53 protein-coding genes (2 of these 53 only partly in view) are annotated in these 57,671 nt (G+C 52.0%); 30 read left to right on the plus strand and 23 right to left on the minus strand.

Going from position 1 to position 57,671, the window contains the following annotated elements:
• The 17 genes from htpX to AB1483_05840 form a co-directional block, all read left to right on the plus strand.
• On the plus strand, nucleotides 1-661 hold the 3' portion of the coding sequence (gene htpX / locus AB1483_05760) for a zinc metalloprotease HtpX (protein ID MEW6411965.1). 209 nt of this gene lie to the left of the window's left edge; the window shows 661 of its 870 coding nt (coding positions 210-870); its start codon lies off the left edge, out of view; its stop codon occupies nucleotides 659-661.
• Between the two features lie 64 nt (nucleotides 662-725).
• Entirely contained in the window at nucleotides 726-2,054 is a 1,329-nt protein-coding gene (locus AB1483_05765; GenBank protein MEW6411966.1) for a hemolysin family protein, read from the plus strand.
• A 15-nt stretch (nucleotides 2,055-2,069) separates the two neighbouring features.
• On the plus strand, nucleotides 2,070-2,738 hold the full coding sequence (locus AB1483_05770; protein MEW6411967.1) for a YqaA family protein: 669 nt from the start codon (nucleotides 2,070-2,072) through the stop codon (nucleotides 2,736-2,738).
• A gap of 94 nt (nucleotides 2,739-2,832) precedes the next feature.
• Nucleotides 2,833-3,762 carry a cation diffusion facilitator family transporter gene (locus AB1483_05775; GenBank protein ID MEW6411968.1) on the plus strand — a complete coding sequence of 310 codons (930 nt, stop codon included), beginning with the start codon at nucleotides 2,833-2,835 and terminating at the stop codon, nucleotides 3,760-3,762.
• Between the two features lie 2 nt (nucleotides 3,763-3,764).
• Nucleotides 3,765-5,120 (plus strand): 23S rRNA (uracil(1939)-C(5))-methyltransferase RlmD, encoded by a 1,356-nt coding sequence (gene rlmD / locus AB1483_05780; protein MEW6411969.1) that lies wholly within the window; start codon nucleotides 3,765-3,767, stop codon nucleotides 5,118-5,120.
• A gap of 62 nt (nucleotides 5,121-5,182) precedes the next feature.
• Nucleotides 5,183-6,907: a DUF885 domain-containing protein gene (locus AB1483_05785; protein MEW6411970.1), complete on the plus strand. Its 1,725-nt coding sequence runs from the start codon at nucleotides 5,183-5,185 to the stop codon at nucleotides 6,905-6,907.
• 149 nt (nucleotides 6,908-7,056) lie between these two features.
• Complete coding sequence (locus AB1483_05790) at nucleotides 7,057-7,731, plus strand: hypothetical protein (GenBank protein MEW6411971.1); 675 nt, start codon at nucleotides 7,057-7,059, stop codon at nucleotides 7,729-7,731.
• The gene (locus tag AB1483_05795; GenBank protein MEW6411972.1) at nucleotides 7,721-8,122 is read left to right on the plus strand and encodes a spore germination protein GerW family protein; all 402 of its coding nucleotides are present in this window, start codon (nucleotides 7,721-7,723) and stop codon (nucleotides 8,120-8,122) included. Before AB1483_05790 ends, AB1483_05795 begins: the two co-directional genes overlap by 11 nt.
• Before the next feature lie 173 nt (nucleotides 8,123-8,295).
• The gene (locus AB1483_05800; protein MEW6411973.1) at nucleotides 8,296-9,375 is read left to right on the plus strand and encodes a hypothetical protein; all 1,080 of its coding nucleotides are present in this window, start codon (nucleotides 8,296-8,298) and stop codon (nucleotides 9,373-9,375) included.
• A 191-nt stretch (nucleotides 9,376-9,566) separates the two neighbouring features.
• On the plus strand, nucleotides 9,567-10,037 hold the full coding sequence (locus AB1483_05805) for a superoxide dismutase [Ni] (GenBank protein ID MEW6411974.1): 471 nt from the start codon (nucleotides 9,567-9,569) through the stop codon (nucleotides 10,035-10,037).
• A gap of 277 nt (nucleotides 10,038-10,314) precedes the next feature.
• The gene (gene yajC / locus AB1483_05810; protein MEW6411975.1) at nucleotides 10,315-10,632 is read left to right on the plus strand and encodes a preprotein translocase subunit YajC; all 318 of its coding nucleotides are present in this window, start codon (nucleotides 10,315-10,317) and stop codon (nucleotides 10,630-10,632) included.
• A 14-nt stretch (nucleotides 10,633-10,646) separates the two neighbouring features.
• Nucleotides 10,647-11,153: a peptide deformylase gene (gene def / locus AB1483_05815; GenBank protein ID MEW6411976.1), complete on the plus strand. Its 507-nt coding sequence runs from the start codon at nucleotides 10,647-10,649 to the stop codon at nucleotides 11,151-11,153.
• Nucleotides 11,154-11,223: 70 nt separating this feature from the next.
• Nucleotides 11,224-12,180, plus strand: coding sequence for a methionyl-tRNA formyltransferase (gene fmt, locus AB1483_05820; protein MEW6411977.1), 957 nt, complete (start codon nucleotides 11,224-11,226; stop codon nucleotides 12,178-12,180).
• Nucleotides 12,180-13,715: an Rne/Rng family ribonuclease gene (locus AB1483_05825; protein MEW6411978.1), complete on the plus strand. Its 1,536-nt coding sequence runs from the start codon at nucleotides 12,180-12,182 to the stop codon at nucleotides 13,713-13,715. Before fmt ends, AB1483_05825 begins: the two co-directional genes overlap by 1 nt.
• A gap of 160 nt (nucleotides 13,716-13,875) precedes the next feature.
• On the plus strand, nucleotides 13,876-14,514 hold the full coding sequence (locus AB1483_05830) for a CYTH domain-containing protein (protein ID MEW6411979.1): 639 nt from the start codon (nucleotides 13,876-13,878) through the stop codon (nucleotides 14,512-14,514).
• 149 nt (nucleotides 14,515-14,663) lie between these two features.
• Nucleotides 14,664-15,668 carry an NAD(P)-dependent alcohol dehydrogenase gene (locus tag AB1483_05835; protein MEW6411980.1) on the plus strand — a complete coding sequence of 335 codons (1,005 nt, stop codon included), beginning with the start codon at nucleotides 14,664-14,666 and terminating at the stop codon, nucleotides 15,666-15,668.
• 64 nt (nucleotides 15,669-15,732) lie between these two features.
• Entirely contained in the window at nucleotides 15,733-16,785 is a 1,053-nt protein-coding gene (locus AB1483_05840) for a hypothetical protein (GenBank protein ID MEW6411981.1), read from the plus strand.
• Between the two features lie 50 nt (nucleotides 16,786-16,835).
• Here AB1483_05840 and AB1483_05845 read toward each other — a convergent pair whose 3' ends face one another.
• Nucleotides 16,836-18,587 (minus strand): GAF domain-containing SpoIIE family protein phosphatase, encoded by a 1,752-nt coding sequence (locus AB1483_05845; protein MEW6411982.1) that lies wholly within the window; start codon nucleotides 18,585-18,587, stop codon nucleotides 16,836-16,838.
• Between the two features lie 98 nt (nucleotides 18,588-18,685).
• Between AB1483_05845 and AB1483_05850 the strand changes: the two genes are divergently transcribed.
• Together AB1483_05850 and AB1483_05855 are read left to right on the plus strand one after the other, a co-directional pair.
• Nucleotides 18,686-18,994 (plus strand): hypothetical protein, encoded by a 309-nt coding sequence (locus AB1483_05850; GenBank protein ID MEW6411983.1) that lies wholly within the window; start codon nucleotides 18,686-18,688, stop codon nucleotides 18,992-18,994.
• The gene (locus AB1483_05855) at nucleotides 18,982-19,116 is read left to right on the plus strand and encodes a hypothetical protein (protein MEW6411984.1); all 135 of its coding nucleotides are present in this window, start codon (nucleotides 18,982-18,984) and stop codon (nucleotides 19,114-19,116) included. Before AB1483_05850 ends, AB1483_05855 begins: the two co-directional genes overlap by 13 nt.
• A 54-nt stretch (nucleotides 19,117-19,170) precedes the next feature.
• Here AB1483_05855 and AB1483_05860 read toward each other — a convergent pair whose 3' ends face one another.
• The gene (locus AB1483_05860) at nucleotides 19,171-20,073 is read right to left on the minus strand and encodes a hypothetical protein (protein MEW6411985.1); all 903 of its coding nucleotides are present in this window, start codon (nucleotides 20,071-20,073) and stop codon (nucleotides 19,171-19,173) included.
• A gap of 169 nt (nucleotides 20,074-20,242) precedes the next feature.
• Entirely contained in the window at nucleotides 20,243-21,229 is a 987-nt protein-coding gene (locus AB1483_05865) for a tetratricopeptide repeat protein (GenBank protein MEW6411986.1), read from the minus strand.
• A 186-nt stretch (nucleotides 21,230-21,415) separates the two neighbouring features.
• Here AB1483_05865 and gmd point away from each other — a divergent pair, with 186 nt between their 5' ends.
• The 5 genes from gmd (at nucleotide 21,416) to AB1483_05890 (ending at nucleotide 28,263) form a co-directional block, all read left to right on the plus strand.
• Complete coding sequence (gene gmd / locus AB1483_05870; protein MEW6411987.1) at nucleotides 21,416-22,390, plus strand: GDP-mannose 4,6-dehydratase; 975 nt, start codon at nucleotides 21,416-21,418, stop codon at nucleotides 22,388-22,390.
• Nucleotides 22,387-23,346 (plus strand): GDP-mannose 4,6-dehydratase, encoded by a 960-nt coding sequence (locus tag AB1483_05875; GenBank protein ID MEW6411988.1) that lies wholly within the window; start codon nucleotides 22,387-22,389, stop codon nucleotides 23,344-23,346. Before gmd ends, AB1483_05875 begins: the two co-directional genes overlap by 4 nt.
• Nucleotides 23,347-23,383: 37 nt before the next feature.
• Entirely contained in the window at nucleotides 23,384-24,724 is a 1,341-nt protein-coding gene (locus AB1483_05880; GenBank protein ID MEW6411989.1) for a nucleotide sugar dehydrogenase, read from the plus strand.
• 126 nt (nucleotides 24,725-24,850) lie between these two features.
• The gene (locus tag AB1483_05885; GenBank protein ID MEW6411990.1) at nucleotides 24,851-26,821 is read left to right on the plus strand and encodes a HEAT repeat domain-containing protein; all 1,971 of its coding nucleotides are present in this window, start codon (nucleotides 24,851-24,853) and stop codon (nucleotides 26,819-26,821) included.
• The gene (locus AB1483_05890) at nucleotides 26,821-28,263 is read left to right on the plus strand and encodes an HD domain-containing phosphohydrolase (protein MEW6411991.1); all 1,443 of its coding nucleotides are present in this window, start codon (nucleotides 26,821-26,823) and stop codon (nucleotides 28,261-28,263) included. The genes AB1483_05885 and AB1483_05890 overlap by 1 nt, the downstream gene beginning before the upstream one ends.
• Here AB1483_05890 and AB1483_05895 read toward each other — a convergent pair.
• Together AB1483_05895 and AB1483_05900 are read right to left on the minus strand one after the other, a co-directional pair.
• Complete coding sequence (locus tag AB1483_05895; protein ID MEW6411992.1) at nucleotides 28,260-28,844, minus strand: DUF5683 domain-containing protein; 585 nt, start codon at nucleotides 28,842-28,844, stop codon at nucleotides 28,260-28,262. The genes AB1483_05890 and AB1483_05895 overlap by 4 nt on opposite strands.
• 3 nt (nucleotides 28,845-28,847) lie before the next feature.
• Nucleotides 28,848-29,792, minus strand: a complete 945-nt coding sequence (locus AB1483_05900; GenBank protein ID MEW6411993.1) for a diacylglycerol kinase family protein — start codon at nucleotides 29,790-29,792, stop codon at nucleotides 28,848-28,850.
• A gap of 116 nt (nucleotides 29,793-29,908) precedes the next feature.
• Between AB1483_05900 and AB1483_05905 the strand changes: the two genes are divergently transcribed.
• Nucleotides 29,909-30,781 carry a decaprenyl-phosphate phosphoribosyltransferase gene (locus AB1483_05905; GenBank protein ID MEW6411994.1) on the plus strand — a complete coding sequence of 291 codons (873 nt, stop codon included), beginning with the start codon at nucleotides 29,909-29,911 and terminating at the stop codon, nucleotides 30,779-30,781.
• Nucleotides 30,782-30,961: 180 nt separating this feature from the next.
• Here the strand turns inward: AB1483_05905 and AB1483_05910 are convergent, their stop codons facing one another.
• From AB1483_05910 to AB1483_05955, 10 genes are all read right to left on the minus strand, one after another.
• On the minus strand, nucleotides 30,962-31,273 hold the full coding sequence (locus AB1483_05910; protein MEW6411995.1) for a hypothetical protein: 312 nt from the start codon (nucleotides 31,271-31,273) through the stop codon (nucleotides 30,962-30,964).
• 44 nt (nucleotides 31,274-31,317) lie between these two features.
• Nucleotides 31,318-32,331 (minus strand): isocitrate/isopropylmalate dehydrogenase family protein, encoded by a 1,014-nt coding sequence (locus AB1483_05915; protein MEW6411996.1) that lies wholly within the window; start codon nucleotides 32,329-32,331, stop codon nucleotides 31,318-31,320.
• Between the two features lie 950 nt (nucleotides 32,332-33,281).
• A complete protein-coding gene (locus AB1483_05920) occupies nucleotides 33,282-34,973 on the minus strand; it encodes a hypothetical protein (protein MEW6411997.1) in 1,692 nt (563 codons plus the stop codon).
• Nucleotides 34,974-35,151: 178 nt separating this feature from the next.
• On the minus strand, nucleotides 35,152-35,967 hold the full coding sequence (locus tag AB1483_05925) for a phospholipase A (protein MEW6411998.1): 816 nt from the start codon (nucleotides 35,965-35,967) through the stop codon (nucleotides 35,152-35,154).
• A gap of 156 nt (nucleotides 35,968-36,123) precedes the next feature.
• The gene (locus AB1483_05930; protein MEW6411999.1) at nucleotides 36,124-37,260 is read right to left on the minus strand and encodes a Fic family protein; all 1,137 of its coding nucleotides are present in this window, start codon (nucleotides 37,258-37,260) and stop codon (nucleotides 36,124-36,126) included.
• A 176-nt stretch (nucleotides 37,261-37,436) separates the two neighbouring features.
• On the minus strand, nucleotides 37,437-38,483 hold the full coding sequence (locus AB1483_05935; protein ID MEW6412000.1) for a hypothetical protein: 1,047 nt from the start codon (nucleotides 38,481-38,483) through the stop codon (nucleotides 37,437-37,439).
• Between the two features lie 1,032 nt (nucleotides 38,484-39,515).
• On the minus strand, nucleotides 39,516-40,838 hold the full coding sequence (locus tag AB1483_05940) for a Xaa-Pro peptidase family protein (protein MEW6412001.1): 1,323 nt from the start codon (nucleotides 40,836-40,838) through the stop codon (nucleotides 39,516-39,518).
• Between the two features lie 191 nt (nucleotides 40,839-41,029).
• Nucleotides 41,030-42,514, minus strand: a complete 1,485-nt coding sequence (locus AB1483_05945; GenBank protein MEW6412002.1) for a C45 family peptidase — start codon at nucleotides 42,512-42,514, stop codon at nucleotides 41,030-41,032.
• 20 nt (nucleotides 42,515-42,534) lie between these two features.
• Complete coding sequence (locus tag AB1483_05950) at nucleotides 42,535-42,708, minus strand: hypothetical protein (protein ID MEW6412003.1); 174 nt, start codon at nucleotides 42,706-42,708, stop codon at nucleotides 42,535-42,537.
• A gap of 13 nt (nucleotides 42,709-42,721) precedes the next feature.
• Complete coding sequence (locus tag AB1483_05955; GenBank protein ID MEW6412004.1) at nucleotides 42,722-43,435, minus strand: hypothetical protein; 714 nt, start codon at nucleotides 43,433-43,435, stop codon at nucleotides 42,722-42,724.
• Between the two features lie 783 nt (nucleotides 43,436-44,218).
• Between AB1483_05955 and selD the strand changes: the two genes are divergently transcribed.
• Entirely contained in the window at nucleotides 44,219-45,271 is a 1,053-nt protein-coding gene (selD, locus tag AB1483_05960; GenBank protein MEW6412005.1) for a selenide, water dikinase SelD, read from the plus strand.
• 6 nt (nucleotides 45,272-45,277) lie between these two features.
• Nucleotides 45,278-47,374, plus strand: a complete 2,097-nt coding sequence (locus tag AB1483_05965) for a hypothetical protein (protein ID MEW6412006.1) — start codon at nucleotides 45,278-45,280, stop codon at nucleotides 47,372-47,374.
• Between the two features lie 18 nt (nucleotides 47,375-47,392).
• Here the strand turns inward: AB1483_05965 and AB1483_05970 are convergent, their stop codons facing one another.
• Complete coding sequence (locus AB1483_05970) at nucleotides 47,393-47,971, minus strand: Fe-Mn family superoxide dismutase (protein MEW6412007.1); 579 nt, start codon at nucleotides 47,969-47,971, stop codon at nucleotides 47,393-47,395.
• A gap of 308 nt (nucleotides 47,972-48,279) precedes the next feature.
• On the opposite strand from AB1483_05970, the gene AB1483_05975 reads away from it, so the two are divergent.
• Entirely contained in the window at nucleotides 48,280-48,537 is a 258-nt protein-coding gene (locus tag AB1483_05975; GenBank protein ID MEW6412008.1) for a hypothetical protein, read from the plus strand.
• 172 nt (nucleotides 48,538-48,709) lie between these two features.
• Here AB1483_05975 and AB1483_05980 read toward each other — a convergent pair whose 3' ends face one another.
• Genes AB1483_05980 through AB1483_05990 form a run of 3 tightly spaced genes read right to left on the minus strand, consistent with a single transcriptional unit; the run spans nucleotide 48,710 to nucleotide 51,306 of the window.
• The gene (locus AB1483_05980; GenBank protein MEW6412009.1) at nucleotides 48,710-50,044 is read right to left on the minus strand and encodes a glycine--tRNA ligase; all 1,335 of its coding nucleotides are present in this window, start codon (nucleotides 50,042-50,044) and stop codon (nucleotides 48,710-48,712) included.
• Nucleotides 50,045-50,052: 8 nt separating this feature from the next.
• Nucleotides 50,053-50,844 carry a DNA repair protein RecO gene (gene recO, locus AB1483_05985; protein ID MEW6412010.1) on the minus strand — a complete coding sequence of 264 codons (792 nt, stop codon included), beginning with the start codon at nucleotides 50,842-50,844 and terminating at the stop codon, nucleotides 50,053-50,055.
• Nucleotides 50,845-50,850: 6 nt separating this feature from the next.
• Nucleotides 50,851-51,306: a septum formation initiator family protein gene (locus AB1483_05990; GenBank protein MEW6412011.1), complete on the minus strand. Its 456-nt coding sequence runs from the start codon at nucleotides 51,304-51,306 to the stop codon at nucleotides 50,851-50,853.
• Nucleotides 51,307-51,525: 219 nt separating this feature from the next.
• Here AB1483_05990 and AB1483_05995 point away from each other — a divergent pair, with 219 nt between their 5' ends.
• On the plus strand, nucleotides 51,526-53,661 hold the full coding sequence (locus AB1483_05995) for a DUF4388 domain-containing protein (protein MEW6412012.1): 2,136 nt from the start codon (nucleotides 51,526-51,528) through the stop codon (nucleotides 53,659-53,661).
• Nucleotides 53,662-53,667: 6 nt separating this feature from the next.
• On the opposite strand, the gene AB1483_06000 is transcribed toward AB1483_05995, so the two are convergent.
• The 3 genes from AB1483_06000 to AB1483_06010 are packed head-to-tail and all read right to left on the minus strand — an operon-like array spanning nucleotide 53,668 to nucleotide 56,166.
• Nucleotides 53,668-54,753, minus strand: coding sequence for a hypothetical protein (locus AB1483_06000; GenBank protein ID MEW6412013.1), 1,086 nt, complete (start codon nucleotides 54,751-54,753; stop codon nucleotides 53,668-53,670).
• Nucleotides 54,754-54,787: 34 nt separating this feature from the next.
• Nucleotides 54,788-55,582, minus strand: coding sequence for a zf-HC2 domain-containing protein (locus tag AB1483_06005; GenBank protein MEW6412014.1), 795 nt, complete (start codon nucleotides 55,580-55,582; stop codon nucleotides 54,788-54,790).
• Nucleotides 55,579-56,166, minus strand: coding sequence for a sigma-70 family RNA polymerase sigma factor (locus tag AB1483_06010; GenBank protein MEW6412015.1), 588 nt, complete (start codon nucleotides 56,164-56,166; stop codon nucleotides 55,579-55,581). The genes AB1483_06005 and AB1483_06010 overlap by 4 nt, the downstream gene beginning before the upstream one ends.
• 322 nt (nucleotides 56,167-56,488) lie before the next feature.
• Here AB1483_06010 and AB1483_06015 point away from each other — a divergent pair, with 322 nt between their 5' ends.
• Nucleotides 56,489-56,905, plus strand: coding sequence for a DUF393 domain-containing protein (locus AB1483_06015; GenBank protein ID MEW6412016.1), 417 nt, complete (start codon nucleotides 56,489-56,491; stop codon nucleotides 56,903-56,905).
• A 12-nt stretch (nucleotides 56,906-56,917) separates the two neighbouring features.
• Here AB1483_06015 and AB1483_06020 read toward each other — a convergent pair whose 3' ends face one another.
• Nucleotides 56,918-57,671 carry the final stretch of a UvrD-helicase domain-containing protein gene (locus tag AB1483_06020; GenBank protein ID MEW6412017.1) on the minus strand. The gene runs 1,448 nt beyond the window's last position, so the window shows 754 of its 2,202 coding nt (coding positions 1,449-2,202); the start codon falls outside the window, past its right edge; the stop codon is at nucleotides 56,918-56,920.

Consider the following 57,671-nt stretch of genomic DNA (forward strand, 5'->3'; position numbering starts at 1 on the left):
TCGAATCGTTAAGGAAGTCGCGACCGTGAACGCCATGATGCCGATGCCGAAGGTTTATATCGTTCCCAGCCGGGCTCCCAACGCTTTCGCGACCGGAAGAAATGCGGAGCACGCGGCGGTAGCGGCTACGGAAGGTCTGCTGGAGCTTCTCAACGATGATGAACTTCGCGGGGTTATCGGCCATGAAATCGCTCATATCCATAACAAAGATATGCTGGTCGGTACGATCGCGGCCACTCTGGCCGGCGCGATCGGCATTCTTGCTTCGATAGCTCGCTGGGGGGCCATCTTTGGCGGTTATAATCGCGATGAAAATCGCGGTGGTGGAATCGGTTTGTTGGTCGCCGCCATTGTGGCGCCCATAGCCGCCATGATAATCCAAATGGCTATCTCCCGTCAACGTGAGTATCAGGCCGACGCTGAGTCCGGTCGCCTTACGGGGAGACATCTCGCTCTGGCTTCGGCTCTGCAGAAACTGCATAGCGCCCCGGTACGGCTCAATCTGGACCAGCGTCCGGCGACAGCAAACCTTATGATTGCCAATCCGCTATCCGGCAAAGGACTTTCTTCGTTATTCTCGACTCATCCCCCGGTCGAAAAAAGGGTCGAAAGGCTTCGTCAACTGGCACAAAGCTCCGTTTATCAAGACTATGCAAGATAGAGAAAGCACACCGCCCCGACAATGTGGCGCCGCTCCGCGGGCAAAAGAAAGGCGTCCTTAGACGATGGATGCTGACTTAGCCTTAGAACTTCTCGCAATTTTCATTCTCATTCTGGCCAACGGGTTTTTCGCTCTGTCGGAGTTCTCCATCATAGCCAGCCGCAAAAGCCGCCTACAGCAAAAGGTTGCCGACGGCAAGCGCGGCGCGACAGCAGCTGAAAAACTGCACCGGATGCCGGACAGGTTTCTGGCCACCATACAAGTCGGTATCACTCTCGTGGGTACCCTGGCAGGCGTTTTCAGCGGCGCCACTATCGTAAAACAGCTTGAGGCCGCGCTGGCGCGCTCGCCAATCGAATTTCTGGCCCACGGCGCCACGCCCCTATCGGTAGCGGTGGTGGCCGTTGTCATCACCGGCACCACCGTGGTCATAGGAGAACTGGTGCCCAAGTATCTCGCCCTGTCGAATCCGGAATTTTACGCCCGTCACGTCGCGCCGCCCACCAGCCTGTTTATCAAGCTGACCGCGTTTTTCTCTACCATTCTCAGCCGGACCGCCAGGCTTATCGTGAACGTCGTCGGCGTAAAATCCGACTCGGCCCGGTCCGCCATCACGGAAGAAGAAATCAACATGATGATATTCGAGGGCCGCGAAAAGGGCATTTTCGATGAAACCGAGGAAAAGCTCATCAAGTCGGTGTTCGAATTCGCCGATATGACCGTCCGCCGCGCCATGACACCGCGCACTGACGTGGTCGCCGTCGAGCTTAACGCCGATCCGAAAGAGATCGTCCGGCTCATTATCGAAGATGGTTACAGTCGTTATCCGATCTATGAAAAAGATATCGATCACATCGTCGGCGTACTCTACACGAAAGACATCATCATTCACAAACTGAATCCGGAGCTCATTATTATTCGCGATCTCATCCGAAAACCCCTCTTCGTTCCGGACTCTATGCCGCTGTCGAGGCTTTTGAATCTGTTTCAACGTAAGAAAAAGCACATTGCCATAGTGCTCGACGAGTTCGGAGGCACTGCCGGGATCATAACGATCGAGGATATTCTCGAAGAACTGGTCGGCGACATTCAGGATGAATACGACACCGAGCAACCGTCACTTGTCAAACACTCCGACACGGTCGCCTATGCCGAAGGGGCTGTCTGGCCCGGCGAGATAAACGAGCTTATGGGAAGTCATCTGCCGGAAGACAAAGCCGAAACACTGGCCGGGCTGTTCATAGACCACCTCGGGCGTCTTCCCGATAAAGACGAATCGGTAGTGATCGAGGATATGAAGATATCCGTGCTCGAACGCGAGGAAAATAGACTGGTAAGGCTAAAGGTCGAAAAACGACCATACCGCAAACAGAAAAAACACCAAAAGCACTGAATTGATCAGCACCCGATGTTAAAGATACTCAAGACACCTCTGGTCTGGACAAGATCGCTGTATGACTGGGTTCTCAGTTGGGGCCAGCGAAAGCACGGACAGACGGCCCTCTTTTTCCTGTCCATGGCCGAAGCCTCCTTCTTCCCCATTCCGCCCGACGCCCTTCTGATTGCTCTGTGTATGGGGGCGCACAAGAAGTGGCTGAGGTTCGCTGTGGTCTGTTCAATCGGATCCGTGATCGGCGGCGTACTCGGTTATCTTATTGGACAGTTTGCTTTTGACCTCGTCGGTGAGAAGCTGCTGTCGATATCGGCCTCTTTATCTGGCACCGAACCCGAGCAGTTGCTTCGGCAGGCACAATACTGGTTCAATGAGAAGGAACTGATGGGGATGAAAGTCGGTGCGTGGGCGGTCGGGATTGCCGGGTTCACACCTATCCCCTACAAAGTCTTCACGATTGCCGCCGGATTTTTTAAAATGAGCTTCGTGGCTTTTCTGCTCGCCTCCTTAATCAGCAGGTCGCTGAGGTTTTTTGCCGTAGCAGGCCTTATCGGAATGCTGTATCGCAAGCACGGTGACCGTATCAAGCTGCTAATCGACAAGTACTTCAACGCATTGGCCATTGCTTTCGTAGTCCTTCTGATACTTGGATTCATGTCCCTGAAACTGCTGAAAGGAGACTGACAGCGTCCGGCCAGGCACCGGGTCCGCTTGATTTTTCGGAATGCCTTCCGATTCTTTATTTAGCGAACCTGCTTGATGATTCGTCAGGACTCTTATGGCGCACGATCACAAAGATAACCACCTGCCAAGCAACATCACCGGACAGAAACTGGTCTGGACGATAATCTTCAACCTGATTATCACCGCAGCCGAATTTATAGGCGGCCTGATCACCGGTTACCTGGCGTTGATAGCCGACGCAGTGCACAATTTGTCCGACATAGCATCTCTGGGGCTGGCCTGGCTCGGCTTTAAAGGCTCGCAGATGCCGGCTACAAAAAAGTCCACCTACGGATACAAGCGCCTTGAAGTAATGACCGCCTTTATTTCGGCCGTGGCGCTCGTGGTAATAGCTATCTTCATTCTGCTCGAGGCCTACGACCGCCTTATCGACCCGCAACCACTGACCAAACCGTGGTTGTTCTTGATCGTGGCGGTAATCGGCTTTCTCGGAAACGTCGCATCGATCCTTATCCTGCGATCCGAAAAGACCAAATCACTCAACATGAAGACCGCCTTTTTGCATATGGCATACGACGCCATATCATCCGCGGCCGTTATCGCCGGCGGCGTTATTATCATCCTGACGGATTGGTACCTGATCGATGTCATACTGTCGTCGGTCATCGCCCTGATGATATTCTGGTCGTCCTACCTCGTTATCAGGGAAGCGGTGTACATATTTCTCGAGTCCACCCCCGAGGGTATCGATTTCGATGAGGTCTTCAGGGCCATTTTGAGGACGGACGGTGTGGAAGACGTCCATGACCTGCACATCTGGTCGTTATCGTCGAGCGACATTGCCATGTCATGCCATATCTGCGTCGAGCAGAAAAATCTGGCCCACGGCCCCGATATTGTCGTAGAAATAAACAGAATGCTTCGCGAGAAATTTGACATAGAACACGGCACTATTCAACTGGAAAAGATTGACTTTCGGCGGCCCGGTGCGTTATGTAGCCAGAGCGAAAGACACCCGGAGTAGATTTGGACAAGACGCAGTTTGAAATCGATGTTACCGATCTGGCCTTTAACGGCAAAGCCGTGGGACATCTCGACGGCAAGGTCATATTTCTCGATGGCGGCCTGCCCGGAGAGAGGGTGCTCGCCGAAATTACCTCCGACCGCAAACGCTATAACAAAGCCACAGTCGTAAAGATTCTCAAGGAATCGGAACGGCGCGTCCCGGCCATGTGCTCGCATTTCCAGTACTGCGGGGGGTGCACCTGGCAGGACCTCACTTATCAGGACCAGCTGACCTTCAAGAAAAAACAGGTCATGGACTGCCTGGAAAGAATTGGCGGACTCTCGGAAACGGTGGTGCGCGACGTTATCGGTTCGGTCGAGGTCTTTCGATACCGCAACAAAATGGAATTCTCGTTTAACGCCGCCGATGACAACAACTTCTCTCTCGGTCTCCACCGTCGGGGCCGGTTCGACGAAATCTTCAATGTCGAAAGATGCTTTTTGACCCAGGACATTGTCAGCGATATCGTCAGGTGGATCCGCGACTACGTAAAACAAAACGGCATTCCCGTGTACGATGTCAGAAATCACACCGGCTACTTTCGTTTCGCCATGATACGCCAGTCCAAACGCACCGCCGACCTGATGCTCAACATGGTTACCAACTACGGACACTTCCCCGATAGAGATGTGTTCATACGCGAGATTACCCGGGCATTTCCTAAAATTACCACGATCGTACACAACGAGAACGGCCAGAAATCGAATATTGCCACCGGAGAGAAAGAGACGGTTCTATACGGCTGTGGCTATATAGAGGAACGACTCTTCGAAACCGCCTTTCGTATAAGGGCCAATTCGTTTTTCCAGACCAACACAGTTCAGACGGAAACACTTTACAGAACCGGATTCGACATGCTCGAACCGCACAGAAACCATCGGGTCCTTGACCTGTACTGTGGAACCGGCTCGATAGGTATTCTCATTTCTCATTGGGTGGACTATGTCGTGGGCGTGGAGTTGGTGCCCGATGCCGTTCAGGCCGCCAGGGAAAACGCCCATCTCAACAATATTCAAAATATAGAGTTTTACCAGGGATTCGTCAGAGACTATCTCAAGGAGTACGACCACCCGGAGAATTTCTTTGATATTGTCATTGTAGATCCTCCCCGGGCCGGCCTTCACCCCAAGGCTCTTAAACGAATTCTGAATTTGGCGCCGGAAAAGATTCTTTATATTTCCTGTAACCCTTCGACTTTTGCCCGGGACGCCAAAGAACTCGTTGCCGGTGGATACTTGGCGCCGGAAGTCAGGCCGGTCGACATGTTCCCGCACACCATGCACATCGAACTCGCCTCGGTCTTCCACAAGAAATGAGAGCACTTGCTATGACTATAGGATTTCCGTAGATTGATGACTTACGAATATCAGGAGGTTACATGCCACGAGACATATTCCCCCGCTTCTTTCTAATCGCCGCCGCGGTCTTACTGCTGACCCGAAGCGCTCTCGCCGCCGACAGTCCCGGCCTGACCAGGCTGGGCAACGAAATCCTCGAATCAATACAATCATTCTATCCCGTCAACGCCACCGCGATTGGCATCCATGCCTACGACCACCGCTTCACCGACTATTCGTCCGGTTCGGTGGACCAGTTCGTCAAGAAACTCACCGACTTCGAAAAACAACTGTACAAGTTCAAAGGGGCGAACCTCTCGGTGCATGATCAGGTGAACTATAAACTGCTGAAGTCGAACGTGGATATTGCCCTGATGGACCTCAAACGGATCCAATGGTACAAAAAGTCACCCCAACTGTACGCCGACGAGGCCGTCTTCGGCATATACTACCTGATTCTCTCCAACCACGCTCCGCTTTCGGAAAGAGCTGTCTCCATCGTCAATCGCATGAAGGCGCTCCCCGACTACCTGGCCAAGGCGAAGAAAAATATCAAGAAACCTCCGAAAGTGTATATCGATGCCGCCATCGAGACACTCGAAGCCGGACAGCAGTTCTACAAGGATGTGGCCGCGGAACTTTCGAACAAATTTCCTGAACGCGCCGATGAACTCGCCCGGGTGTCAAACCATGCCCGCGAGGCCATGAACGACTTCGTGACCTTTCTCGGCAATGTAACGCCGGGCCCGGAAAACAGCTTCGCCATCGGCAAAGAGAACTTTGATTACATGCTGTCCAACCTGTATTACCTCGATTATGACAGCGATTCGCTGCTGAGACTCGGCGAGTCTCTCTTCGTGCAGGCAAATCAGGCTTATCGCGAGTACGAAGAGTACGTCGAAAGTCACCATCAGAACGGCTCCGACTCGGTCTTTGTCCCCGCCAATTTCACCAAACAAGATATTCTCGACTACTACGGCTGGGAAATTCAGCAGGAAAAGATTTATGTTGAAACCCACGGCCTGGTCACCGTACCGGAAAATGTCGCGCCCATAATGGTGGTCGAAGTGCCGTCTTTCATGCGGGCACTGGTGACCGGCATCGCTTACGAGCCGGCGCCGCCCTTCGATTCGGTTCAGCAGGGACTGTTTTATATACGACCGATACCCGATGATCTTGACCGCCGGCAACTTGAGGCGCGATATCGCTATGTCCACCGACGGGGATTCAAGGGTTACGCCGTCCACGAAGCTTATCCGGGCCATCACTTGCAGATGCAAATCGCCTCGATGAACTCCGACCCGGTCCGCAAGTGGCAGCGCAATTATCTTATGATCGAAGGATGGGGCCTCTATAGCGAAGAACTGATGTACTCCGCCGGACTCTATGGTGACGAAGACCCGGCGATGTGGCTGGAGGTTCTCGATGGTATAAGGTTCCGGGCGGCGAGAATCGTGGCCGATGTAAAGCTGCACACCGGGCAGTTTACCTACGATCAGTGTGTGCGCTGGATGATTGACGCTCTCGGTGTTACCACGGACTACGGCAAGGAATACATGAAGACCGAGGTCCGCCGTTACACCACTACTCCGACCAACCAGATGTCGTATCTGATAGGGAAACTGGAGATTATGAAACTGCTCCGGGCCGCCGAGGCGCGCGATGGGGAGAATTTCAATATCAGAGATTTCCATGACGCTTTGCTGACGGAAGGTTCCATACCGCCGACCCTGATGTGGGAGATACTCGGGCTCAGCCGCAACTGAGCACACTCCCAAACTTCGACCATTTTGATTTTTTCCCGAGACGAGCGATTATCACCCGGGAAAAAATCCGTCTTGTTGTTTGCTCCAAAGGGTCATTAATCGTATAATGTTAAAGCAAGGCTGTTATCTCCCGAACGGGTAAATTCGAGATGCTCTATTTCCTTCTCACATTACTGATACTTTTTGTCGCGTTGATGTTGCTAAGGGTAAGAGTCCGTGTTCACCTGTCCCCAAAGCGGCGACTGCTGTTCGTCGGGCTTGGCCGGAGTGGTCCCGAGTTCGATTTCGTACGCCGCGAAGGAAAGATCAAACTGTTCGGGATGAATATTAAGACAATCGACCTGGCCGAGGGAAAAACCGCCGGGGCAAAAAAACCCGCCAAAGAGAAACGGGAGTCAAAAGAAAAACTTCAGAAGAAACAGAAACCCGAAAAGGCCGGGCGTCAACGGCCCGTCCGTGACTTCCTAAAAGTGCTTCCACCGGTCGCTTCTGCCGCGTTCGGCTACCTCATATCGCTGCTGCGGAGCATTATTATCGAACAACTGGAAGGTGAAATTGAGGCGGGGTTCGACACTCCCGACGTAACCGGCACGGTATTCGGATACTATCAGGCCGCCCTGGGGGCCGTTCCGGCCATCGCCGGACGGTTCCGCTATATTCCCCGGTGGGATCAACAGTATTTCGGCGGCTCCGTGCGTCTTTCCCTGGCAATACCGGTGTACCGAATAGCATTGAGGACCATAGTCTTTATATATAAACTCCCCCTGAGAGATTTAATAAAACTGGCGATAGGCAAAAAGAAAGGAGACCAGGATGTCCAATAACGTGGTCGAAATACTCAAAGGAGTTGTCGGAGAACTCCGCGAGATATCCAAATCGGAGACGATAATCGGCAAACCCATCACGGTCGGCGATAAGACGGTAATACCGGTGGTGAAAATTTCAGTCGGATTCGGAGCCGGCGGCGGCCAAGGCGAAGACAACAAAAAAGGCAGCGGTTACGGTGGTGGTGGAGGAGGAGGAGCCAAAATCGAACCGGCGGCATTTATTATCATGGATGAAAAAGGCATCCGGCTGCTTCCCGCCCAGAAAGGCAAATGGGGCGAACTGATCGACACCATCCCCGACATCGCGCGAAAACTATCAGAGTGGAAAGACAAGTTTGCCAGTGACAAGTCGGACTCATCGGAGTCCGAAGACAGCGACAAAGATTGATTAAGCGCAGACGATAGCTTCTAAAAAGCCGGCATAAGCCGGCTTTTTTGTTTCGGACTAACGTGCGCATCCGGCAACGCAGAACCTCAAAAGTGGATAAATATCTTGATTTACCAACTTAAGTGAGCCATATTTGATCAGTAATCGTCACAATCACATCTGGAGGGAAATCAATGTTGCCCGAAGTTGAACAAGCCTTCTTGAATGCAATTTTGGCCGAACTTCCGTCAAATGGAGATACTGTCGGCAACTGGACCCTTATCAAGAAACTTAAAAGCGATGGCCTTAGTGAGCAGGACTATTGGCACTTGCAGGATAAGCTCGTTCAGTCAGGAAGAGTAAAAAAGGGAAGGGGTAAGGGCGGTTCGTTGGCTTTGGTTCTTGATGCATCGACAACAAATTCCACAAAGACCGAAGGTGACACCGCAGCCCCTGAAAGCACAGTTCCCGAAGATACTGAACTAAAGATCGACCGTCAGAAGCGTAAATCACTCGCCAAATTTATCCTAGGCGAAGTCCCGTCGAATGGTTCTACTGTGAGCAACCAGTGGCTCATAGCTAAAGCAAAGAAGAACGGTTTTACGGAGGACGAGTACTGGTTTGTCAGAAACGAACTAATTGACAACGGCACCCTGGGCAAGGCTAGAGGAAAAGGCGGAACAATATACCTCGTTGCGGGTACTGCAAAAACCGCTGAAAAACGTACTAAGAAGAAATATGCAAAGGAAAAATCTTTATACAAACCTTGCCATGATGTCATAATGGGTTTCTGGATAAAAGACGCGGGTCTAGACCCTCGCAAATGTGTTACTCAGGTCACCGCCAATCAAGGAGGCAGAAAGACTGGCGGAAAATGGACCAGACCTGATATCACGGTCATCTCGGTCAGAACGTACGAGTTCATTCCAGGCAAGATTCTGGATGTGACTACGTTTGAAATTAAGCCTGCCAATGACTTAGATGTAAAGGGCGTCTTCGAAGCGGCCTCGCATTCCCGGTTTGCCCACAAGAGCTACCTAGCGGTTCACCTACCCGACGGCAAGAAGGAAAGCGACGACTTCAAGAATTTGCAGAAAGAGTGTGAGCGATTCGGCGTCGGCTTCATATATTTCGAAAAGTCAGACGACTGGACAACCTGGGAGATTGTCACGGACCCGGATAGAAAAAACCCAGCTCCCGAAGAAGTGGATCGCTTTATCTCAACCCAAATGAGTAAAGAAAATCAGAAGGATATTCACGAGTTTCTCAAGTGACTCGTATACTCGAAGCTAACCGCTGTTTCACCACCGTCCCTCGGAAAATACTTGGCGAATTCTAAAAAGCCGGCATGAGCCGGCTTTTTTCTTCAGAACCAACCGACCTTTTTGGTTGTTCTTGCTTCAAATGCCGTTATCCAACCACACCGACTTTTATGCCAATTAAGTCAAGATAGAAAGGGGTTAAGATGAAAACGCTTGCGAGTCTCGTAACGGGTATGGTAGCGATAATCCTTCTAACCGCGCCGGTCGCCTGGTCGCACTGTGAAATACCGTGCGGAATTTATGATGATTCGGTACGTGTCACACTCATGAGGGAAGACATAACGACTATCGAGAAGAGCATGGACGAGATTAACAAACTATCCGCCGAGGGTGATAAAAACTACAACCAGCTCGTGCGCTGGATTACCAACAAAGAAGCTCATGCCGACAAGCTCATGGGTATCGTGACACAGTATTTCATGACCCAGCGCATCAAACCGGCAACCGCCGACAACGCCCAAGCCTATGAGAAATATCAGGAGGAAATTAGTCTTCTACATCAGATGCTGGTTTCGGCCATGAAATGCAAGCAGACCACAGACAAAGCCCACACCGCCAAACTCCGTGAACTGGTGGACAAGTTTGCGGCTTCGTATTTCGACCACACCCATTGATCAACGAGGTTTTGGCCTAAGACCTTATTTTATAATAAGTTCGCCGATTGTCTTTTTGCCTGAAGGAGACCTGTGCCGGTTAGTTTTATCGGGAACACGGCGATTTGTTCTCTGTTTTAGCCATTGAATAAAAAACTTGGAAGATTTTTGTGTAAGGCCTATATTATCAGGCGATTAGACATCGACCAATAAAGTTTGCGTTCACTGATGGCGACCTATCTTGATATTCGGTCTAAGCCCGGTGAACCTGTTTTACGATAAGTTATAAGGAGTTAGTTTGTTATTTACCTTACCGATTTTGATGACGGGTGGCGGCCAGGGAGGCGAAGGCGGCGCGCTCGTTCAACTGGGGTTCTTTGCCTTAATATTTGTGGTTATGTATCTGCTGTTGATTCGTCCCCAGCGAAAAAAGCAGAAAGAACATGAAAATTTGTTAACGAGCCTTAAAAAAGGCGACAAAGTGGTAACCAGCGGCGGTATGTTCGGGACCATTTTCGCCATCGACGACGAGAACAACAGGGTTGTTCTTAAAATCGGCGAAAATGTGAAACTGGAGTTTCTCAAGTCCTCCATTGCCGCCCGTGTGGATAAATAGTTTTAGGAGTTACCGTGGCTGAACAGCGGATCGTCATATACGGCGACCCTGTCCTGCGAGAAGAATCGCAGGAGGTTGAGAATATCAACCAGGAGATAAAAGATTTGGTGTCGGATATGATCGACACCCTCAAGAAAGCCCGGGGGCTTGGGCTTTCGGCGGTCCAGATCGGCGTGTTGAAACGTATTTTCATTGTCGATTTGTCGGCTGTAGATATTACAGCCAAACTACAGGTTTTTATCAACCCGGAAATTATCGAGACCAGCGGCGAATCTGAATACGAGGAAGGATGTCTCTCATTCCCGGGGATATATCAAAAGATTACCCGTCCGGCCAGAGTTAAAGTCAGAGCCCTGGATTTGGACGGACAACCGTTTGAGCTTGAGGCCGACGGACTGGCGGCGCGAGCCATTCAGCATGAATATGACCATCTGGAAGGCAGACTTTTCATCGATTACCTCTCCTCTTTGGCGAGGACCATGCTGAGAGGCCGACTGAAGAAGTTATCGATCGCGTCGTAGCTTGAAACCTGTTATTTCCTCCCGCGTTAGCCACGCACACATTCGTGTTCTGTCACGGTAAAAATCGCTGATGAAAATTGTGTACATGGGTACGCCGGCGTTTGCCTGCCCCACCCTGGAGCACCTTCACGCCAGCAAGCATGAAGTCCTTGCCGTGGTGACCGGACCTGACAAACCATCCGGCAGAGGCAAAAAGCTCACCCCGACCGAGGTTGCCCAAACCGCGGCCCGGCTGGGCTATGATATCCTCAAGCCGGGGAAGCTGAAAAGTGAAGACCTCTATCAAAGCCTGAAAGCCTGTCAGCCGGACCTCTTTGTGGTCATTGCTTTTCGAATTCTCCCGCCAAAACTGTTCACCCTGCCGAAATTCGGCTCGGTCAATATCCACGCCTCGCTCTTGCCCAAATACCGCGGAGCAGCGCCTATAAACTGGGCACTCATAAACGGTGAGAAAGAAACCGGGCTGAGCAGTTTCTACCTGAAAAAGGAGGTCGACACCGGCGATGTCATCCTGCAGCGGAAGGTCGCTATCAACGACGATGAGAATTTCGATTCCCTTTACAACCGGCTGGCCGGTCTGGCCGGACCGTTTGCGCTGGAAACCATCGATCTTATAGAAAAAGGCCAGGCCAAAGCCGTAGCTCAGCACGACGATGAAGCTACCGGCGCCCCGAAGATAAGCCCGTTTGATACCCTGATTGACTTTGGCTTTCCGGCCGATAAAGTAAGAAACTTCGTGCGGGGGCTGTCGACCAGACCGGGGGCGTTCACGTACTTCCGCGGAAAGAAATTGAAAGTTCTGGCCTGCGATATGGCTGATCAAAAAGGTGACCGCGCCACGCGGCCGGGCACCATTATACGAAACAAAAAAAATTTGCTGGTCCAGTGCGCCGATTCGGCCATTGAACTTACCAGCATCATTCCGGAAGGAAAAAAGAACATGGACGGATTATCGTTCATAAACGGATTTAAACCTGAAATCGGGGAAATACTCGGGGATTTACCGAAGGGGGGTGAAAACACTTAATGAAAAAAGAAATCCTCATCAATTCAACCGACTATGAAAAACGGGTTGCCATGCTCGAAGACGACAAGCTCGTCGAGCTTCAAGTGGAACGCGCCGATAACGACCGCATGGTTGGAGATATCTACAAGGGTGTCATCAAAACCGTACTGCCGGGAATGCAGGCCGCGTTCATCGACATCGGCATGCCCAAAGCCGCCTACCTGCATTCATCGGATATAGGCACCGACTACGGTCACCGCTTCGATTCGGAGGACGAAGACGAAGAGGCCCCGGCGGAAATAGTCCGAAAGAGACGTCGCCAGGGGATCGAAACGGTCCTGAAAAAGAATCAGGAAATTTTGGTGCAGGTAATCAAAGAACCAATCTCGACTAAGGGGCCGCGCATCTCGACGGATATTTCGATTCCGGGACGATTCGTGGTTCTGGTGCCCGATGACGATCACATTAGAGTATCCAAGCGAATCTCCAGTTGGGCCGAGAAAAAACGTCTGAGAAAAACCCTCGCGCCGCTTCGGCCGGAAGGTTTCGGACTGATAGCCCGCACCGAAGCCGAGGGGAAGTCCGAGAGCGATTTTCGCTCCGACGTCAAAAGACTCCTCAGGCTTTGGTCCAAACTGAAAAAGAAGGCCGATAATTCGAAAGCTCCCGCCCTGATACACAAAGAGGCGGAGATGGTGGTCTCGATGATTCGCGATGTCTTCATTGAAGACGTTGAGAGAATACTCGTGGACAACAAGGCCGACTACAAGAAAGTTGTATCGTTCGCCCGCCAGGTCGCTCCCGAGCTGAGAAACCGGGTCGAACTGTACAAAGGCGATCACCCGCTTTTCGACCTGTACAATCTCGAGCCCGAAATCGACAAAATGCTTGATCGCAAAGTCTGGATAAAAAAAGGCGCCTATCTGGTAATCGATCAGACAGAGGCTATGGTTACGATCGATGTCAACACCGGGCGGTTCGTGGGAAGCACCGACCAGGAAACCACGATATATCAGACCAATGTCGAGGCGGCACGGGAGATCGCCCGTCAGATTCGCCTGCGCGATATCGGCGGCCTGATCATCTGCGACTTCATCGACATGTACAATCGCGACAACCGTCGTAAACTGTACGAAGAGTTCAAGCGATGTTTCGAGCACGATCGGGCGAAAAGAGCCATTAATCCGGTCACGGAGTTCGGTATCGTCGAAATGACGCGCGAACGGGTCAGACCCTCGCATCTTCACGCGGTTTCCGAACCGTGTCCTTATTGCCAGGGCCTCGGACGAGTGCTTTCGCGCGAGACTATGTCTACCAAGATCGAGCGCTGGTTTACCCGCGCCCGGGCTGACAGGAAATTCAAAAAATTCAACCTGGCTATCAGTCCGCACCTGGCTGAGACATTCGCCGACAACGGTACAAGCCGCGTGACCCAGATGATGAAAACACTTGGTTTTCAGATTAACGTTGTGCGCGACACCACTATCCAGACTCAGGATTTTAAGGTCTTCAGCGCCGAAAACAACGAGGAAATCACTGAAAAATACAAAGTGTGAAACCTGAAATAAGGTGAAGAATTAAAGCCGGAAACCTTAAGTTTCCGGCTTTTTCATTTGCGGCAAACCCGGCCGGGCAAGTTCGGACCCCGTTTTGCCTCGTCAAAATGCCGAAATTTATTGTGTTGCGGGCCGGTATTTTGGTTATATTGAATTTACTATGGGTGACGCGAGCGAACTGAATCGGGAAATCGAAATCAAGCTCGACCTTGCCTCATTCACCAATTACCTCAAACTCGTCGGATTCCTGGGGCAGATAGAGCGAGAGGAACGACACATCAACGCCTTCTTCGACTCCGAAGACCGGCATCTATCCAACAAAGGGTGGGCGCTGAGAGTGCGCTCCGAAGGCAGTCGTGGCCTGATAACGGTAAAAAGCATACCTGCCGAGGAAGGCATCGCCGTCGTCAGGCAGGAAATCGAAGCCGAGATCCCGAAAGGCCAGGCGCTCGACGTAATCTCACTGGCCAAGGATGTCTTATCGCTCGACAATATGCCAATCGATTTCGTAAAGCAGAAAATCGGCAAAAGAGACTTAACCAGACTGGTATTGTTCGAAAATGTCAGGCAAAAGAAAGTTTTCAAGATTGGCGATTTCAATTATCTGTTGGAGATAGACAAAACAGAATACAATGACGGCTCGGTCGACTACGAATTGGAACTGGAACTTCAGGACACGCGCAATCTGGATGTTATCGAGGACGCCCTGCGCAAACTGTTCCATTCACTCGGTATCCCCTTTGTTCACCAGAAAGAAAGCAAATTCCATCGCGCCTTGAAAAAGGCAAACATCTTCTAATTCTCGCTATCCAGTAAAACTATCTTGGCTGGTGCCGGGTCGGGGCCAAATTTGTAAACACCGCAAAAATTATAGCACTATTTGCCGATTTACTCGTTTATAGAATCAGACGAACGTTCCTAATCCGGATAGAAGACAAGGAGCCTGATATGCCGATAAAGTGTTACGCTGCGATGAAAGCAAAAGGACAGCTCGAAAAATTCCAATACGAACCCATGCCGCTCGCTCCCTTTGACATCGATATCGACATCACTCACTGCGGTATTTGCCACAGTGATGTTCACCTCATCGACAACGACTGGCAGATCACCGAGTACCCCATCGTTCCGGGACATGAAATTGTCGGTACTGTCACTGATATCGGAGTGGGTGTCAAGAAGTTCACTATCGGTCAGCGGGTGGGCGTCGGCTGGCAATGCGGCGCCTGCTGGCATTGCGATATGTGTATCAGCGGCGATCACAATCTCTGTCCGGAGATAAAGGCCACCTGCGTGGGTAACCATGGTGGATTCGCCAGATCAATCCGCGTCGACAGCCGCTTCGCTTTCTTCATTCCTGATGCTATCGAATCGGAGAGCGCCGCGCCTTTGCTCTGCGGCGGTATCACCGTCTATAATCCCCTGCGTGAATACAATGTCAGACCGCACCAGAAGGTCGGTGTAATCGGTATCGGGGGACTCGGACATCTGGCTCTTCAGTTCGCCAACGCTATCGGGTGCAAAGTGACCGCCTTTTCATCATCGCCCGATAAAGAACAGGAAGCGAAAGGTTTCGGCGCCCACTACTTCATCCCGACCAATGAAAAAGACGCCTTCGAAAAAGCCGTCGGCTCACTCGACTTTATCATATCCACCGTCCACGTTGACCAGGACTGGCCCGCCATACTCAATGTTCTCAAACCGAAAGGAAAGCTCTGCATCGTCGGGGCCGTGACCAATCCGATGATCATTCCGGCGTTCAGTCTGATTCTCCAGCAGAAATCAGTTGTGGGCAGTCCTATCGGCGGCAGAATGGCCATTCGCGAGATGCTTCAACTGGCTGCCCGACACAATATCAAAGCCATGACAGAAGTGGTGCCGATGTCGGAGGTCAACAAGGCTCTTGACAGGACCCGTCAGGGCAAGGCTCGCTACCGCATGGTGCTCAAAAATTAGCCCGAACGCTCCGTATTTCTTATAGACGGTGTAACCGACTAAAACACGGGAGGGCTGAAGTCTTATGCGCTGCTTATTTATTCTGATTCTGGCGCTGACGGTGCTGGTAGCCGCGTTCGGCTGCGATGAATACGCGGTCGAACCGGTCAAGCCCAAAGTCGACCTGGACCAATTCGTCCAGTTCGATACATCTCAATTCTATGTCCTGAAATCAAACTACGGCCTCGAGCAGGAATACTCCGAGATTTACCTCTGGTGGGAGCAGAACTTCGGCGAACCGTTCACTGATGTCAACGAAAACGGCGTTTATGACCCGGGCGTCGACATATTCATCATTTGCGCCGACTGCGACTCCAACCAGGACCTCAATAACGATGGCCGCTATAACGGCCCCGATGAACCGTGGGAGAGCGGATTCCCCTTCGATGATATCGATGGTGACGGGGTGTGCCGACAGGAATCGTATTACTCTTCTCTAACCGGTGAAGCGCCGGTTCCGTATTTCGACGCCAACAAAAATAACCGCTACGATGACACTGTTGCCTACCAGAGCTACTTCGTCCGGCCGATCCTCAATGAGGAGACATATAACACCACCTACTGGCGTTATGTATCATCGGATACAACTCTGACTTATACATCCGACTCCGGAGTGGTCTATTATCCCGACCTCATGAGCACCGGGTGTCCTGTCTGCACTCAAACCATACCGTACGGTGAATTCATCCTCAGTGACACTTCGCTTTTCTTCAACCACATATACCTGACTTCGCAGTTGATTATCGAGATTTTTCCGGCTGACACCATCATCAGCGACACCAATCAGGTTTTCCTCGGTGGCGGCGCCGATGGCCCCAGGTTCGTACGCCGGATTACCCTGGACCAGAACTTGCAGATCGATGACATCGTTTACGAAGGATTGGTGAAAGTGTGGTGTGGGCAGTTTGAAGCTCTCGGCGCGTGGCAGGAAACGTACACGGGCTCGTTCTGGGAGTTCTATTTCAGCCAACCGAGCGGCCTTCTGGCGATTCATCAGAAACCTCTTGCCTCGAGCCACGAGCAATGGTATTATTTCCAGCCCCTCGATGTTCCCCTGCCGGTAACGATGACAAAGTGATTTGCGAATCAAATAAGCGGGATCCGGTGTGCTCCCCCCACGAAGAAAAGCTATTCCGTGCGCTTGAGAACAATCATCGTGAAATCATCGAAGACATGTTTCGATGACGCGAAGCTGTTGACCGAGCGGTAAACGGCGTTCTCTATCTCGGCCGATGGTCTGTCTTTGTTCTCTTTGAGGATATCGATCAAGCGATCCAGTCCAAACTCCTGCCTGTCATCATCGAACACCTCAACCACACCATCGGTGTACAGCACGACGACATCTCCTTTGCCGATATAGATAGGGCGTTCCTCGTATTCGGCGCCCGGAGTGACCCCGAAGACCGGTCCGCCCTCCCTGAGGTATTCCACCTCGCCGGAACTGCGAAGCAACACCGGCAAATTGTGCCCGCAATTGGAGAAGGTCAGGATATGGTTCTTGGCGTCAAGCACACCATATACCGCCGTAACGAAATTGCCGGCCTTCATCGACTCATACATCAGGTCATTCACTTTGCGGCAGATAGTGCGAATAGAGTAGTTATTGCGAATTTCGGCAATCAGCGAAGCACGGAAGGCCGCCATGAGCAGCGAGGCGGGAATCCCTTTCCCCGATACATCACCAATGGCTATCCCCATCTGGTGTTCGACTATCTGAATAAAGTCATAGTAGTCGCCCCCGACCTGTCCGGAGGGGATATTGATGCCGGAGATGTCGTACCCTTTGATTTTTGGATCCTCTTTCGGCAGGAAACTCTGCTGTATCTCGCGGGCGATATTCAACTGCTCTTCGATTTTCCTGCCATTGAGCAGTTGCTCGTGAAGACGGGCGCGTTCGATGGACAGCGCAGCCTGCGACGCAAAGGTGGTAAGCAGCAAAAGGTCTTCCGGACCCCACGCGTTGAGCTTATCGGATTCAACATTGAGCACACCGATAACACGGCCATTCACTTTGATGGGTACATCCATCTCACACTTCGTCTTGGGATCAAAGGTGATATAGTGTTCGTCTTTGGATACATCCGGCACAAGTACCGGCTCACCGGTGGTGGCCACATGTCCCACCAGCCCCTTGCCATATTTGAGATGCAGATCGGCCATGCTCACCGAATCATAACCTTCGGTATAAATCGAATCGATTTCACCGGTTTCGGGGTTGGTCACGAACACGCCGCCATTGGTGTACTCGATGGCCTGCTTGAGCGAGCGCATGATTTCCTCGAGCACCTCGTCGAGACTTAGCGAACCCGACAATTTCTTGCCGATCTCATAAAGCAGGTTTTTCTCGAGGGCCTCTCTTTTGGCCTGACGATACAGGTTGGCGTTATCGATCGCGATGGCGATCTGGTTGGCCAGCCCCATGACAACATCGAGATCGGACTCATCGAACTCACCGTCGATCTTATTCATCGCCTCGATCACCCCGATCATCTGCCCGCGGCCGATGAGCGGAACTGACAGCAATGACCGGAGCTTAAGGCTCGTGCTTTCCCAGAATCTATCATCGACTCTCGGATCATTCACAACATCGTTGATAATAACCGGCTCTTTATATTGCGCCACCCACCCCACGACGCCCTGACCCAGCTCCCAGTGAAATATGTTCATCTGGCAGTCGGTCAGGCAGTTCATGAAGCGGATTTTCATGTCCGAGCGGTTATGATCCACCCTGAAAAGCAGGGCCGCTTCGGAATTGACCGCCGTCGAAACCAGTTTGAGCACCATTTGCACCAGTTCTTCATACTCCAGGGTGGAGTTGAACATCCGGGCCGCTTCCAAAAGCAGCTTTTCGATCTTGGTATGTTGATTCTTGGTCTTCATTCTGCCGGAAAGGTAAGGTTTTGTGCGCCTTTGTCAATCAGTTTAACTGCCGAGAAAAAAGTGGCATTTTCATAAATAATTTATTATACGGCTATTAGATGCGCGTTAGCAGCGAAGAAACCGAAACAGCCGGCCTCAAACAAAGGATTGGGCTGATTCTCGGTCCGGTCCTCGCTGTCATCCTCCTAATTTTCTTCGACCTGGACCCCGAGAATCCAGCTGTCACAAATGCGGCGGCCGTAGCCATTCTTATGGCCGCGTGGTGGATTACCGAGGCCATCCCGATCCCGGTCACCGCTCTGCTACCGGTCGCCTCGTTCCCACTGCTGGGAATCATGCCCGGCAAGGCTGTCGCTACCCCAACGCCATCATCTTCGGTACCGGCGAAGTTAACATGTCGGATATGATTAAGGTGGGCATCATTATGAACATCATAGGCGTTGTGCTTATCACGACTTTCATGTATGTGGTGGGCCTGGTTGTTTTCGGAATAGAACTCGGTGTCATGCCCCCCTGGGTGACGGGATAAAAAAAGCCGTCGCAAATATTCGCGACGGCTACGGCGCACTGAAGTACCTTTCTTCTACTTGTAAGCCTCGTAAACAGCTTCAATAATCTCACCGGGAGATTTCGCGGGTATCTCGGCCGAGCGATCGACAGCCGCCTTGTAAGTAGGGCCTTCGTTCTCGAAGTAAACCACGGCATATGCGTAATAACTTATGCTGTAGAGCTTTCCGGTGGCGTAATCACCTTCCCAGTTACCCGTGTACGATTCCGGATCCGGCCCGGTTGTCGGAAGAGCATAGATGTGTACGCGATCGACCGGGTAACCCATCATCGTGTCTTGAACTATCATGGTGGTGTCATAGGTATAGGTATACACGTTGTACCACCTGAACTGCCCCGTACCGCTGGTATCGACGCGGTAATTTAGCTCGACACCGTACCATTCGGCGTTTTCGACCCGGCTCCAGGCAAATTCCATATCGTTGCCGTAGTACACGCTGGTGTCATAAAGGGACGGTACCATTATTACCGATGCATCAGCGTCATAATCCAGTATCACAACACTGGCTGTGCTCGACATGCCGTCATTACCCCAAATAGTGACCGCGGCAAGGTCGCCGCTTTCGTACATATACGGAGCAGTACCTCCTTCTTCCCACTCGATCCAGAAATAGGGCTCGGCTTCATGCCACCAGTAGCTGGCATCGATATAGCTAACTACTGTCTCGCCCACCGCGAATGAATCCGCCCACGGGTTGGCGCCGCCGTTGCCAAGAATGTCTGCGTTGAAATAGGCGTACGGGTCAAGTTGAAGGTAGGCGCTTACATAAGCCGGGAATTCCTGCGGTACCTCAACCGTATCTGTCACCGTCAGCGTGTCAACGTTGGTCGGACAACTCGGACAATCGTCGTCACCGCATCCGGCCGCAATAAACATGGCTAAAGCCACCAGACCGATGACTATACCTGATCTTAACATGCTACCTCTCCTCAAATCAAGGGTTTGAACACTCTGCTACAGGTAGTATGAATAATGACGCTCAAAACAGCATTCAAGTTTTTTTATGTTAAAATTGAAGAGTTGAGTAAAACCCGAATGTTCGCGAATCGAATTGAACGCTTAAGGAGAAGGAACCTTTAGTGGTCAATCACTGCCCCAATTGCTGCAGCCGCTTATTGATATTCTCCCAGACCTCCGGCCACGATTGATCAAACCCGGCCGCAAGGTAATTCTCCCGCGCCGTCTTGAGCAATTCGATTCCCTCGGATTCATTGCCAACCGCGATGGCGATCTCACCGAGATCCTCGCTGGTCTGACCGATAACCGAGGCGTTTTCCATTCGTTCTGCCCAGGCAAGAACGGGGCGAAGCCACTTGATGGCGTTCTGGATATCCCCAAGAGCCCGGTAAGTCATCCCCACGTGGTAATCAGCGAGCAGTTTGCCCGGTTCATCGGAGAACCGCCAGTGATATTCGCGCGCCTTGAGATAGCATTCCAACGCCGAGTCGAATCTCTTCTCATCATAATATGTGGCGGCGAGGTTGTTCCACAACGGACCAAGCCAACTTTCCTCACCGGCCGTCTGAGCGGCTTCTATTCCGCGTTTGCTCCACTCAATTTGCTCATCGACCGACGCCGACACGATCGCGAGCATATTGGCGGCGTCAATTGCCCGTCCCCACAGAGAATTGAGATGGCAGAAAGTATAAAGGTCATCGAAAGTCTTGCGGGCGGACTCGAGATCGTTGTCTTTCCATTGGAATCGTCCTTTTACTCCCAGGTATCGCGACCAACCCATGGGATCGGTGTCGATAGCCCTCGAAGCCGCCTCCTCGAGATAGTCCCGCCCCTCTTCTTTCATGCCCAGCAAAAGTTTCATGCGGGCCATTTGCGCCAGTGCCTCAACCTCTATCGAGCGGTTGAATTCATCTCTGGCCAGTTGGAGAGCTTCGGCGTAGCCATCAAGCGCCGCCTGATAGTCACGGGACTGGAATATCTTGTCTGCTTCGGTTAGAAGCGAATCGGCGGAACTATGTTCTGAAGACACTTCGACTCCTCTCTGATATGTATATGCCCGGCCGTGGAAACTCAAAAGCGAAATCACAATGGTCCAGCCGACAACTATCTTTTTCATAAACCCCTCTGGCAAGTACCTTACCGGCAGTATCTTATAAATCCCGCCCGAAATACGGCGCCAGGGGCTCAAAAATTAATACATTTGACCTGATTTACGGTAAAACTTATATTCAATCCTTCCGATTGACCTTGATAAATACTATGTTACAAAACAACATATGTGAAAATTTGTAGATTTTAAAGGATATTTTCGATGCGTGCTTTAATAACTGGAATCACCGGTCAGGATGGCTCCTATCTCGCCGAATTGTTGCTTGAAAAGGGCTATGAGGTCATCGGTATGGTCCGCCGTTCTTCGACAGAGTCGTTCGAGCGCATTAACCACGTCAAGGACCGCATAACGCTGGTGCAGGCGGATCTGCTCGACCAGCTCTCGATAGTGAACATAATCGAAGAACATCGTCCCGGCGAAGTGTACAATCTGGCGGCCCAGTCGTTCGTACCTACTTCGTGGAACCAACCCGTCGTCACCGGGCAATTCGATGCTATAGGCGTTACCCGGGTACTTGAGGCAATAAAGCTCGTGGATAAGAAAATCAGGTTCTACCAGGCATCGTCATCGGAAATGTTCGGCAAGGTCAAAGAAGTTCCGCAAAAAGAGACTACTCCTTTCCACCCGCGGTCGCCCTATGGTGTGGCCAAGGTCTACGGCCACTGGATTACTGTCAACTACCGTGAGAGTTATAATATCCATGCCAGTTCCGGGATTCTTTTCAACCACGAGTCCCCCCGTCGCGGGTTGGAATTCGTCACGCGCAAAATTACCGATGGTGTGGCGCGGATCAAGCTGGGCCTCGCCGATAAACTGGCTCTGGGTAATCTTGACGCAAAACGAGACTGGGGCTTCGCCGGAGACTATGTGAAGGCCATGTGGCTGATGCTTCAGCAGGACGAACCGGCCGACTACGTGGTCGCTACCGGCAAGACTCATTCGGTCGAGGACTTTGTCAGGCTCGCCTTCGCTCACGTCGACATAGACTACAAAAAGTACGTCGTCACCGACCCGAGATTTGTCAGGCCGGCCGAGGTGGATTTGCTGCTGGGTGATCCCTCGCTGGCAAAAAAGAAACTCGGATGGCAGCCTGAAGTGTCATTCGAACAACTGATAAAAATGATGGTCGACAGTGATATGAAGCGGCTGACCGAAGCGAAAAGATGAAACGACCTGTCGCCTTCATAACCGGCATCGCCGGATTCGCCGGTTCGCATCTTGCCGAAGAACTCCTCAGGTGCGGCTACATCGTATGCGGCACCCTCGCCCCGGGAGAATCAAGCAGCAATCTTGCCACTATCGAAAAGGACATCAAACTGGCCGAACTCGATATCCTTGACGCCGACCGGTGCCGGCAGGTCACCCTGCGCCTTAAGCCGGATTACCTGTTCCATCTGGCCGCTTTCGCCTCGGTGGGTAAATCGTTCGCCAACGAACGGCTGGTCTACCGGGTTAATTTCGACGGTACTTTGAATTTGCTCGCCGCGGCCTTGAGGCTCAAGCATCTCAAAAAGTTCATATTCGTAAGCTCATCCGATTGTTACGGCGTCCTTTCACCCAAAAACAAGACCCTGACCGAACAACAGCCCTTCAACCCCATCTCACCTTACGGAATATCCAAGGCGGCCGCTGAGTTCGCCTGCCTGTCTTATCTCAAAAGGTTTGAACTTCCGGTAACAGTCGCGCGTTCTTTCAATCACAGCGGGCCCAGGCAAAGTCAGGACTTCGTTATCCCGTCATTTGCCAGGCAGATTGCTTTGATCGAAAAGAAACGGTCCAAACCGGTCATCCGGGTGGGCGATTTATCGGTAAAAAGGGACCTGTCCGATGTTCGCGACATAGTTCGCGGTTACCGTTTGCTGGCCCAACGAGGCGCCGTGGGACAGGCGTACAATCTCTGTTCGGGAAAGGCGGTTTCCATCAAATCGGTACTTCAACGCTTGATAAAATTGTCGAAAATGAAGATAGATATAGTGGTGGATCCGGCTCTTTTGCGATCGAGCGATATCCCGGTAATCAGAGGCGATAACACTCTGGCCGCGAAAAAACTGGGCTACCGCAGCAACTATGATCTGAATGAAACGTTACAAGATACACTTGATTTCTTCAGACAGAAAACATAATTGTGGGTTGATAAAATCCCCTTCAGGAGAAAAAGATATGACAGAAAAGCAAGGGAAGCAAAATCAGTTGGCCGGCGACCTGCTGAAAAAGATAAAAGAAAGAAAAGCCATGGCCGGCGTGATCGGGCTCGGCTATGTGGGTCTGCCGCTCTCCATGGAGCTTGTCAATGCCGGATTTACCGTCACCGGTTTCGACATCGCCCCGCAGAAGGTGCAGTTGTTGAATTCCGGTAAATCGGATATCGATGATATACGCGACGAGGTGGTCAAAGAAGCCGTGGCATCGAAACGATTCAAGGCTACGTCCGACTTCAAACTGATCGGCCAGATGGATACGATCTCGATCTGTGTCCCTACCCCGCTGTCCAAAACCAAAGACCCCGATGTCAGCTACATTCTCAATGCCATAAACAGTATCAAGCCGCACATGCGCAAGGGCTCATTGGTGGTGCTCGAATCGACGACCTACCCGGGGACGACCGAGGACCTGATTCTTCCCCTGCTGTCCGAAACAGGCATGAAGGTCGGCGTCGATTTCTTTCTGGCTTTTTCTCCGGAACGAGTCGATCCGGGCAATGCCGTTTACACGACCAAGAACACTCCTCGAGTGGTGGGGGGCATAACCGCCACCTGCACCAGGGTCGCCAGGACATTTTACGAACAGACTATGCCGCACGTTCACGCGGTTTCGTCCACGCAGGCCGCCGAGATGGTTAAACTGCTCGAAAACACCTTCCGCTCGGTAAACATTGGGTTGGTTAACGAAGTAGCTCTGATGTGCGACCGCCTCAATCTGGATGTGTGGGAAATAATCGACGCCGCCGCGACCAAACCATTCGGCTTCATGCCCTTCTATCCCGGCCCGGGTCTGGGTGGGCACTGCATTCCCATTGACCCGCATTACCTTTCGTGGAAGCTGAAATCACTCAACTACTATGCCCGTTTCATCGAACTGGCGGGCGATATTAACAGTCACATGCCGGAATACGTGGTGGAACGGGTAACGGCCATGCTCAATCGCCGATTTGCCAGAGCTTTGAACAAATCAAGTATTCTCGTGCTTGGCGTAGCATACAAACGCGACATAAAAGACATGCGCGAGTCGCCCGCCCTCGACGTCATCAACCTTCTTGAGAAAAAAGGCGCCAGAGTGCTTTACAACGATCCCTTCGTGCCGAAGTTCAATTTCAACGGTCACACCCACCGTTCCAGCAAATTGACCAGGGACCTTCTGAGCAAAGTGGACCTGGTCGTCATCGCAACGGATCATACCCAGTATGATTATGAATGGATCGTGCAAAACTGCAAGGGAGTCTTTGACACCCGCAACGCCACAAAGAAGGTCAAAAAGGGACGGCAGAAAATTGAACGGCTCTGAGCCGTTGACCGATACTTGTGAAAGCCCGCTTTCTTGGCGGGCTTTTTTATTGCCGGATAAGTTCAAATGACAGACTAATTTGCCGATAAAATAAAGGTATAAATACATTTGCGCCCGAATACATATATGACAACCGGCAACCAGAAAATACAAGACATATCATTGATACTTAAGGATTTGCTCAAAGTCATCAAAGTCGTATCGATGTATCCGGAAAACAACCCCCTGCCTCAGAGCCTGAGAAGATCGTTTGCGGAGAAGCTTGAATCGGTTGTCGACGAGCACGGTGAGATCGCGGTTGACGTGCACAAGGATTTCATTACGTATCTCGGGGATACCGTTTTTCACAGCCCTTCCAGAGAAGAAAATCTCGCTTCGATATTCTATGAAGCCGGAATCACCCGGATTACCTTCAAGCCCGGTCTCGATGTTCTCGAGACATACAAGCTTCTCGACGTCATAAAGCGCTACGTCAACACACCCGATATCTCCCAGGACCTGGCCGCTCTCGTCTGGGAGGCCGGGATATCCGGCGTGCGGTTGAAGACACTTGAGGATGTATCCCTTTCTGAATACGACGACGCTTTTGACCTTCAGAAATATATTTCTTCGGGCGGCGCCGATGCCCAGCAGGAGTCGATATTCGGCGCCGACCGCTCCGAAGACTACTATCAGATTTTCAACCGTGACTCCGATTCCGGAAAATGGGAATCATCACAGTTGGAAGACTCCGACGTTTTCGAACCGAACGAAATTCGCGGCCGTGAGCAACCACTGGATGCATCACCGGTTGGCGGAATCAGGATCGGTGACTACGCTCCACACCGCGGTTCGTACGAGCAAAGCGATTCTTCGAGACTCCATGTATCTGAGCTTGAGGACTCCTCGCCCTCGGTGGCGATTGTAGATGCCTTCCGGGGCAGAGCCAAAAATTCGCCGGGCGAAGCCGGTAAATTCAAGGATGTGCCCAACACGGCCCTCATTCTCAACGATGAGTTCAAACTGTCGGAAGAAGAGGAAGAATTCATCCGGGATCTGATTGAAAGAGACGCCGCCTTTGAGCCTTACATCTCCACCGTCGAACTTCTCAAGGAGATGATGTTTCAGGAATCGGATTTGTCCGGATTCAGCGAAACCGTTATGATTTGCGAAAAGGTGATGGGGGAATTTATCCGCGAGGCGAAGCTCGTGGAGGCAGGTCAGCTTCTGAGCCACATGAAGTTGCTTGATGCGAGAATCCGCAGGGAAAAGCCAGCCTGGGCCGACCGGCTGAAAGAAGCTCACATTACCGCCGGAAGCCGAAGCCGCCTGGAAGCCCTGGGTGAATCACTCAACGCTCATCCGCAGATCAATGATGCCGAGTTGAAGAAGTACCTGAGTAATTTCGGCTGGGAGGCCATGAACAATATTACCTCCATCGTAGCCTACCTTCAGCACGCTCATCACAAAAACGCGGTGCTGCATTTCCTGGCCGATCGGGGAAAGGAAAACATTGACCTGGTGGCCAGAGGAATATTCGATAAGAGCGGCGATGTCGTGGTGAACGCCATGTCGATCCTTGCCCAGGTCGGCGACGATAAAGCGTTGAACTATCTCTCGAAAATAATTACGCACAAAGACGCGGAGATCAGGATGCAGCTGGTGCTGCTGTTGAAGGATTGCGCCAACGAGAAAGTCCTGCCGTTGCTTAGAGCGGCCATCAGCGATCCCAACCCGCAGGTGCGCAGAACGGCGGTCAATTCAATCGTCTCGCGTCGCGGTCCTGCGGCCTTTGACATCGTGACCGAGGTCATTAACGATGATAAATTCCCCGCGCTGGAAGAGGATGATCAGCAGTCGCTGCTCAACGCTTTCTCCGTACTCGGGGGTGAAGCGGCTGTGGGATATCTCACGGAACTCATCACGACGTATAATCCCTGGCGAAACCACACCCTGGCTTTTCTCCGAAGCGCCGCTTTCGAGGCCCTTATTATCAATCGCAGTGACAAAGCCGAGCAGATACTCCTCAGGCTCTCCCGGAACTGGCGACCGGACATAAAAGGACAGGCCGACGACGCCCTTCACAGACGTCGGGACCTGAAATACGGAGGCGACTGATGGAAGCTGTCAAGAATGAACCCGTCAACAGATCTCTCGCCGGGGAACAGGAGCAGCGGCTTCTGACCGCCTTCTTTGTACTGTACAAGACGGCGCGGATTATCGATGAAAGCAACGCCACCTTCAAAAGACAGGCCGCGGCCTTTCATGACCAACTTGTTAAAGTTGCCGAACAGTCCAACACCGTCTTCATCAAATCCATCGCCGGAAGATACTTCGTCAACGAAAAGATGGTTCGCTTCGACGACAAGGGCCCGTCGCAGGCCATAACCGTCGTCAACGAGTGGGAAACCCTGGGCGTGGGCGGCGTTCGCTTCTCTCCCGGCATCACCCTGGAAGAAATCGAGCAGTTTTTCACCTTCATCTCGAAGATAAAACCGAGTTGCGAGAATCTTGAATCACTGTCGGAGCAGTTGAAAGCCCAGAGGATGTCCAGCGTGCAGCTTCTATCGCGGATGTCCGCCAACTGCGGTGAGGCCGTTTCCGAGGAGTTGCGTCGTGAATTCCGAAAAGACGCCCGAACATCGTTTTTCAAAGCCATGAATGTCGTTCAGGAGGTCATGGTCAACACCCAGAATGACCGGGATATCAACATCTCCAAAACCAAGCGCGTGGTGCACTCCCTGATCGATCATATCACCCGCGATGAATCCTCCCTGATCGAACTGACGGCTATCAAGGATTTTGACGATTACACCTACGCCCACTGCACCAACGTCTGCGTCTACTCCCTCACCCTCGGCGTGAGGCTGGGACTCGACCGGTCCCGCCTGTCGCAATTGGGCATGTCGGCGTTGTTTCACGATATCGGCAAAGTTAAACTCCCGGCTGACCTCATCCGCAAACCGGATGCTTACGATGAAGATGACTGGATTCAGATGCAAACTCACCCGCAACTGGGCGCCAAGACCATTCTTCGAAACCTCAAATTCGATGTCCACACGGCCCGGGCGGCTCGCGCCGCTCTCGAGCACCACATCAATAACGACTACACCGGTTATCCTATGCTGCGCTATCAAAAAGTACCGATAAACCTCTTCTCGAGAGTCATATCGATCGTCGATACGTTCGATGCCCTTACGTCCGGAAGAATCTACCTCCGCAAACCGATTCCACCGGAGGATGTCCTCAAGAAGATGCATTACCAGATGAACGTGAAATTCGATGCTTTCCTTCTTAAAATCTTCAACGACATTATAGGAATCTACCCGGCTGGCACGGTCGTGCTGCTCAACACCGATGAGATCGCCCTGGTACTCACCAACCACGAGACTGAAAAGGCGCGTCCCTATGTCAAGATAGTTGGCAACAAGGACGGTTTGCTCCAAGAGCCGCAGTGGGTCGATCTATCTCTCGAAGAAAACGCCGGTCGAAGTATTGTCCGCAAAATAGACCCGCAACGTTACGGTCTGGACGTAAAGAATTTCATTCTCCAAGATTAAAACCGGTAGGACAGACAGGCGACGAAGTTCTCTCTCTCGAGCGGCTTCAAATCAAGTGACAACTCACCATCACCCAGCTTCGTCGGATAGCCCGACAGGTGGGCGTCGGCGTAAGCGTCAAACATAGAGATAAACGTCACGATAACCGCAAACCAGGTGAATTTGTTGCGTTCATCTTTGCGATCGCTGTATAGATCGTAGTAATCGTTGCGAAGATCGCGGTCCTCGGCGGCTTCATACTTGTCTCTGAAATCGGAAGCCTGCTGACCGTAGTGAATGGCCGACCCGATAAACCAGCCGTCGAGCCCCGCAAACAGGATTGCCTTGAAATACCTGCGGTTGCCCAGTTGCCCCCAGCCCGGAACAACCATCGACTTAAACAGACCCACAGTCGGGTTCTGAGTCAGTTTCTTCTCGAAATTCACCGGACTGGTCACCGGATTGGCGTGCCCCAGTTGCCCCAGATCGTTGAATATGAGAGTGTCGGCGACCACGGTCGAATCAGTGCCGGTGCTGTCAATTTGGGAAACGGCGTCGCCGGCGAGCGCAAATGTCAACAATATGACGATATATTTGAGCATCAATCAGAAAAACACTTTCAACTGTTTATCGCTTATCTTCACATCGGCCTGATCACCGCTCAATTCCATGATCTCACCGTCGATGTACACCTGCAAGCCCTTGACCGGCTCGATGCGGATTTCCTTTCCCCTGAAGAGCTTAATCTTGTCGCCATACACGTACTTGTTTTTACAGAGTAAGCGGATAAAAGTCGAGAACGGCTGCGAATCCTGAGCGTAATTGAAAATAATCTCGGCTGTCTGGTCATCGACAATCGACGCCGGGCTGAGGGGCAAACCGAAACTGTAGGGCAGCAGATTTATATTTACGATAATCGGGCTGAACTCGAAACGGAAAGCGTCGATTCGGACCGCCGTCTTCTTGAGTGTCACTTGCGAGGCCGCTTTGGCAGCCAGTTGTGACCATCCCAGACAAAAGCGCGGTCTTCTTCGGCCCAAAAGCATCTCGGCCATCTGAGGCGCGAACCCAAGGCCCGCTGACCCGACAAAGAACTTACCGTCAATAGTAGCTGTATCGATTTTGCGGTATTTGCGCTCGACAATTCTCTTGATAGCGTCATCGGCGTCATCAGTGCCATACAGCGAACGGGCGATATTGTTGAGGCTGCCCATCGGAAGGATTCCAATCGGAAGATTGGCCCTGACAGCGTTCTGCGCCGCCAGATTGACAGTACCATCTCCCCCGCAGGCGACAATCGCGGTAACCTTGCCGCGCCGGGTCAACTGCTGCGGCGCCGAATGGTGCCATTGTCTTAACCCGCACACCTTCTGGGCCGTCTGGTGCAGCCTGACGGCGGAATCAGGCTCAAAAATCGTGTAATAGCCGTTGTTGGACCGAATCTGCTCGGTCAGCCGCTTAACTGTCCGCTGGTTGTAACCCGATGCTGACTTGTTCACCAGCAGGCAATAGTGGCTGTGTTCTGCTTTTTCACGTCTTCGACGTATCACCTGACAATTATACTCAATTCTAAAGCACAAAAACAAGCCCTATATCAGCTTATCCCCCAGCCTTGCAGGCGACAGATTTAACTTGAACCGAAATTGCGGATTTTTTATCGTAGCCTATGTTCTCCTCCATTCTCAAGTTGATAAGACCGACCCAGTGGCTGAAAAACGGCATTGTACTGGCGCCGCTGATTTTCGCCGGTGAATTGACACACACCGGTAAACTGCTCGTCGCGCTTGGCGCCACGGTCCTGTTTTGTCTCTTTTCATCTTCGGTCTATATTTTCAACGACATAATCGATTACGAAAAAGACCGACTGCACCCGCTGAAAAAAGACCGTCCCCTCGCGGCAGGCAAAATCTCAAGAGGTACGGCGGCGACTCTCATGGCCATGCTGCTGGCGGCCGGCCTGATTCTGGCATGGTTTATAAACCCAACTTTCTTCATCATCTCGGCAGCCTTCATCGTCCTGAATCTGCTTTACACGGTCTGGCTCAAGAATGTTGTCCTGGTCGATGTCATGGCTATCGCGGTCAGTTTCGTCCTGAGAGCCTATGCCGGAGCCTATGCGATTGATGTTCCCGCATCCAAGTGGCTCCTGATTAACACTCTCCTTCTGGCGCTCTTCCTCGGGTTCGGCAAGAGACGGCATGAACTCGTGTTTCTCGAGGACAACGCCGCCGCCCATCGGAAGATTCTAAGCCGCTACTCACCGTACCTGCTCGACCAGCTAATCGGCGTGGTTACGCCGGCGGTGGTGGTGATGTACATGCTTTACTCGTTCTCGACCGAAGTATCGGCCAAGCTGGGCACGGAAAACCTGTTTTTGACAACGCCGTTCGTTGTCTATGGAATCTTCAGATATCTCTACCTCATCCACAAAGAGGAAAAAGGCGGCTCGCCGACAAAAGTGCTTATCACCGATGTCCCCATTCTGCTGACAGTTGTCCTTTGGCTGATCACAGTGTCGATCGTGTTGTATCTGGTATAAAGCACAAAGAGCCCCAGCTCAGGGGCTCTCTATAGGGGAGGTAATACGTAAGGTACTAACTAACTTCCACAACTTTTCAACCTTATGTCCGGTAACAACCTATCTCTGCTGTCCCACAGACATTAATTTAAACAGTTCTAGTGAACAAAAGTTCCATCCGCCGTTGGCCGGAGCCGATTTTTAGTCCTCAAACAGGTCGTCGAACCGCTTTTTACGCTCCTCTTTGGAGTCGGTGATCCGGGTGATCCCGCCCGCAGTCTTCATGGCGTCACGGGCCTGGTAAAAGTCACAGAAGTTGTTTTTCTCTTTGTTGACGACATTCGATTCGATAGGCTCGCGGCACTGGAAGCGCCGAGTGGGGTCGAAATGGCGACAGCCCCGGCAACACCGCAAATCGGCCAGACAATTCGTGCAGCTATCGGAGCGCAAGACCCTCCCCATAATTCCGGTCGGTTTTCCGCAACTCCAGCACAACAATCCTTCAGTAGCCATCTTGTATCTCCATTACACTTCCTTATTATCCAATTTAAGGCGGTCTATTTTGCGCGGGCCGAAACCTCCTTGATCAGTTCATCGGTGAACTCGGTGGTCGAGCAGTTGCCGCCCAGATCGCGAGTCAGGCACTTTCCTTCGGCCAGTGTCACCAGAACCGATTTCCAGATTCGATCCGCCGCCGCGTTTTCGCCCAGATGCCGGAGCATCAGAAGAGCCGAAAACAGTAGCGCGGTCGGATTGGCCAGATTTTTCCCGGCGATATCCGGCGCGGAACCGTGGACCGCTTCAAAAACCGCGTACTCATCGCCAAGGTTCGCTCCCGGCACCACCCCCAGGCCGCCCACCAGTCCGGCCGCCAGGTCGCTGACAATATCGCCGAACATATTACCCAACAGCAGGACATCGAACTTGGTGGGATCCATCACGAGATTCATCGAGAGCGCATCGACAATCTTGTCCTCGGCGATGATATCGGGATATTCTTTGGCGATTTCTTCGAACGAATTGAGAAACAGCCCATCGGATATCTTCATGATATTCGCCTTGTGCACCAGCGTGATTTTCCTGCGGCCGTTCTTGCGGGCGTACTCGAAGGCGAAGCGGGCGATGCGCTGTGAGGCTCGTTCGGTCACGACTTTAATCGCCTGTGTCACTCCTGGCGATATCAGATTCTCGATTCCGGAATAGAGGTCTTCGGTATTTTCGCGCACGATAACCAGATCGACTTTTTCGAACCGGCTGTGTATTCCGCCAATGGACCTCACCGGCCTGAGATTGGCGTACAGGTCGAGCTGTTTGCGAAGAGTGACATTGGCGGATCGGAAGCCTTTGCCCACGAGCGTGGTCAGCGGGCCTTTGAGCGCGACTTTATTGCGCCGGACCGAATCCATCAACTGATCCGGCACAGACACGCCGAATTCCTGCACCGCGGGGATACCCGCCAGTTGGCGGTCCCACTCTATGCCGGCCCCCGATGCTTCGATCACCCGCACAACCGCATCGGTTATTTCCGGCCCGATGCCATCGCCCGGTATCAATGTTACTGTTTTGGCCATTCGATTCTTTCTTCTCGGCTCCGTATTTCTTTGTCAGTCAAAAGTATATCGGTCATGTCCGCGTTTGTCAACGGTGTTGATGAGACTTGAGGGCAAACGTGGACCGCGTCTTCGAAAATCCTCTCTAATTACTTCTACGTATGTCGGTTACAGCGATTTGGCTTCGTTTCGATATTTGTGCCCGGTGAATCTTCTCGAAACTGTGCCCGGTGAATCTTCAGATTCACCGGGTATCCAGATTTGGCTTCGTTTCGTTATTTTTTGCTCTGAACACCTCAATCGAGTCACCCCTGCGAAAGCAGAAGTCCAGTCACACGCGACAGCTTGGGTCGCGTGATTCCGACCAAAAGGCGTGTTCCAGTCTTTGATTGTCCCTTGTATTTTCTTATCAGCCATATCGTTTCGCTCATTTGGCTTCGTTTCATTATTTTTCAATGTTGCGTTGGGTCCTGGACCCCGTTAGGGGGTGGTGACCCGACGCATTCGATTAGATCGCCGTCAGGTGACATCCCCGAAACTTTCGGGGACAGCACCTGACGGAACTCGTTAGATGCGATCGACAAGACCGCGTCATTCCGTTGAAAAACGGAATCCAGTAAACAGGAACCGTCAAGGATTCTGCCGTGATGGTGTATCCGTATTTTTCTGCGCAGTCCTCTATAATCCATTGTGCCCGGTGAATCTTCAGATTCACCGGATGTCCAAATTTGGCTTCGTTTTGTTGTTTTTCGATCGTCAATTGTTAATTATCCCGTAGGGGTTCAAAATTTTGAACCCCTACGAAGCGTGTGTCAGGGCCAAAGCAAATTTGACCCTGCCACCCCGTTTGCTTTTAGAAAGTTCTGGGCGGATGATTTGCCGCGGTTTTGTGGTGAAAATGTCGGAAAGTTTAAATCGAAGCCTTTCCACCGAACGCGGATTAAGAGACAAGGTCTTCAGTCTATGGGGAACTATTGGATCAAGAAAATCAGGCTGTCGATGTCCTGCGCTTTTCCATCTGATGTCTCCCCTTCGACACTCAGCACCAATGTATTTTCGGAGGCTGACAGTGGTATTGTCACGACCCCCAGCCCGCTTGGCGAGGCAGAAAACAGATCAGTAATATCATAGCCATTTACAGCAGCCCTAAAGGAAGTGGGGTCAATAGCCTGCCCGTAGGAGATAATGAGTCTGAATTCGGTTGTTGACGACCGCAAGGGAACGGTGGTTTGGGAGATGTTTACATAGGAGAGAAACCGGTCAATTTCAGGTGCTTCATTACTCTCGCCATCGAAGCCGCCCCACGCAAGACAATTTGCGGCATCTATTCTATCAAACCTCAGACAGTAACTGTGGGTCTCGCCTATGCCGGGGGCAATCCTTCCAAGGTCTCTATCCCAACGCCCATTGCTTAGATCGTAACAGAGAATCGACACGTAATGTCGGCGCTCATCCCCATTGACGCCGACCACTGTCAACCGATACTCACCGTCGAAAGGCTTGCTTGCCGTGAAACGCCTGCTCTCGAGCCTGCCCGGACCCATCCTGCTGCCAATAGCTTCATAGTCGTAGTCTGCTCTGGGTATCTCTTCGTAGGACTCTCCGCTAACCGGATCCGTTCCCGTGCGCCGACCGAGCGGATCGGTCACAAGCAACTTGACATTGACATCGGTCTGGACCGACAACTGTGATCGGTCTTCCACGTAGAAGGCATCCATCGATTTGGTCTCTCCCGCAAGATGAGTGAATCTGTAGCCGAAATCCGTCAATTTTCCAGTACCGGTAGCCCACCCCGACTCCTGCACTTTCAGACACTCGCCCGTGAGACCGTCGGATGTAATCGCCTTATTGAAAAGCCACCTGCGTGTCTTTCTTGGCACGGTGGTGTCCTCCGGCAGTAATCCACGAGTATCATCGAGAATGTTACACGGATAGCCGTGCAGCCACGTTATCCAGACCGGTGCAGCTTTTCCGGAGTCATCCTGACGCTGGTTAATATAAACGGCCTCAAGGCTGATGGCTCTGGCCATGTTGGGGCCACTGTGACGCATGACGTCAAGGAACTTCGCCGGCATGGTGTCCGGCAGACCTTCAAAGCCGAATTCTCCGAAAAGGGATTCCCGCTCGCCGTATTCTGGACTACCGCTGGAGGTTAACACAGTCGCGGTATCTCCTGTAATCAGAGGGACTTTTATCGGTATTACCGGCTCGATCGGTTGCGTTCCTGGGTCAGAATAGGCAGTATCAACGAACATGGAATAAACCTTCAGCAACGCACCATCTTCGGGGTCAATAAAGATATAGAACGTCGCCTCGGAATCGCGGTCGACCGGGCGAATGGCCGAAAGGTGAACACCGGGCAATTTCACGCGCCATATCTCACGGGAGTTTATGATGTTTCCAACATGGGGCGTGCTGTCGTCCGTAACCGAGGTTCGCATTGCCTCGGGCAGGGCATCGCCCGGATAGCCTTTAAGCTTATCGAAGCCCGTGAATATCAAGGCCCTCGCGATAGCTTCGTCTTCGTTGGCAACAACCTCAGGTTTGTCGTCACCAAGAGTATATGTGAGGGTTGTCGCCACGAGCAACACTACCCACAAAGGCAGCGCGATTCGACGATGGCGGGGTCGTTGCCGGCGCTCTTCGTTTATCTGATTACTCACGATACCTCCCGCTCGTGTCCATATTAGAATGACGCGCATTCAGGCGCCTTTGTCAAACCGAGAAACCCTCCCAAAGGGCGGGCCACCCGGGCGGCAGAACCGCTTCGGGTTCTTCTCTACTGGCCCCCCGCGTTCGCGGGGGTGACTTAGAGGGCTGTGTCTTCAAATCGCGCTTTGGTTACCGAGAGAACGATATGCCGATACCCACCCGGGTGAGGGATTGCTTGTAGTCCACGAGGCTCTCGCCATAACCGTGTGATACCCGCACCATGAAATAACTCAAGGCCGCTTTGGGTATCGGAATACAATATGTCAGCACCATCCCCCCGTTGCCGGTGTTCAGATTCCCACGCACCATCAGATGCAACAGATGATTGCGATAAAAACGGTAGTACACGTTGATATCGCTGTGACCCAGATAATCAGTTATATCGGGGTTGTCATCACCCACCGCATCCTCGGGGTCTTCCTTTTCATCTTCCGGGATGCGGTACCGAAGTTTGAGATACAAAAGAACGTTATCGCGGAAATAGTAAGGAGAAAAATATAACAGGTTCCAGCTTCGTGAGATGGGCGGTCTCTGACCGTTGGATTCGTGCTCAAAGCCGACATCGGCGCCGAACTGTCCACCCCATCGCTCGAAACGCGCCGTCCGCCAGAACATCTCCGGGTTGTAATTCGTCTCCCGAAACGGCGCGGAGTTGTTGTGATCATAAGCCTGCCAGAACGAAATCTGGGTGTAGGCGAAATAGATCGGCAGACTGAAGATGCGGTGTTTGGCGCTAATTTGAAAGACAGCCTCGGTCTGCGCGCCATCGTATTCATCGGAGAAGGTCACCGGCAGCATGAACATTTCCTTGTGCAGCGACAGGCCGGGGCCGGTGCGAATCATTTGAAAGTCCCGTGATACTTCGTCGGCGCCGGATACCGACGCGGCCAGAATCATCACCAACACAACTGGGGACAGGATACATATTCGATTGAATGCTGACATAACGAATCTACCTCTCTTAAGACGGATATGCGCCGTGTTGTCATCCATCACCTTAGTAGGTCGAAATCCCCTGAGCATCGTTTCCGCCTGTGGCGGCGACGAGCGCGGTTTCGACATCTTTCTTGATTTTCGGCTTTGGCATTGGTTGTTTATTGTCTACCGCTTCATAATCTCCAGATAGTCGGTGAACTCGAACAACCGGTTACGCTTATAACCGGTTGTCTCCCTGAGAATCCCAAGAGAGACGAAATCACGCAGAAGATCATTACTTGCTTTCGACGACAGCTCGAGTTCTTTGCTCACCAGCCCGGCAGTAACCATCGGCCTTACAAAAAGCAGGTCCAGAAACCGCTGACCGTTTTTTGCCTTCCTGCCGAGTGTCGGCACCTTGCCTGATGTCAACTGCTCCTTGAGAGCCAGAATGTCCTTCAGGGCAACAGCGGCTTCGATAGAGGTTGCCTCGATTGCCTGTAGGAAGAAGTGTATCCATCCCAGCAGGTCGTGCTTATCCCGAACCAGAGTGAGTTTGTCATAATAAAGACCCTTGTTCTTCTCGAAATAGTCGGAAGCATATAAGAGCGGGCGGTCGAGCATCCCGACGCTGACTAGATACAACGTAATCAAGAGCCGTCCAATGCGTCCGTTGCCGTCGAGAAACGGGTGGATGGTTTCGAACTGGTAATGAGCGATTGCGACTTTGACGAGATGCGGAATGGCGACGTGCTCGTTCTGCAGAAATTTTTCGAGGTCCGACATCAGGTTTTCAATGTGTTCGGCGGACGGCGGTACGAATATGGCGTTGTCTATGGTTGCCCCGCCGATCCAGTTCTGACTTCTGCGGAATTCCCCCGGACTCTTGTTCTTTCCACGCACATGCGAGAGTAGAGTGGCGTGAGTGTCTCTGATCAACCGGTTGGACAGGGGAAGTTTATTTAGCTTTGTCAGTGCACCATTTGTCGCCTCGACATATTTTTTCGTTTCCTGCCAGTCGTCGCGGTGCTCCGGGTTAACGTCGAGTTCATCGGAAAAGGCCTGCTCCATATTCGTATTGGTACCCTCAATACGGCTGGAAGTAACCGCCTCCTTCATCACGTAGGACTGAATGAATAGATCGATATTGGGTACAAATTTTGCGAACGAGTTGAGCTCCCCAAGTCGTAGAGAGACGATCTCGATTTTTCGCTGGAGTATGGAATCCGAAATTTCCCAATCGTGGTTTATTTCGTTTGGCAGAAAATATTTGTATTTGTACCCCTTTAGCCATTTGCCGGAATTGAAATCTCTTATATCCATAAGCACCGAAAGTAAAATATAGAATTTCTTATTTTCCGTAAAGCTAAAAAAGTAAAATATAGCTTTTTATATTTCACCTTCCGCGAACATCCACCCACCGCAAAAATGACTGTAAACCATTATAGATTATAGCCTTATACATACAGACCACCATCTACAACTGTTTTAGCCTCTAATCAAAAATTCCAGACAAAGTCGATATAAGGCAGCCACCCCACTTCATCTTCCTCCGGATCTCCATAGTAGTCAACTTCATCGCTTTGATTCTCATAGGATAGGGCGAAGCCGAGGTCCACTGTCATCTGCTCACCCATCAGCCTCACAGCGCCGAATCCCAGCATTCCGTCATCATCGCCGGGGATAAACCAGCCTTCGCCGACCAGCGAAGCACGACGGGCGATGCGGTATTCACCGCCGAACATGGCGGCCGGAGCGTCGGCCATCTCATCATCTTTAAACGCTATCCCGAGACCGGCCGTTATGCTCTGGTCATCGGTGCCATAGGTCATACTGCCCATACCGAAATAGAAAGTCTCTTCCCAGAGACGGAAAATCATCAGACTCGCGGCTACATCGAGTTGTTCGGCGGCCGGAAAACCGAGCTTGGGCATGATATAAAACATCTGATCATCGGCATCGGGTATCAACGACACTCCGCCGGATATCATGAAATTGTCGGTGATGCCATACGCCACACCCGGGAAGAAGATCCACAGATCATAAAGGTAACCGTCTCGCGCCTTCAACGTCCGCGCGGTCGGCCCTATCAACAGACGGGTGCGATTGGGGTTGGGAAACCAATCTTTTTTTCTATCCACAGTCGCTACGGTCGATGGCGACACGGCCGGGGCTTCTTCTACCTCAACTGGCTCTTCAGCCGCGGGAGTCTCCTCGACAGCCGGGGTTTCCTCGACTTTCGCGGGCTCTTCTATTGTGGTAGGTTCTTCTACCTTCGGTTTTTCCTGAACTGTTTCTTTTATCGAATCGATCTTGGCCAGCAGGATAGGTATTTCCCCGAGTTCGGTTTGGAACTTGATCTGTTCGGCGCGGATTTCCGTTATTTTGCCGATCAGCGATGAACCATCTACCAGCGTTATCACCTGTGTGACGCCTTCGGGGGGAATTCGAAGGTCACCGGTGTAGGCGTGGGCATTATCGGGAGTGCTCAGAGTGACGCATATGAGAGCCACTAATCCCAGCGAAAGGGTAAGGACACAGCGCATTTCCAGACTCCTTTGAAAATGTGAGAGAATGGCAAGGCAATCGAATTTTCGGTGTGGAATGCGTACCGGCAGTTGCCGGAGGGGGATTCGCGGTCGCCGAAGTCCGATTTTGCCATAAACATAGATTGTTTGCCATTTATAGGTGGTGTTGATTTATATAAGTAACCGCTTGGGGAAAGTCAAGAATATGCCGGACAATGATTGGTTCATATACCCCTTTGGAAATTAACAGTAGGTCGGCGTTCCGACGGGTATGTCCTCGCAACGCGAGGGTCACACGCCAAGTAACCCGACATCTTCTCACTGGATTCCGTTTTTCAACGGAATGACAGAAAGAGGGACGGAATGACAGAAAGGGGGACGGAATGACGCGTCCGGGTGGCAGGCTCAAACTTGTTTGGGCCTGACAAAAGAAAACATCTCGACGGGTGGCAGGCTCAAACTTTGTTTGGGCCTGACAAAAGAAAACATCTCGAGCGCATCCGTAGGCGTTTGATTTATCAAACGCGACAGTGTACAAACGGATCCCGCGTTGGTAGGCTCACGCCGCGGCGTGAGCTTACCATGAGCGAGAGCACAAGACACACGAAAGCATAAAAACAACGAAGCAAACCCAAATCGTGGTAATGGAATGAAAGGTATGGGCATATGGCAATTTTGCTGGCGCTGACATTTCGAGGCTTCCGAGAAGTCCTATCGCCTGAAGATCAGATTTCTCCCTCTGGTCGAAATGACGTTGCTCACTGGATTCCGTTTTTCAACGGAATGACAGAAAGGGGACGGAATGACAGAAAGGGGGACGGAATGACGCGTCCGGGTGGCAGGCTCAAACTTTGTTTGGGCCTGACAATGGCGGATTCGAAGACGGGCCCGCCCTACTCTGGCCGTTATTGTGATACATATCGGAAATCATCAAAAACCATCCTCCCGCGTTAAGCATTCTATCAAAAAAGCAGAAATAAGGACGTTTTGTCAGGTTTCCGTTAACCTACCCAAAGGGCCGACCACCCGGGGCAAGCGCCGGTCCGATACTCAGTGATCGGTGAGCGCCATCCACTGCTCAATTTCGGTTCTCTCCTTGGGAATCTGGTTTGAAAGGACCCGGTGACCATTTTCCGTAACAAGGACATCATCTTCTATCCGGATACCAATCCCGGATTCCGGCAAATAGACACCGGGCTCAACGGTGATTACCATTCCGGGCTCCAGCGGCTGCCAATAATCCCCAACATCGTGAGTCTCTATGCCGAGGTAGTGTGATGTGCCATGGATGAACGCATCGACATACCCGGCTCTTTGAATGACACCTCTGGCGATAGCATGAACAGAGTCTGGCGTGATGCCAGGTTTGATTGCTTCAATTGCCGCCTTCTGCGCCTCGAGAACTACATCATAGATTTGTGCCTGAGCTTCCGTGAATTTGCCATCTACGGGGAAAGTTCGCGTAATATCAGCAGCATAGTGATTCCATTCCGCCCCGAAATCAATCAGAACGAGTTCTCCCGGCTTTATTTCCTTGTCAAGTCGTCCATAGTGGAGAACAGTCGAGTGTCTTCCAGCCCCAACGATCGGCGCAAAGGAAGCAAACTGAGCACCTTGCTGTTTGCACGATTCCTGAAGTTTCGCGGCGAGCTGGAATTCGGAGACACCCGGGCGAATCAGCGGTAGTGATTCTATCAATCCCTGATAAGTAACTTCAATCGCCTTCTCTATTGCGGCAATCTCTGATGGACTCTTTCGCATCCGCATCGCTTCCAGAAACTTTGAAGAATTCTTCGTTGTGACTCCCGGTATACGATCGCAAATCTTGCTGTAGAGGGCCATGTCTGGCGGGATTTCGGATCCTGGGCCTACAGGTCGTGAGATCATGTGTAGAACCGGCAAATGCCCGATGCGGCTTGTGAGCCACCAGTCAAGTTCCGAAGTGCGATTGATATCGTCTACCTGCAGAGCCGTCTTCAATGAGTCAGTGAGAGACGCTCGTTCGCCCAGCCAACGCTCTTCTTCCGGGTCTCTTGGGGCCAGGAACAGCACGGCACGGTGCTTCTCCCTGGGAGCCAGAAGCAAGATAGCTCCGGGATCATCAAGTCCGGTCAGATACCAGAAGTCCCCGTCGGCGCGATAGCCCATCTCGCCCCAATCTCCTCTGGAATAGATTATGGCCATACCGTCGCCAAGCGAATCGAGTAACGCCAGACGGCGCTCTGTGTAAACCTCCGGTCCAAACGTCATTGGCACCGAGGCATTCCGGTCATTGCCTTCAGCTTTCAGCAAAAGAACGCAGACGAGACCAATCAGCAGAAGCAGTGCCCGCGATCGAGCCTTTTTGAAATAGTACACGGCATCTGTCACCATTGTTTATCCTTTCACAATAATTCGCCGTTGCGCGAACGATTTTTATCCTGTGCCGACTTTCTTCCAGCACCGACGGAGTGTTGAGCCGGGAATTTTCTACGATGTACTCTCTCTCCAACCCGGCGGCACTCCTGGCGGTCGTAGGCATATTATGAGGGGCGTTTCTGCCAATTGCAGGCCAGACACTCTGGTCATTGCCGCTCGCCCGCCTTGAATTCAGTCCACGGTTGCGAAGGACGGCTCTGCAGAATATCCTTCATCCATTCGAACTGCTGGTGGTCGGCCAGAAACGCCCCAGCATCGAATGGAATTCCACACGCCGATCCCCATCGCGCCACAAAGCTCATCTGTTTGGCCATCTTTGTATCTACCACCTTGGCGTCCAAAGTCCCCCACGGATCGTTGGGGACCGTCGGCCATTGCTGAAAGGGTCTGTCTTCAAGTTCCCAATGACCACACAAGGTGCGCTCACCAGGGTGATCCTCTCGGCGGTAGACGTCATAATGGTCGGCTTCAAACTGTTTGCCCAATGCCACGTCGATCTTCCCGGCGTATTGGGCCATGAGTTGTTTCCAGCGAACGCGGCGCGCCACAACAGTCCCGCGGATATCGGTATCCTGAGTGTTAGTTTCGAATCTAAGAATCTTCAGGTCTTCTGCGATGTTAGACCCAACGAAGTATCCGTCTCGCTTACTTTCGAATCCGACATGTTTTAGGCCAAGTTCGAGCCGTGCAATTTCACCTGTGTTCACGTCACCCAGAAGCCAGGCATTAGCATATCCCCCGTTGTTACCCTGCTTCATGATAGCGCACCACTGGCCAATCGAGTCAGCATCCTGGGTAGCGCGACGTACCCTGGAAAACTCGGGGATGCCCTCCGGGTCAAAACCCTCAAAGGCCCCGATCGTGGTTTCTGCTCCCACCAGGCCGGCATCAGTGATGAAGAAATCCGTACCGCTGTGGATCCAACCCGGAAACGTTTGCATCAGAATCCTGTGTCCTTTTTCCGGGGCGATATCTATGATAACATTGGGTAACGCCATCCAGTAACCCAGCATTGTGTTATGTCCAAGGACTACGCCGCCATCAACTGTCATACTCCCGGTGGCAATAAAGGCACTGCAAGACTGTTTGCCGGGACTCTCTTTCCCATCTTTAATATTTTTCAATTCTTTGGGCCACCAGTACCAGATCAGTTCCAGGTAGGCATTGTAGGCGATGATATCGGCTCGAGAGTATTGGACGCCCGCAGCCAGGAGACCCTCCACTATCCCGTCCAGTTCGGCAAGGTTTTCCAGGTCGACCTTTCCCTCAAACATCGCTGATGCCTTTTCCGCAAGCCAATCCCACTCGGTTGCACTCCGGAACTCCCAGTCTCCACGCATGGCCTCAATTCCCGTTGAAATCTCCCTGGCCAAGAGAAAGCCATGTTGATACCCTCGCTCGCGCGCCGATCCTTCGATATGCAGATAAACCCAGCCAGCTTTTTCATGACGGTAGGCTTTATCCAGTACGGTCTGTTGAAAGTCGGCCTTGGACTCGATTTCAGCAGCAGTGATGGACGTCGCCCAGACAGGAGTGAACGCGGCCATAACAAGGGCCAGAAGGGTGGTTCTACGTATTGCGCTTCGCCATCCGTTCGTACTGGCCAGGCTCACAATAGTCCACGTCTTCATCCTTTTCTCCCTTCTCAAGCCTACATCGGGTGGATGCAAGCTTCGATATTTCTGATTATTCCGATTGACACCAGCAACAGATGCCCTCTGTCGTAGGCACCGGCACCGATTTTCTCGATAACCCGGTAATGCGACATCACCACGCCGCCGGTTAGTAGCACGTGGGTTTTCGTCTTATCTTCTACAGGTCGCATGTTTCTCTTCAAGTCAACGGGAACTGATGATTCCTACAGAAATCCAGACTGACGGCACACGATAGTTTACGGTGCCTTCCCACTCATCTCCCGTGTAACGGTCGCGGTAGCTGATGTCGGCGTCGTGAGAGGCAGACATAAGTCTAAAATCCACCACAAGATGCTGTTTCTTCCCGACAGGGATAACGAGTCCCAAGCGCAAATGCGGGGTGATCCCCCATCCCATATCGATCTGCTGCGCCTGCGTTGTGGAGTCGTACCCCGATATACTGATATCGGCCGGTTCATCGAGATACAGGTGATTGAAATACAAACTGATACCAACACCAGCATAGGGCCGTAATCGGCCGGCCGGCCTGCGCAGCGTAAGATCCAGGGTGGGTGAAAGGACAACAAAATCGGCTTCCGGCAGATTTTCAATATCCAGAGATGAAATAACTATATCTATGCCAGCTCTCGCAACGAGTGGCCGGAGATTATCAAAGAAGCCAGTAAAGCCGATTCCAAAACCGTTGCCGATCCCGTCAGACTTAGTTGTAAAAAGACCCGATATGGCGTACGAAAAATGACCTGCGTCATCAGGTGGCTTGGCTGAGCCCCCCATCAGGAGTGAATGAAAGGACAATGGTGAGTCATAATCCGCAACGAATGGCCTCGTGGCAAAGACCGTACCGTTTGCTGACATCGCAAAAACAGCAATCGATACGATGGCCATTATTTTCTTCATTCGACTTCACCTCCTTAGGAAGACATATGTGGTTACAGGATTTGCCAACAAACGGGTGGTATAGATTCTCATTCGTTCGGAAGAAGGAACGGACATCGAAAAACGATGATGCAACTCTCCTATATTAGGGTGCTGCTTCATACAAACGATAACGCCATCCCCCAACCATATTAGCCAGATTGAGTCAAAAGCTTGATGTGCAGGTTGGTGCCCCTTGAGTTCAGAATCAGAATAGCGGTTTTAAATTTTTAGGCAACATTTTTTTCGATGTAGCTTTACGGAAAAGACATAAAAAGAGCCACAAATCCGGGTAACCCGTCGGTCGAGGGCGGATGAGGCACTCGGGGCGAGGCTGTCTTCCCCGGCCCCCGCATTTTCACTACAACATCAGGGTAAAATCGCAGGCGAGGTGGTCGTATATGAGGTTGAACATTTCACGACAAAAGAACACGGTCGTAGCTGTCACGTGGGGATCCGCCACCGGCGGGACAGCACGAAAATTGATGCACCGAAATGGCTTTGCGGAATGGCGATAACTATCGATGGAGAATGCAGTTAGTGAGATGTAGCATGATTTCGGGATCCCTGAAAAATGACGAAACAAAGCCAATTTGAGGCTAACCGGTACCCGGTGAGTCTGAAGATTCACCGGGCACAAAGACATCTGAAGATTCACCGGGCACAACGAAGACTATGTCGGGGCCAAAGCAAGTTTGACCCTGCCACCCGGCAGCACCTGACCGGGCTTGCGTATAACATTTCAATTTATTACCTTATCAACCTATGGACGACAAACGTCAGGAAATAAGCATTAAATTGACGGCCGAAGTCAGCTGCGCGGGTTGAGCTTCCAAACTGGCGCCAAAGTTTTTGGCGGAAGCATTGAAAAACATCCCGCAGTCGAACCACCCGAACCTTCTGGTCGGCTTCAATAAAGCCGATGACGCCGGGGTGTACAAAATAAACGACTCACAGGCGCTGGTGCAGACTGTCGATTTCTTCCCGCCCATAGTTGACGACCCGCTGAATTTCGGGCGGATAGCGGCGGCAAACGCGCTTTCCGATGTTTACGCGATGGGTGGCACGCCGATTACCGCCTTGAACATAGTCGGGTTTCCCAGTGGTATGCCCGCCAGTGTCCTGACCGATATTCTCAAGGGCGGGTCGGAAAAAATCGAAGAAGCCGGCGCGGTGATAGTGGGCGGCCACTCGATCAAAGACAAAGAGCTTAAATACGGTCTGGCCGTCACGGGATTGGTTGATCCGCAAAAAGTCCTGACCAACGCCACCGCCAGGCCCGGCGACAAAATCTACCTGACCAAGCCGCTGGGGACCGGCCTTATCACCACCGGTATCAAACAAAGCCGGGTCTCGCCCGAACTGACAACTATCGTAATCCGCCAGATGTCGCAGCTTAACAGAAAACCCGCCGAACTTATGGTAAAGCACCACGCGCACTCGGCGACGGATATAACGGGCTACGGTCTTCTCGGCCACGCGTACGAGATGGCATCGGCATCGGAAGTCACAATCCGAATCTATTCCGAGCTCCTTCCGCTTTTGCCAGAGGCGCTCGAACTTGCGGGGGCCGGGATGATACCCGGCGGCGCCAACGCCAACCGGGATTTTCTCGACGGTAAATACACACTGGTTAACGCCATAGACAAGAATCTCGAACATGTCCTTTTCGACCCGCAAACATCGGGCGGCCTGTTTATAGCCATCGATGAAGCCAACGCCGCGAATTTCGAAAAAGACCTCGAAACCGAAAGAGTCTTCGCGATGCTTATCGGACAGGTCGAGGCCGCGGGGCAATATCCGCTGATAATAGAGTAATTTCACATGCTCAAGCGTATTTTCACCGACAGCCGTTTGCTGTATCTCTTGGCCGCGATTGTACTTGTCGGTGGATTTCTCTTCTGGACCTCGGATTTAACATCCGATCCCCCCATCTACTACGCCGGTATGGGACAGTCGCTTTCCACCGATCCGGCCCAGTATGTTTATCACGCCCGCAACAAAGTTCTTTTCGGTGACTGGGATCCGTTCGATTACCCGAGGTGGAAAGTCTATGAGCGCTCGTTGACATCGATGGTTGCTTATCTCTGGTTCAGTGTCGCCGGAGTCTCGCAAAGGCAAGCCAATATGGTGGGAGTGCTGTTGTCCTTGGGGGGGCTGCTTTTGTTTTTGCTGGCGGTCGCGAAAGAACATCGCCCGTGGGTATCGCTGGCGGTGGCGCTGTGCTGGGTGATCAATATCACTCTGATTGTTTATGGACGGCTGTCGTATCTGGAGAACGGATTGATTCTTCTGATGGCGCTGCTGTTTCTGGTTTACTCGCGATGGGGAGCGCGAGCGTGGGGTATGATGTTATCGGTGGTGGTGGTCGCAGTGGCGACTCTCATGGGCAAGCTATTCGGCGCGCTGCTTCTTCCGGCGCTGCTTCTGGCGATTCTTTTTTCGGGTATAGAGAATCGGTGGAGACGGGTGTTCCAGGCAATCGGCGCTTACGCGGTATCGATCGTGGTTTTGATTTTCATTCTCTACGGTTCGGATTTGAGCGCGGTGATGGGGTATTTCGGCGAGCAGTCTTACGGACTGCGAGGCTTTCCGGCGGGGCTCACCAGCCCGTGGGCGTTTTTTGAGCATCTGATTTCATTCGGGTATGAGAATCGCCTGTTCTATCGCGACCTTAGCCTGGTGCTTCTTCTGTTCTCCGGCGGCGCGGTGATGACGATGTATCTATTGTCGGGACAAACTCTGGCGAGTCTTTCGAGAGCGTCGAGATTGGCGATGTTCGCCTGTGGATGTATCATCCTGGGAATAATGCCGCTCAACTACTCCCCAATGCGGTATGCCCTGTTTTTGGTGCCGGTGATTTTTCTCTTTTGCTTCACGGCGGTGGACCAACTGTATCAATCGAAACCAATTGCATTGAAGAACAAAGGCTGGGGTGTGTGGGCGATTTTATTTTTTGTCTGCTGGCACGGGCTGTATCAGGTGGTCAGTGTGTCATCTTATCTCAACAACCCGCCGGTGCGCGCAATAACATGGTCAACCCTTCCGGTCGCGCTGGCGATAGTCCTGGCGCTGCGGATGCTGGTGCTGAAAAAGTCAGTCACTGTCCGAGCTGGATACCTGACAATCGCCGGGTTGCTGCTGGTGCTGTTCACGACCGGGTTCGGTTTGTACCGGATAGACGAGCATCTCGCGAGAAAGAACTACGATATAGCCGGAGCCAACGAGGACCTCGGTCAGATACTCGGCGAGGGTGCGGTGGTCTCCGCTCCTTATGCGCCGGCGCTGACAATCGATAACAAGCTCAAGTCGTTCATCCATCTTTTCGGAGTAGCCGAGGTGGACTCCACGCTGTTGGAGCGTGAGCCTATCACTCATCTGGCTATCGATGAATCCAACTGGACAGAGGCGGTGGCGCAGTACCCGAAACTCGAGGGGCTGCTTCCGATAACGATGTACTGGATACGCGACTATGCGGTCAGGATTTACAACATAAGCGGGACTTACGGCAACGAGCGGGCGATGGCGTACGAGAAGACCGAGTACGAAAAGGCGGCTGACCTTTATAATCTCAGAGAGCTAGACAGCGCGCTGGTAACAATGGAGCGTTTTCTGGCCACCAGCCCTAACTGCCGTTCGGCGAATCTTATTTACATAGAACTGCTGATAGCGGTGGGACGTTTCGGGGCGGCCGAAAGAATGCTGAACTATGTGACCACCCGGTATCCCCACGATTACTACACGAATCTTGTCTGCGGGCGATCATACCAGATTTTGGGGTTGGTCACGCGAGATCGACGTCTTGTGGATATAGCGCAGACGCATTATCAAAAGGCGGTCGAAAACAACCCGTACAAAGCCACTTATGCCCGACAGCTTTTTGATGAAACGATGCGAAATTTCGGCCCATCGGGCGGCTAAACGCTCTCAAGTCGAGCTTCAAGCCAGGTTCTTCAGGACAAAATCCCAGTTAACCAGTTTCCAGAAAGTATCGACATACCCGGCCCGGTTGTTGCGATAGTCGATATAATAGGCGTGCTCCCAGACATCGCAGGTCAGTACCGGCTTGAATCCTTCGGCGATCGGGCAGCAGGCGTTGGGCCCAGCCAGTATATCCAGCGAGCCGTCATCCTTTTTGATCATCCATACCCAACCGGAGCCAAACAGCGTAACCGCGCTCTGGGTAAACACTTTCTGAAAGGTGTCGATGCAACCGAAGCTGTCGCTTAAGATTGCGGACACTTTTTCCGGGATGCCGGTCATGCCGCCCGGCTTGAGGCAATTCCAGTAAAACGTGTGATTGAAAACCTGAGCGGCGTTGTTGAAAATCCCGCCGGAACTTTTGCGGATAATGTCCTCAAGAGAAAGCTCTTCGAATTCCGTGTCGGCAATGAGTTTGTTGAGGTTGTTGACATACGCCTGATGGTGCTTGCCGTAATGATATTCAATCGTTTGTGCCGAGATGTGTGGCGCGAGGGCGTCATTCGGATAAGGCAGTTGGGGCAGCTTGTGTTCCATGAAACCTCCCGTTGTAAAGGTATTGGCTATCTAACCATATCTGAACGGCAGAGGCTTGTCAATTATTTTCCTGTGGGTGTCGAAGGCATATATACGTAAAAAACATGAAATTAATCGCCGTCGTTGTTGACATCGACCGCTCTTAACCATATTATAGAAATTAATCAGTGTCCCCCGCCGCTTTTGCTGCAACGAACCCAAAGAGGGTTCGTATAAACTGCAGAACGCCGTGGTTTTTGTTGACTTAACAACCTGACATTGTTAACAATTTAGAAAGCTCCGTTAGATTGAGGCAAAGGTAAACCAAAATGGAAGTTGGCTTAGTTTACTCCAGCAGGGATCCCCGCCAGTTGAAGGCGCGGGATTTCGTCATCAATTTTATCAGGGAGCGAGGAATTTTAGCCAAGATAATCGAATCCGACGAGCCAGTTGATTCGCCCACCGTAATCGTTAACGGACAGAGCCTGACCGATCTAAGGGATAAGCCACGTCGCAAGGGCGCGGCCATGTTTCCCGACCTCGACTCCATCGCAAAGATTCTTGAAAAACACGCCTGGTGCCTGTAGCGATCTTGCGCCGTGATTAGTCGCTAACAAAGAGAAGACTCCTCGCACGACTGTATCCAATCGCCGGGGTGAGGTGTGTCCGGCGCGGCCGTTGTGAGGACAAGGCAATGTTTTCATTCCAAGAAAAAAGCGGCCGAGGGGCCGCTTTTTTCGCCAGTGTCCGGATAATAGATTACCCGTTTATCTTTTCATCGAGAAAATCAATGAGTTCGGCGACTTTCATCCGCTTTTGTTCCATACTGTCGCGGTCGCGCAGCGTCATTGTTTCATCCTCAAGCGTCTGTCCGTCAACGGTAATGCCAAACGGGCAGCCGGCTTCGTCCATGCGGGCGTATCTTCGACCAATAGCGCCGGAAACATCATAGAACACTTTGAAGCGCTTTTTCAGTTCGTTGTAGATGTTTTCGGCGAATTCCGGCATACCGTCTTTTTTCACCAGTGGAAATACCGCCGCCTGTATGGGGGCTATTTTTGGCGACAGCCGCATGAAGACCCGCGTCTCGCCTTTTATCTCGACTTCATCGTAACCGTCGACCAGAAGAGTCAGCAGGGTGCGGTCACAGCCGGCGGAAGTCTCTATGATATATGGGATAAACTTTTCCGTATAGCGATCATCGTTGTAGCGGAGATCCTTTTTGGTAGCTTCCATGTGGCGACCCAGGTCGAAATCGGTCCGGTTGTGAATACCTTCGAGTTCCTGCCATCCGAACGGATATTCGTATTCGATATCATAGGCGGCCTTGGCGTAGTGGGCCAGTTCGTCTTCGCTGTGCTGATGCCACCGCATTTTCTCCATCTTGATTCCCAGCGACTGGTACCACTCCCAGCGCTGCTGCCGCCAGTATTCGAACCACTGGTTGTCCTCGGAAGGGTGTACGAAGAACTGCATTTCCATCTGTTCGAACTCGCGGGTCCGGAAAATGAAATTGCCGGGGGTGATCTCGTTGCGGAAGGCCTTGCCAATCTGCGCGATACCAAAGGGGATTTTCTGACGGGATGAGTTTTTCACGTTGAGGAAGTTGACATAGATACCCTGGGCCGTTTCCGGCCGTATATAAACAATGTTGGCCTCATCCTCGAGCGGCCCCATAAAAGTCTTAAACATGAGGTTGAATTGTCGGGCTTCGGTAAGCTCGCCGCCGCATTCAAGGGGCGATTTCGATGGTTTCAGGGGGCAGCGGGCCTGCTCCAGTTGGTCGGCGCGAAAGCGCGCCTTACACTTCTTGCAGTCCACCAGCGGATCGGTGAACTCCGAAACGTGTCCGGAGGTGTGCCAGACCTGAGGATGCATCAGGATGGCCGCGTCGAGGCCCTCGATATCATCGCGCCGGTTGGTCATGGCGTCCCACCAGTAGTTTTTCAGATTTCGTTTTAGTTCGGCGCCCAACGGGCCGTAGTCCCAGGTCGAGCCGAGGCCGCCGTAAATTTCCGAAGAGGGAAAGACAAAACCGCGTCTTTTGCACAGGGATACTATTTTATCCATCAGGTCGTTGTTATTCGTGCCCATTTGGTAGTTTATCCTATCAGTTGACTGTTTTTGAGCTTTTCGATAAATCCCAGTGATTTAAGGTCCGACTTAAACCCGGTCTGACTGGCCAGGAATTTGGTCAGGGTATCGAGAAACCGTGAGGCTTCGGCGAACCCAACCTCAATTTCGGCAGCTTCAGCCAGTGACGAGGTTTGCAGGGCCAACAGCCGCTGGTAGCTATCGTACGAAAAGCCAATATAATACTCTCCCGGCTTTTGGCAAGCCTCGCAAACAAGGCCGCCCCGCTCTACCGCGAACTTCAATTCTCCCCCTTCGGAAAACCTGCCCAACTCCTTGCCGCAGCCCACACAGTAGGCCAGCGAAGGGTGATAACCGAGCTGGGAGAGCGCTCGCAGGTAAAAAGCCGTAAAAAGGCCCGGCAGCGCGGTTTTTCTGACACGTTCGACCTGAGCCAGATACGAGGCAAAATAGCCGTAGAGACTTCTCTGGGGTTCATCCTCGGGAAGAATCAGGTTCAGAAGTTCCGAGGCCGCGGAGGCATAGGCGAGACGCCCCAGGCTGCCCTCCCCCTCCAAAGAGCAGGCCTGCACAAGCTCAACTTCGCGAATATACCCTCTCGTCTCTTTTTCCGAGTGGTAGAAAGTGATTTCCATCCGGGCGAACGGCAGAAGGCGGCCGCGTTTTGACTTGAAGCTCCTGCCACCTTTATCAATCAGGGCGATTCTGCCGAAATCCTGAGAGAAGAAGACGACGGTTCTTGATGATTCTGACCAGTTGAAGGCTTTGAGCAGAATGGCTTCGGATTTTTCGAGCGACATTTCGTTCTACTGGCCCCGGTAACGGTAGATAATCTCGTCGGGATAGGCCATGCGGTAGCGGGTGCGCGCGACAGTTTCGATATAGCTCTCGTCGCTCTCAAGCATCTTTTTGACGCGAGAAGCATCAACGAGGTCAACCAAGTTGCGATGATTTGCCTCGAGCAGGTGTTTTTTCTCAAGCTCCAGCCGGATTATTCTCGGTATCCCGTATGTCCCGCTCATAAGGGAATAGACAAAAACGATCCCGATAAACCAGAAGCCGTATTTAACGACTTTACGTCTCACTCTCTGATTGGTGTTGGACAGCCTTGAAATCAGGTTATCCGTCAGAGGGGTGAAGATCGATGGAGATTTCTTTACTCTTCTTGGCACGTGGCTAATTAACGACGGCCGGATTTCCGGCGCAATATAAAACTGGCCGATGGGTTTTCGGACCTGTTCAGAATATGAACAGTCGTCCATAAACCCCTGCCGGCTTTAAAACTTTGGCGGATTTGTCCGATAATATGTAAAGCGGTATATTCCTATTCTTTCGGAACCTCGTACGGCTATGACAGACGCGGAGCGGTTTGTTTTCACTGTGGCGACAATGGATCTGAATGCCCCTCTTGAAGCGGGGTGCCCCGGCGCGGGCAATACACGACAAAACGGGACAACAAACATCTGAGGAATGCGCAAGTAATGGTTAAAGAAAAATCCAAGCCCAGATTAGACGAAATACTTCTGAGTGAAGGTCTCATATCGGAAAAGCAGATCAAGCACGCTCTCGAGCGACAAAAGTCCTGCGGTGGAAAATTCGGCTCGCAACTGCTGCATCACGGTGATATAGACGAAGCCGGGCTGGTGAAAGCCCTGGCGATTCAATTCGCGTGTGACGGTGTGGTGCTATCGAGACTGGAGATTCCGGATATCATTCTCAAGTTCATTCCACGAAGACTGGCGGTCGCCCGCAAAGTGGTCCCGTTCGATTATGATATCGAAAACAATCTTCTGAAAATTGCCTGCGAGGATCCCAACGATGATTCGCTCGTCAACGAGATTTGTTTTGTGACTCGCGGCAAGAAGATAAAGCTTTATATCGCGGCGGAAATCGCCCTTAATAACGCCATCGCCAAGTATTATCTCGGCAAGGAAGTCGGGATGGCCGATTCGGTCCGGCTCGAGGTTCCCAATGGCGGCGTGGGCAGCGGGAAAATCCCGATAGCTAAAGAAGCCGCAGCTTCGGCGGTGAACAGCGCGAAGGTTAACGGCGATCATGTTCTGCTGGTAACCGATGACAAATCCACCGCTCCCCATCTGCAGGCCTTGCTGCACAGCGGCAACTACCAGGTCACGATCTGCGACTCGGCCGATGACGCCATAGACATACTCGGCATGCATCAGTTCCACTCGGTGTTCATAAAAGACACCGTATCCGGCGATTACCTGGACCTTATCGACCGCCTCCGCAAAATATCGCCCGATACCGTGGTGCGGTATTATGAGTCGGCCTCGGCCCTGCTTCTCGAGGATGATGTTCATCCGGTGGAGGAAAACCTGCTGAGAAGAAATCTCGAACTCTACACCTACCTGCTGAATGCCCGCGACAAGCTTCCTTCTGACCATACCTGTGTGATGGGCAGCTTTGCCGACAAACTGTGCGCCAGAATGCAGATACCCTACAAGGACCGTCTGGCGATCGTGAACGCGGCATATGTTCACGATGTTGCCCGTCATTATTACAACGTCGGCGGACCGACGGATCGTGATCAGCTTGCCGCGCTGACGATAAAGCTGCTCAGATCGCTGGGCTATTCCCCGGTCGTTATAGCCATGTTGCGTTGCATGTACAAAGACCTCAAAGGCAAATATACCAAGCGTCTGCCGGTGGAAATTCTCGGCGGAAACATCCTCACCGTCGTCAACATCTTCGCCGGCGCTTTCGAAGGGGCGGAGCGTCTGTCTCTGGATCGTCTGGATACCCTTCAGAAGAAACTGCGCGATCAGGCGGGCAGTTTACTTCTACCCGAGGTCGTTGAAGCCTTTATTAGTCTTCTCAAAGACGAGATTCTGAAATTCCACAGCACGCAGAACGCTTTGCAGATCATGCTGTTTTCGAGGATGCCCGATGTTACCAGGGCCGTTGAGGAACGTCTCAAAAACGCCGGCTATCGCATTATCGGCACCGACAGTGTCGCGAAATTCAGCGAGTTGTACGAAAGGAGCCGCCCGGATATCATCATACTTGCCCCCGACAACGAAGCCTCGTACCTGATGACTTTCCTCGATGAGCTGATGATGCGTGAAATCTCTTTTGACAAGACGCCTACCTTCATCATGAAAAGCGGAGTACCTTCGGGCATGCTCCTGTCGTTGTTCGAACTGGGCGTGGAAGATGTTATCGCGACCGACGGCAATCTCGAGCTGCTGGTGGCCAAAATTGACCGACTGGCGCAGAGACTTCAAACCAAGAAGGATGAAGTTGCCGATATGGATAAGGCCAACGGCAGTCTCGCGCACAGCAGCCTCACCGAGCTGATTAATATTCTGGCCGGGGGACAGCGTACGGCCAAGCTGACGGTTACCCCGACGCAGTCACCGGACAAACCTCTGGTGATCTTCTTCGGATACGGTTCCATCGTATTCGCCCGCCTCGACAAACTTGTGGGTGAGGAGGCTATCTACACCGCGGCCGGTTGGGTTGATGGGGAATGGAACGTCGAAACGGTCAAAGAGGATGACCTGCCTTCGCCCAATGTTACGCGGTCGGACGAAACCATACAGATGAACACGTTCAGGATACTTCGCGAATCCACGAAAGCCCCAAAGGTGGAATAGCCGGGGCTATGGCACGCGCCTTGCGAAGCGCCGTAGAAAATCAAGCTTGCTTCGTTGGCGTCTCTTCGTTTTGTCAGGAATCAGATCGTAGTAATCCTCCACCCTCCTGGCGGCTTCAATAGCGTCTTTTTCCCGGTCGAGCCTGTCAAAGCACCGGTTGAGATTGTAGTCACACTCTACCAGGTTGTAGTAATTGCCGGGTGAGACGGCCAATTTCCCCCTTAGTCGGAGGTATACTTCGATCGCCCCGTCGTAATTTTTCTTTTCGTAAAGCGCCTCAGCCAGAGGCCACAGAAACAGCTTTCCATCGGGGAACTGCCCGAGCATTTCTTCACAGATGGTTACCACGGAGTCGTATTTGTCCATGTCGAGCCAGATCCATATCAGCGCGTTGCGGGCGGGATGTCGCGATATGATTGACGAGTCTACGGCAAGATAAAGCTCGTCTACTCCCTTTTCCCTGTCATTTTTGAATATCTGCAGCCATCTGAGAATGCCGGCCTTGGCGGATTTCCAGTAATGATACATCCCCAGGCCACCGTACAGATCGTAAAGAGTACTGTCAGACTCAAATCCTTTCTCATAGTCCGACCGGGCATTCAGCGCCAACTTGAGTGCCGACGTAAACGATCCGAATCTGGACTCCCACAGGGAACGATATGCTTTGGCGTGACCCAGCCAAAGATACATCCAGGCCGCCTGTCTTCCCGACGCATCCACCAGCCGAATCTCAGCCAACGATATCGATGTGTCCGCCAGACGCCTGAATTCATCTGAGTCAAGTTCTTCTTCAGCATCGGTCATCCGGGCGAGATAGACAGCCGCTTTGAACAGATAGCCGATGGGATCGGCTGAATCCATCCCAACAAGCGAATCCAATGTCTTCTGAGCGCTGTCGAATCTATCATTAAGAAGATGACTCTGGGCGCTGATGAGGAACTGCTGCTTTTCGTCGGTCATATAGTCATCGGCACGTACCGACGAGCCGACAACGGTTATCGCAAGCACCGCTGCGGGCCAGAACAAATTTCTGGAGCGGATAAATAGTCGTGAATAATCGGAAACGGCCATCATCAGTGCAAGAAGATTCACGTGAGGCCGCGGGGCAATAATAAACTTCGCTCTATCAGACAACGGCGTCGCCGGGGAGGAAATCGAGAAGTTCCACGTCGCGATCGACAGTCGCGGTGATAATCACCAGCGAGCCGACCTGATGATAAACCAGACGACAGCCCCGGCAATTGTGATCGAAGAAAGTAATGTTGTGTCTGACGACCTGAGAATCCTTCAGGTCCGACGGGATTTCAAACTCATCGGACGGCGCCACGAATACCGATATCAACCGGTCGTCGTCGGCGTAGACGAAGTGAGCCATTCGAATACCCATGATTTCCTCGGAGGTTCCTCCAACCAGCTGAAAATCGGACACCTGAGGTTTGAGGTCATAGGCGTATTCGCGCTGGACGGCCGCCAGGACTTGCGCGGTCGCGTCACCATCGCTGTAGACATTCATATTCTCGGTAGCTGTCCAGTGGGCCTGTTCCAGCGGGAGGTAACTGCCGTTGTGACGGTAAAACGCGGCCAGAAGCAGACCGGCGCCGACGAGAATCACCAGCGACGCCGCGGCAACCAACGTCCTGGTGGTCAACCTAAAAAAACGGGGTTGTCTCCGGCCGGGACTTTCTTTGTCGATTTCATCGAGCCGATCCAGTATTTTGGATTTGAGGTGCTCGACTTTGGGCAATGATGCAGCGTGCTTGATTTTTTCGTTTATGAATTCCTGAACCGACTGCTCAAGACGGTAGACTTCGAAACAGTCCCGGCAATTCTCGAGATGTTCCTTCACCTTTTGAGTATCGATCTCAGATGCTTCCCTGTCAATTATGTCATACAGTAAATCGAGGGCGTCCTGACAGTTCATCTTGCTTTATCCTTGACGTAGCCGTTCTTGATTGCGTAATCGAATAGCTCTTTTTGCAGCAGTTTCCGACCGCGGTGAAGCCGCGACTTTACCGTTCCCAATTGTAAATCGGCAATATCGGCGATTTCCTGATATGAGAACCCCTCCAGGAAAGACAACACCACCACCAGTCGAAAATCATCGGGCAAATTCTCTATTGCTTTCTTAACATCATCGTCGAAGATCTTTGAGAAGAGGTGGCGTTCGGGGTTTTCAGCCGACTCGACAGTCGCCAACTGTCCGTAAAGGAAGTTGTCATCGACCTCGTCAACGTTAACAGCCATCGGCGATCGGGATTTCGATCGATAGTCGTTAATGAAGATGTTGGTCATGATCTTGAACAACCATGCCCGACAGTTGGAACCCGGTTCGAACTTGTCCCAGAAACGATATGCCTTTACAAACGTCTCCTGAACCAGATCCTCGGCATCACTTTCATTTCTGGTCATACGAAGAGCCGTGCGCAGCAAGGCATCCATGTGAGGCAACGCCTCGGACTCGAACGCTTTTCTTTTGGCTAACTCTTCTTTTTTCCGGTCGGCCATTCTTGTTCACACTTTCTGTAGCCGCAACCGGAGCAAATGACCTATGTTCATAGATTAAAACATATTCGCCGGTTGCGATGTTCCCTTTGCCCTTTTAAATCCGGACTTTCACAAATAATTTTGACATCCCCGATACATTCAAGAGGACGCCTCGGTCTCCCTCGGGTTTGGTTGGGCCTTATTATAATAAGCGCTGCCGGGCGTGTTAACAAGGTTTTTTCGGCACCCGCTGACGCCAGTGGTCGCTATGTTCATAGGAATCATACTATTACTGACCCTGTCGAAATGCCTTTGGCTCATCCGGAAGTTGTCAGCGGCGACTATGCCCAATAACCTCCAGCGAGAACTTGCCGGACAGAATCTTGTTATAGACACCATGAAACAGTATCATTTGATATACGATGATAATTGTCCTGTTTGTCTGTCTTCGGTTGGAAAAATCTCTAAGCTGGACAAACTGGGGCTTGTCAATCGGGTGCCGCTGTCACAGGCACTAAAGGCGCGTAACCCGAATATGCCGGTTAAGGATAAACTGGCCGAGCAACTTCATCTGGTCACGCCCGAAGGAAAGATTTATCGCGGGGCCGAGGCGGTCGGTATTCTGGCGACGCTCTTTCCTCAATCGAGACTGCTGGGACAATTCATGCTTCTTCCCGGAGTGAGATTTTTGGCGCGCGCGGTGTACAGGCTGATTGCCCGCCACCGAATGCGCCTTTCGCGATTGATGCCTCTGAACTGACGGCGGGCAGACTCAGCCGATTATTTTGAGCTTGGCGTAGCGGACCATGATTTTCTTTATCCCTACCCCGGTGAATATGATTTTCAGGGTAAGCGATTCCCCGAATCCCTCGGCTCCGACGATTTTGCCGCGGCCGAAGGTGGGATGCTCGACAATGCGTCCGACCCGCATTAACTCCGACTGCTCGAAATCGTAGTGGACGCCGAGATTCTCATCGCGGGTCGCCGTCTGCCGCGTCGAAAAGAATCCACGCTGTCGGTCGTGGTCCTGGCTATATTCGAAACGCCGACGTGTTCGTCTTTCGTGGCGTTCCAAAAGGTTCTCGGGGATCTCTTTTATGAAACGCGACGGGATAGACTCCACTTCACCGAACCGGTGGCGCATGGTGGCGCTGGACAGATAGAGCTTGTTTTTCGCCCTCGTGGCGCCGACATAAAAGAGCCGGCGCTCTTCTTCCAGCTCCATCGGCTCGGCGACCGCTCGTGCCAGCGGAAAGAGACCTTCCTCAAGACCCACCAGAAACACAATTTCATACTCGAGGCCTTTGGCCGAATGCAGGGTCATAAGAGTGATTTTATCTTCGACCTCAGAGTACTGATCCAGATCGGAAAAGAGGGAGATATCGGCAAGGTAGTTCTCAAGCGTAGCTTCGCCATTGTGCCGCGCGTACTCCGCCATGCCCTCGATGAAAGCTTCCACGTTCTCTATTTTGGTCTGGGCGATGATTTCGTCCTCCTGACGAAGCTCCTCGAGAAACCTGAGATCT

The organism is Candidatus Zixiibacteriota bacterium (genome assembly GCA_040756055.1).
In the GTDB taxonomy this organism is placed as follows: Bacteria; Zixibacteria; MSB-5A5; order GN15; family FEB-12.

Coding starts and splice junctions, on each gene's coding strand:
- AB1483_05910 (MEW6411995.1), bottom strand. CDS start 31,273: ATGGCTACTGAAGGATTGTTGTGCTGGAGTTGCGGAAAACCGACCGGA.
- AB1483_05850 (MEW6411983.1), top strand. CDS start 18,686: ATGCGCGTTAGCAGCGAAGAAACCGAAACAGCCGGCCTCAAACAAAGG.
- AB1483_05965 (MEW6412006.1), top strand. CDS start 45,278: ATGCTCAAGCGTATTTTCACCGACAGCCGTTTGCTGTATCTCTTGGCC.
- AB1483_05935 (MEW6412000.1), bottom strand. CDS start 38,483: ATGCGCTGTGTCCTTACCCTTTCGCTGGGATTAGTGGCTCTCATATGC.
- AB1483_05875 (MEW6411988.1), top strand. CDS start 22,387: ATGAAACGACCTGTCGCCTTCATAACCGGCATCGCCGGATTCGCCGGT.
- AB1483_05885 (MEW6411990.1), top strand. CDS start 24,851: ATGACAACCGGCAACCAGAAAATACAAGACATATCATTGATACTTAAG.
- AB1483_05800 (MEW6411973.1), top strand. CDS start 8,296: ATGTTGCCCGAAGTTGAACAAGCCTTCTTGAATGCAATTTTGGCCGAA.
- AB1483_05990 (MEW6412011.1), bottom strand. CDS start 51,306: ATGGACGACTGTTCATATTCTGAACAGGTCCGAAAACCCATCGGCCAG.
- AB1483_05765 (MEW6411966.1), top strand. CDS start 726: ATGGATGCTGACTTAGCCTTAGAACTTCTCGCAATTTTCATTCTCATT.
- AB1483_05995 (MEW6412012.1), top strand. CDS start 51,526: ATGGTTAAAGAAAAATCCAAGCCCAGATTAGACGAAATACTTCTGAGT.
- AB1483_05845 (MEW6411982.1), bottom strand. CDS start 18,587: ATGAAGACCAAGAATCAACATACCAAGATCGAAAAGCTGCTTTTGGAA.
- AB1483_05855 (MEW6411984.1), top strand. CDS start 18,982: ATGTCGGATATGATTAAGGTGGGCATCATTATGAACATCATAGGCGTT.
- fmt (MEW6411977.1), top strand. CDS start 11,224: ATGAAAATTGTGTACATGGGTACGCCGGCGTTTGCCTGCCCCACCCTG.
- AB1483_05770 (MEW6411967.1), top strand. CDS start 2,070: ATGTTAAAGATACTCAAGACACCTCTGGTCTGGACAAGATCGCTGTAT.
- AB1483_05865 (MEW6411986.1), bottom strand. CDS start 21,229: ATGAAAAAGATAGTTGTCGGCTGGACCATTGTGATTTCGCTTTTGAGT.
- AB1483_05905 (MEW6411994.1), top strand. CDS start 29,909: ATGTTCTCCTCCATTCTCAAGTTGATAAGACCGACCCAGTGGCTGAAA.
- AB1483_05775 (MEW6411968.1), top strand. CDS start 2,833: ATGGCGCACGATCACAAAGATAACCACCTGCCAAGCAACATCACCGGA.
- AB1483_05925 (MEW6411998.1), bottom strand. CDS start 35,967: ATGTCAGCATTCAATCGAATATGTATCCTGTCCCCAGTTGTGTTGGTG.
- AB1483_05805 (MEW6411974.1), top strand. CDS start 9,567: ATGAAAACGCTTGCGAGTCTCGTAACGGGTATGGTAGCGATAATCCTT.
- AB1483_05930 (MEW6411999.1), bottom strand. CDS start 37,260: ATGGATATAAGAGATTTCAATTCCGGCAAATGGCTAAAGGGGTACAAA.
- AB1483_05895 (MEW6411992.1), bottom strand. CDS start 28,844: ATGCTCAAATATATCGTCATATTGTTGACATTTGCGCTCGCCGGCGAC.
- AB1483_05955 (MEW6412004.1), bottom strand. CDS start 43,435: ATGAAGAAAATAATGGCCATCGTATCGATTGCTGTTTTTGCGATGTCA.
- AB1483_05860 (MEW6411985.1), bottom strand. CDS start 20,073: ATGTTAAGATCAGGTATAGTCATCGGTCTGGTGGCTTTAGCCATGTTT.
- AB1483_05790 (MEW6411971.1), top strand. CDS start 7,057: ATGCTCTATTTCCTTCTCACATTACTGATACTTTTTGTCGCGTTGATG.
- AB1483_05785 (MEW6411970.1), top strand. CDS start 5,183: ATGCCACGAGACATATTCCCCCGCTTCTTTCTAATCGCCGCCGCGGTC.
- AB1483_06005 (MEW6412014.1), bottom strand. CDS start 55,582: ATGAACTGTCAGGACGCCCTCGATTTACTGTATGACATAATTGACAGG.
- AB1483_05940 (MEW6412001.1), bottom strand. CDS start 40,838: ATGGTGACAGATGCCGTGTACTATTTCAAAAAGGCTCGATCGCGGGCA.
- AB1483_05915 (MEW6411996.1), bottom strand. CDS start 32,331: ATGGCCAAAACAGTAACATTGATACCGGGCGATGGCATCGGGCCGGAA.
- AB1483_05950 (MEW6412003.1), bottom strand. CDS start 42,708: ATGCGACCTGTAGAAGATAAGACGAAAACCCACGTGCTACTAACCGGC.
- AB1483_06010 (MEW6412015.1), bottom strand. CDS start 56,166: ATGGCCGACCGGAAAAAAGAAGAGTTAGCCAAAAGAAAAGCGTTCGAG.
- AB1483_05830 (MEW6411979.1), top strand. CDS start 13,876: ATGGGTGACGCGAGCGAACTGAATCGGGAAATCGAAATCAAGCTCGAC.
- AB1483_06015 (MEW6412016.1), top strand. CDS start 56,489: ATGCCCAATAACCTCCAGCGAGAACTTGCCGGACAGAATCTTGTTATA.
- AB1483_05945 (MEW6412002.1), bottom strand. CDS start 42,514: ATGAAGACGTGGACTATTGTGAGCCTGGCCAGTACGAACGGATGGCGA.
- AB1483_05795 (MEW6411972.1), top strand. CDS start 7,721: ATGTCCAATAACGTGGTCGAAATACTCAAAGGAGTTGTCGGAGAACTC.
- recO (MEW6412010.1), bottom strand. CDS start 50,844: ATGTCGCTCGAAAAATCCGAAGCCATTCTGCTCAAAGCCTTCAACTGG.
- AB1483_05840 (MEW6411981.1), top strand. CDS start 15,733: ATGCGCTGCTTATTTATTCTGATTCTGGCGCTGACGGTGCTGGTAGCC.
- AB1483_05970 (MEW6412007.1), bottom strand. CDS start 47,971: ATGGAACACAAGCTGCCCCAACTGCCTTATCCGAATGACGCCCTCGCG.
- AB1483_05890 (MEW6411991.1), top strand. CDS start 26,821: ATGGAAGCTGTCAAGAATGAACCCGTCAACAGATCTCTCGCCGGGGAA.
- AB1483_05880 (MEW6411989.1), top strand. CDS start 23,384: ATGACAGAAAAGCAAGGGAAGCAAAATCAGTTGGCCGGCGACCTGCTG.
- AB1483_05835 (MEW6411980.1), top strand. CDS start 14,664: ATGCCGATAAAGTGTTACGCTGCGATGAAAGCAAAAGGACAGCTCGAA.
- AB1483_05825 (MEW6411978.1), top strand. CDS start 12,180: ATGAAAAAAGAAATCCTCATCAATTCAACCGACTATGAAAAACGGGTT.
- AB1483_05975 (MEW6412008.1), top strand. CDS start 48,280: ATGGAAGTTGGCTTAGTTTACTCCAGCAGGGATCCCCGCCAGTTGAAG.
- AB1483_05980 (MEW6412009.1), bottom strand. CDS start 50,044: ATGGGCACGAATAACAACGACCTGATGGATAAAATAGTATCCCTGTGC.